Origin of the sequence: Rummeliibacillus sp. TYF-LIM-RU47 (assembly GCF_008638315.1) — a bacterium.
In the GTDB taxonomy this organism is placed as follows: Bacteria; Bacillota; Bacilli; order Bacillales_A; family Planococcaceae; genus Rummeliibacillus; species Rummeliibacillus stabekisii.
In genome coordinates this window covers 1-51,176 of the sequence record NZ_VVIR01000007.1, presented here as the reverse complement: position 1 = coordinate 51,176, position 51,176 = coordinate 1, and the positions used below count along the sequence as shown (strand labels likewise).

At 37.0% G+C, this 51,176-nt stretch carries 49 protein-coding genes, 1 rRNA gene and 2 riboswitches; of the genes, 37 read left to right on the top strand and 13 right to left on the bottom strand.

Annotated features, from left to right (window positions below):
- Positions 1–8: 8 nt before the first annotated feature.
- The 5 genes from rrf (at position 9) to F0527_RS16385 (ending at position 4,963) form a co-directional block, all read left to right on the top strand.
- A 5S ribosomal RNA gene (gene rrf, locus F0527_RS16405) occupies positions 9–124 on the top strand.
- A gap of 194 nt (positions 125–318) precedes the next feature.
- Entirely contained in the window at positions 319–996 is a 678-nt protein-coding gene (locus F0527_RS16400) for a response regulator transcription factor (protein WP_150285655.1), read from the top strand.
- A complete protein-coding gene (locus F0527_RS16395; protein ID WP_150285654.1) occupies positions 993–2,366 on the top strand; it encodes a sensor histidine kinase in 1,374 nt (457 codons plus the stop codon). The genes F0527_RS16400 and F0527_RS16395 overlap by 4 nt, the downstream gene beginning before the upstream one ends.
- A 70-nt stretch (positions 2,367–2,436) precedes the next feature.
- The gene (locus F0527_RS16390) at positions 2,437–2,838 is read left to right on the top strand and encodes a hypothetical protein (RefSeq protein ID WP_150285653.1); all 402 of its coding nucleotides are present in this window, start codon (positions 2,437–2,439) and stop codon (positions 2,836–2,838) included.
- A gap of 4 nt (positions 2,839–2,842) precedes the next feature.
- Positions 2,843–4,963: an MMPL family transporter gene (locus F0527_RS16385; RefSeq protein ID WP_150285652.1), complete on the top strand. Its 2,121-nt coding sequence runs from the start codon at positions 2,843–2,845 to the stop codon at positions 4,961–4,963.
- A 66-nt stretch (positions 4,964–5,029) separates the two neighbouring features.
- Here F0527_RS16385 and F0527_RS16380 read toward each other — a convergent pair whose 3' ends face one another.
- Both F0527_RS16380 and F0527_RS16375 read right to left on the bottom strand, forming a co-directional pair.
- A complete protein-coding gene (locus tag F0527_RS16380; protein ID WP_150285651.1) occupies positions 5,030–5,818 on the bottom strand; it encodes a FixH family protein in 789 nt (262 codons plus the stop codon).
- Positions 5,819–5,882: 64 nt separating this feature from the next.
- Positions 5,883–6,782, bottom strand: a complete 900-nt coding sequence (locus F0527_RS16375) for an EamA family transporter (RefSeq protein ID WP_150285650.1) — start codon at positions 6,780–6,782, stop codon at positions 5,883–5,885.
- A 122-nt stretch (positions 6,783–6,904) separates the two neighbouring features.
- On the opposite strand from F0527_RS16375, the gene F0527_RS16370 reads away from it, so the two are divergent.
- Positions 6,905–7,597, top strand: a complete 693-nt coding sequence (locus F0527_RS16370) for a Crp/Fnr family transcriptional regulator (RefSeq protein WP_150285649.1) — start codon at positions 6,905–6,907, stop codon at positions 7,595–7,597.
- A 55-nt stretch (positions 7,598–7,652) separates the two neighbouring features.
- On the opposite strand, the gene F0527_RS16365 is transcribed toward F0527_RS16370, so the two are convergent.
- The gene (locus F0527_RS16365) at positions 7,653–8,210 is read right to left on the bottom strand and encodes a GNAT family N-acetyltransferase (RefSeq protein ID WP_147198162.1); all 558 of its coding nucleotides are present in this window, start codon (positions 8,208–8,210) and stop codon (positions 7,653–7,655) included.
- A gap of 183 nt (positions 8,211–8,393) precedes the next feature.
- On the opposite strand from F0527_RS16365, the gene F0527_RS16360 reads away from it, so the two are divergent.
- Positions 8,394–9,353: a carbohydrate kinase family protein gene (locus F0527_RS16360; protein ID WP_150285648.1), complete on the top strand. Its 960-nt coding sequence runs from the start codon at positions 8,394–8,396 to the stop codon at positions 9,351–9,353.
- Positions 9,350–9,778, top strand: a complete 429-nt coding sequence (locus F0527_RS16355; RefSeq protein WP_150285647.1) for a protein-tyrosine phosphatase family protein — start codon at positions 9,350–9,352, stop codon at positions 9,776–9,778. The genes F0527_RS16360 and F0527_RS16355 overlap by 4 nt, the downstream gene beginning before the upstream one ends.
- Before the next feature lie 64 nt (positions 9,779–9,842).
- Here F0527_RS16355 and F0527_RS16350 read toward each other — a convergent pair whose 3' ends face one another.
- Positions 9,843–10,604: a DUF421 domain-containing protein gene (locus tag F0527_RS16350; protein WP_223823636.1), complete on the bottom strand. Its 762-nt coding sequence runs from the start codon at positions 10,602–10,604 to the stop codon at positions 9,843–9,845.
- Between the two features lie 206 nt (positions 10,605–10,810).
- Between F0527_RS16350 and F0527_RS16345 the strand changes: the two genes are divergently transcribed.
- The 7 genes from F0527_RS16345 (at position 10,811) to F0527_RS16315 (ending at position 17,805) form a co-directional block, all read left to right on the top strand.
- Positions 10,811–12,019: an MFS transporter gene (locus F0527_RS16345; RefSeq protein WP_150285646.1), complete on the top strand. Its 1,209-nt coding sequence runs from the start codon at positions 10,811–10,813 to the stop codon at positions 12,017–12,019.
- 173 nt (positions 12,020–12,192) lie between these two features.
- On the top strand, positions 12,193–12,837 hold the full coding sequence (locus F0527_RS16340; protein WP_150285645.1) for an SIMPL domain-containing protein: 645 nt from the start codon (positions 12,193–12,195) through the stop codon (positions 12,835–12,837).
- A 112-nt stretch (positions 12,838–12,949) separates the two neighbouring features.
- Positions 12,950–14,230, top strand: coding sequence for a M48 family metallopeptidase (locus F0527_RS16335; protein ID WP_150285644.1), 1,281 nt, complete (start codon positions 12,950–12,952; stop codon positions 14,228–14,230).
- A 122-nt stretch (positions 14,231–14,352) separates the two neighbouring features.
- Positions 14,353–14,973, top strand: a complete 621-nt coding sequence (locus F0527_RS16330; protein ID WP_150285643.1) for an NAD(P)-dependent oxidoreductase — start codon at positions 14,353–14,355, stop codon at positions 14,971–14,973.
- Between the two features lie 22 nt (positions 14,974–14,995).
- Positions 14,996–15,730, top strand: coding sequence for a hypothetical protein (locus tag F0527_RS16325; protein ID WP_150285642.1), 735 nt, complete (start codon positions 14,996–14,998; stop codon positions 15,728–15,730).
- A complete protein-coding gene (locus F0527_RS16320) occupies positions 15,730–16,425 on the top strand; it encodes a hypothetical protein (protein ID WP_150285641.1) in 696 nt (231 codons plus the stop codon). Before F0527_RS16325 ends, F0527_RS16320 begins: the two co-directional genes overlap by 1 nt.
- 93 nt (positions 16,426–16,518) lie before the next feature.
- The gene (locus F0527_RS16315; protein WP_150285640.1) at positions 16,519–17,805 is read left to right on the top strand and encodes a hypothetical protein; all 1,287 of its coding nucleotides are present in this window, start codon (positions 16,519–16,521) and stop codon (positions 17,803–17,805) included.
- A gap of 26 nt (positions 17,806–17,831) precedes the next feature.
- Here the strand turns inward: F0527_RS16315 and F0527_RS16310 are convergent, their stop codons facing one another.
- Complete coding sequence (locus F0527_RS16310; RefSeq protein ID WP_150285639.1) at positions 17,832–19,028, bottom strand: alanyl-tRNA editing protein; 1,197 nt, start codon at positions 19,026–19,028, stop codon at positions 17,832–17,834.
- Positions 19,029–19,108: 80 nt separating this feature from the next.
- Between F0527_RS16310 and F0527_RS16305 the strand changes: the two genes are divergently transcribed.
- The 3 genes from F0527_RS16305 (at position 19,109) to F0527_RS16295 (ending at position 20,968) form a co-directional block, all read left to right on the top strand.
- Positions 19,109–19,399, top strand: a complete 291-nt coding sequence (locus F0527_RS16305) for a DUF6509 family protein (RefSeq protein WP_190323517.1) — start codon at positions 19,109–19,111, stop codon at positions 19,397–19,399.
- Positions 19,400–19,669: 270 nt separating this feature from the next.
- Positions 19,670–20,317 carry a FusB/FusC family EF-G-binding protein gene (locus F0527_RS16300; RefSeq protein ID WP_150285638.1) on the top strand — a complete coding sequence of 216 codons (648 nt, stop codon included), beginning with the start codon at positions 19,670–19,672 and terminating at the stop codon, positions 20,315–20,317.
- A gap of 36 nt (positions 20,318–20,353) precedes the next feature.
- Entirely contained in the window at positions 20,354–20,968 is a 615-nt protein-coding gene (locus F0527_RS16295) for a PH domain-containing protein (RefSeq protein WP_150285637.1), read from the top strand.
- Positions 20,969–21,156: 188 nt separating this feature from the next.
- Here F0527_RS16295 and F0527_RS16290 read toward each other — a convergent pair whose 3' ends face one another.
- Positions 21,157–21,639, bottom strand: coding sequence for a SepA family multidrug efflux transporter (locus F0527_RS16290; RefSeq protein ID WP_150285636.1), 483 nt, complete (start codon positions 21,637–21,639; stop codon positions 21,157–21,159).
- A gap of 414 nt (positions 21,640–22,053) precedes the next feature.
- Here F0527_RS16290 and F0527_RS16285 point away from each other — a divergent pair, with 414 nt between their 5' ends.
- Together F0527_RS16285 and F0527_RS16280 are read left to right on the top strand one after the other, a co-directional pair.
- Positions 22,054–22,323, top strand: a complete 270-nt coding sequence (locus tag F0527_RS16285) for a hypothetical protein (RefSeq protein ID WP_150285635.1) — start codon at positions 22,054–22,056, stop codon at positions 22,321–22,323.
- Between the two features lie 92 nt (positions 22,324–22,415).
- The gene (locus tag F0527_RS16280) at positions 22,416–22,994 is read left to right on the top strand and encodes a biotin transporter BioY (RefSeq protein WP_147198190.1); all 579 of its coding nucleotides are present in this window, start codon (positions 22,416–22,418) and stop codon (positions 22,992–22,994) included.
- 41 nt (positions 22,995–23,035) lie between these two features.
- Here the strand turns inward: F0527_RS16280 and F0527_RS16275 are convergent, their stop codons facing one another.
- Positions 23,036–24,235 carry a class I SAM-dependent rRNA methyltransferase gene (locus tag F0527_RS16275; RefSeq protein WP_150285634.1) on the bottom strand — a complete coding sequence of 400 codons (1,200 nt, stop codon included), beginning with the start codon at positions 24,233–24,235 and terminating at the stop codon, positions 23,036–23,038.
- Between the two features lie 371 nt (positions 24,236–24,606).
- Here F0527_RS16275 and F0527_RS16270 point away from each other — a divergent pair, with 371 nt between their 5' ends.
- On the top strand, positions 24,607–25,362 hold the full coding sequence (locus F0527_RS16270) for a C40 family peptidase (RefSeq protein ID WP_190323516.1): 756 nt from the start codon (positions 24,607–24,609) through the stop codon (positions 25,360–25,362).
- Positions 25,363–25,510: 148 nt separating this feature from the next.
- Positions 25,511–26,377 (top strand): SDR family oxidoreductase, encoded by an 867-nt coding sequence (locus F0527_RS16265; protein WP_066791383.1) that lies wholly within the window; start codon positions 25,511–25,513, stop codon positions 26,375–26,377.
- Between the two features lie 56 nt (positions 26,378–26,433).
- On the opposite strand, the gene F0527_RS16260 is transcribed toward F0527_RS16265, so the two are convergent.
- A complete protein-coding gene (locus tag F0527_RS16260) occupies positions 26,434–26,772 on the bottom strand; it encodes a heme oxygenase (protein ID WP_066791385.1) in 339 nt (112 codons plus the stop codon).
- A gap of 313 nt (positions 26,773–27,085) precedes the next feature.
- Between F0527_RS16260 and F0527_RS16255 the strand changes: the two genes are divergently transcribed.
- The 7 genes from F0527_RS16255 (at position 27,086) to F0527_RS16225 (ending at position 34,340) form a co-directional block, all read left to right on the top strand.
- Positions 27,086–28,648 carry a sensor domain-containing diguanylate cyclase gene (locus F0527_RS16255; protein WP_150285632.1) on the top strand — a complete coding sequence of 521 codons (1,563 nt, stop codon included), beginning with the start codon at positions 27,086–27,088 and terminating at the stop codon, positions 28,646–28,648.
- 179 nt (positions 28,649–28,827) lie between these two features.
- The gene (locus F0527_RS16250; RefSeq protein ID WP_190323519.1) at positions 28,828–28,998 is read left to right on the top strand and encodes an asparagine synthase; all 171 of its coding nucleotides are present in this window, start codon (positions 28,828–28,830) and stop codon (positions 28,996–28,998) included.
- Positions 28,999–29,066: 68 nt separating this feature from the next.
- On the top strand, positions 29,067–29,390 hold the full coding sequence (locus F0527_RS16245; protein WP_150285630.1) for a DUF378 domain-containing protein: 324 nt from the start codon (positions 29,067–29,069) through the stop codon (positions 29,388–29,390).
- A 144-nt stretch (positions 29,391–29,534) separates the two neighbouring features.
- Positions 29,535–30,230 (top strand): ABC transporter ATP-binding protein, encoded by a 696-nt coding sequence (locus F0527_RS16240; protein ID WP_147198202.1) that lies wholly within the window; start codon positions 29,535–29,537, stop codon positions 30,228–30,230.
- Complete coding sequence (locus F0527_RS16235; protein WP_150285629.1) at positions 30,220–31,524, top strand: ABC transporter permease; 1,305 nt, start codon at positions 30,220–30,222, stop codon at positions 31,522–31,524. The genes F0527_RS16240 and F0527_RS16235 overlap by 11 nt, the downstream gene beginning before the upstream one ends.
- 211 nt (positions 31,525–31,735) lie before the next feature.
- Positions 31,736–33,154: a spore germination protein gene (locus F0527_RS16230; RefSeq protein ID WP_150285628.1), complete on the top strand. Its 1,419-nt coding sequence runs from the start codon at positions 31,736–31,738 to the stop codon at positions 33,152–33,154.
- Between the two features lie 94 nt (positions 33,155–33,248).
- Entirely contained in the window at positions 33,249–34,340 is a 1,092-nt protein-coding gene (locus tag F0527_RS16225; protein WP_150285627.1) for a Ger(x)C family spore germination protein, read from the top strand.
- A 44-nt stretch (positions 34,341–34,384) separates the two neighbouring features.
- Here the strand turns inward: F0527_RS16225 and F0527_RS16220 are convergent, their stop codons facing one another.
- On the bottom strand, positions 34,385–35,416 hold the full coding sequence (locus tag F0527_RS16220; protein ID WP_150285626.1) for an NAD(P)/FAD-dependent oxidoreductase: 1,032 nt from the start codon (positions 35,414–35,416) through the stop codon (positions 34,385–34,387).
- 221 nt (positions 35,417–35,637) lie between these two features.
- Between F0527_RS16220 and F0527_RS16215 the strand changes: the two genes are divergently transcribed.
- From F0527_RS16215 to F0527_RS16200, 4 genes are read left to right on the top strand one after another with little or no spacing between them, the layout of a single operon-like run.
- Positions 35,638–36,681 (top strand): iron-siderophore ABC transporter substrate-binding protein, encoded by a 1,044-nt coding sequence (locus tag F0527_RS16215; protein ID WP_150285625.1) that lies wholly within the window; start codon positions 35,638–35,640, stop codon positions 36,679–36,681.
- Between the two features lie 2 nt (positions 36,682–36,683).
- A complete protein-coding gene (locus F0527_RS16210; RefSeq protein ID WP_150285624.1) occupies positions 36,684–37,718 on the top strand; it encodes a FecCD family ABC transporter permease in 1,035 nt (344 codons plus the stop codon).
- Positions 37,715–38,746, top strand: coding sequence for a FecCD family ABC transporter permease (locus F0527_RS16205; protein WP_150285623.1), 1,032 nt, complete (start codon positions 37,715–37,717; stop codon positions 38,744–38,746). The genes F0527_RS16210 and F0527_RS16205 overlap by 4 nt, the downstream gene beginning before the upstream one ends.
- Complete coding sequence (locus tag F0527_RS16200) at positions 38,746–39,540, top strand: ABC transporter ATP-binding protein (protein ID WP_150285622.1); 795 nt, start codon at positions 38,746–38,748, stop codon at positions 39,538–39,540. Before F0527_RS16205 ends, F0527_RS16200 begins: the two co-directional genes overlap by 1 nt.
- A gap of 129 nt (positions 39,541–39,669) precedes the next feature.
- On the opposite strand, the gene F0527_RS16195 is transcribed toward F0527_RS16200, so the two are convergent.
- Both F0527_RS16195 and F0527_RS16190 read right to left on the bottom strand, forming a co-directional pair.
- Positions 39,670–40,536 (bottom strand): helix-turn-helix domain-containing protein, encoded by an 867-nt coding sequence (locus F0527_RS16195; RefSeq protein WP_150285621.1) that lies wholly within the window; start codon positions 40,534–40,536, stop codon positions 39,670–39,672.
- A gap of 601 nt (positions 40,537–41,137) precedes the next feature.
- Positions 41,138–42,622: a catalase gene (locus F0527_RS16190; protein ID WP_150285620.1), complete on the bottom strand. Its 1,485-nt coding sequence runs from the start codon at positions 42,620–42,622 to the stop codon at positions 41,138–41,140.
- Positions 42,623–43,135: 513 nt separating this feature from the next.
- Between F0527_RS16190 and F0527_RS16185 the strand changes: the two genes are divergently transcribed.
- Complete coding sequence (locus tag F0527_RS16185; protein ID WP_150285619.1) at positions 43,136–44,215, top strand: nitric oxide synthase oxygenase; 1,080 nt, start codon at positions 43,136–43,138, stop codon at positions 44,213–44,215.
- A gap of 50 nt (positions 44,216–44,265) precedes the next feature.
- Here the strand turns inward: F0527_RS16185 and F0527_RS16180 are convergent, their stop codons facing one another.
- Positions 44,266–45,480, bottom strand: a complete 1,215-nt coding sequence (locus F0527_RS16180; protein ID WP_150285618.1) for a CynX/NimT family MFS transporter — start codon at positions 45,478–45,480, stop codon at positions 44,266–44,268.
- A 194-nt stretch (positions 45,481–45,674) separates the two neighbouring features.
- Positions 45,675–45,854: riboswitch (Lysine riboswitch) on the top strand.
- 140 nt (positions 45,855–45,994) lie between these two features.
- Between F0527_RS16180 and F0527_RS16175 the strand changes: the two genes are divergently transcribed.
- From F0527_RS16175 to F0527_RS16165, 3 genes are all read left to right on the top strand, one after another.
- The gene (locus F0527_RS16175; protein WP_150285617.1) at positions 45,995–47,506 is read left to right on the top strand and encodes an amino acid permease; all 1,512 of its coding nucleotides are present in this window, start codon (positions 45,995–45,997) and stop codon (positions 47,504–47,506) included.
- 204 nt (positions 47,507–47,710) lie between these two features.
- Positions 47,711–47,812: riboswitch (purine riboswitch) on the top strand.
- Between the two features lie 125 nt (positions 47,813–47,937).
- Positions 47,938–48,531, top strand: a complete 594-nt coding sequence (locus tag F0527_RS16170) for a xanthine phosphoribosyltransferase (RefSeq protein ID WP_370454704.1) — start codon at positions 47,938–47,940, stop codon at positions 48,529–48,531.
- Positions 48,532–48,544: 13 nt separating this feature from the next.
- Positions 48,545–49,915, top strand: a complete 1,371-nt coding sequence (locus F0527_RS16165) for a nucleobase:cation symporter-2 family protein (protein ID WP_150285616.1) — start codon at positions 48,545–48,547, stop codon at positions 49,913–49,915.
- Between the two features lie 92 nt (positions 49,916–50,007).
- Here the strand turns inward: F0527_RS16165 and F0527_RS16160 are convergent, their stop codons facing one another.
- Entirely contained in the window at positions 50,008–50,568 is a 561-nt protein-coding gene (locus tag F0527_RS16160) for an SLOG family protein (RefSeq protein ID WP_150285615.1), read from the bottom strand.
- Between the last annotated feature and the right edge of the window lie 608 nt (positions 50,569–51,176).

Genomic DNA, 51,176 nt, shown 5'->3' with positions numbered 1-51,176 from the left:
TCAAATAGTCTAGTAATGATGGCAAAGAGGTCACACCCGTTCCCATGCCGAACACGGAAGTTAAGCTCTTTAGCGCCGATGGTAGTTGGGGGCTTCCCCCTGTGAGAGTAGGACGTTGCTAGGCAATTTAAACACAGCTGATTAATCAGTTGTGTTTTTTTGTGTTTGAATAGAATAGAAAAATACCCATACTTAGAGATAATACATACATTATATAAATTCTATTAACTTTTCAATGGACAATAAATGAATCAACAGGGTACATCTTTCGATAATTCGCTATAATGGAAGAAAAATGATGAAATGGAGCACGTGAAGTTGGCAAAAATATTAGTTGTAGATGATGATCCATTTATTTTAGACCTTGTAAGCATTCATTTAGCCCAGGCCCACTATACAACTTTAAAAGCGAGCGATGGTGTACAAGCGCTTGCTATATTAGAAAAAGAGGCGCCAGATCTAGTTGTAGCTGATGTCATGATGCCTCAAATGGACGGTTACGAACTGACCAGAATCATAAGAGAACAATGGGATATCCCTGTTCTTTTGCTTACAGCAAAGGGAGAATTGAATGATAAAGAAAATGGCTTTAATGCGGGCTCTGATGATTACTTGGTAAAGCCATTCGAACCAAGAGAATTATTATTTCGGATTGCGGCTATATTGCGCCGTTATGATAAGCCTAATAATTCCATCAATCAATTAGGTTCGTTAATGATTAACCGAAAGAGTTATGAGGTAACAGCAAACCATACCACGCTCCTATTACCATTAAAGGAATTTGAAGTACTTGCGTTACTAGGTTCTCGGCAAAATCAAGTCTTTCAACGCTCAGAGATTATGGAGAAAGTATGGGGGTTTGATTATGAAGGAGATGAACAAACGTTAAATACGCATATTAAGCGCATACGGGAGCGATTGGCCAATGTTGCACCAGATGTTCAAATTAAGACGGTGCGGGGGATTGGCTATAAGCTAGAGGTGATTAAAGAATGAAGTCTTTATACAGCAAGTTTTTGCTCGTCACTATACTTACTATGATTGCTAGTTCATTAATTGCCTTTTTGCTTACGAACACATATTATCATCAAGTCACTAAGCCTAAAAATGATACTAAGAATGTTATGATTGCGAAATCTATTGTGAAACCTATTAATGAATCTACTTCCTTTAAGTTAAAGCAATACCTTCAAACAATGGGGAACGTAGGCTATCAAATCTATTTAGTGGATGAAGACTATAAGGAGTCTTTTTTTGGTGGCGAATATCGATTAAAAAACTTATCACACAAACAAGTCAATCAAGTCTTAAATGGAGAAGTGTATCACGGCATGCGGAAACTTCCGCAAGAAACCTTTGTCACTGGCTTCTTTGCGAACGAATTATCAAATACGGTAGGTGTTCCGTTCCATTATCAAGGCAAAGCGTATGCGCTGTTTTTACGGCCAGACATTAAATTGCTATTTAGTGAAGTACATACGATTATGGGTGGCTGGTTTTTATTTATGGTTATCATCAGCTTAATGGCTATGCTATTTTTTGCAAAATTACTCATTAAGCCCATTACTGAATTAACTTTTGCTACAGGCCGTATTGCGGACGAACGATTTGATACTCCTTTATCAATTGAACGGCGTGACGAAATTGGTCAGCTTGCAGCAAGTTTTAATACCATGATGCAGCGTTTAGAAGAAAATAATCAGATGAGGAGAGAGTTTATCAGCAATGTTTCACATGATTTTCAATCACCATTGCTGAATATTCAAGGTTATACAGGATTATTAGAGAATAAGAGCCTATCTCCCGAAGATCAGCAGAAGTATGTTGAAATAATTCAATCAGAAACACATCGTTTATCGAATTTAACAAGGCAGTTACTATTACTTACTTCTCTAGATCAAACAAGCCAAAGGGCCAAGCGCGAAAATTATTTACTTGATCAGCAATTGAAGCGAGTGATTCAGAAATACAGATGGTTGCTTGATGAAAGACAGATTAACCTGTCCATGGCGTTAGAACCTGTTTCTTATAGAGGAGATGAAAGTCTGCTTGAAAATGTATGGGAAAACTTGCTGACAAATGCAATTAAATATAATCAGCCCAGTGGAGAAATTGAGATTTCATTGGCTTCTTCTGAAAAAGGAACCACTATTATGATAAAAGATACAGGTATTGGAATGGATACTCAAACAATAAAGAAAGCATTTGACCGTTTTTATCGCGGGAATGAATCTCGCGGAAAGGATGGAACAGGGTTAGGGTTATCTATTGTTGAAAAGATAGTTCATCTTCATAGCGGTCAGATTGAAATAGAGAGCAAATTAGCTAAAGGGACAGCCTTTACGATATTTCTTCCCCATTTGTAATATGGAGTTCATATCCCGTTCATTTACCTCCTTTATAGTAAAGGTAACAAAAAAGTTGGAGGTTATTGGAATGGAAAGAAAATGGGGCATGCGGCTTATACGGATTGCTGCTATATTCGGTTTAATCGGTGCTATCCTAGGTTCGCATATGGCTGGCTCTATGAGCTATCAATTTAAACCAATTCACGCTCATATACTTGTTGTAGGCTGGTTGTCAGTGTTTGCGTGGGGAATATTTTATAGTATATTTACGCTGAAAAAGAAAGCACTAGTCGCAATTCACGGGTGGACAGCAATGATTGGTTCAATCGGACTGACAATTGGAATGTGGTTGAATACATTAAAACCTTTTAATATAAACAGTACGGTTGCTTTACTTATATATATAATCGGTGGTACTGTCCTTTTAGTTAGCTTTGGGTTATTTATTCTCTCTACCTTTATGGTAGAAACAAAAAAGGAGAGAGAATAAAAATATGCATGTTTTAAAAGAGAAAAAAAGATGGTTTACTATTCTGTTGGTGTGGGTGATTGCGGCCGCTCTTTTTACGTCATTCGCGCCTCATGCAAAAGAAGTCACGTCACCTGGAAAAAACTCAGGGCTTCCGGAGACAGACGCATCGATCCAAGCAGAAAAGGCGTTGAAAAAGTACTTTCCCTCCTCAAAAGGGGTTCCACTTTTTGTCGTTGTTCACGATAAAAGCGGTTTGAAGGAAAAGGATGTTAACAAAGCCATGAAGAGTATCGAGAATGGCGTCCCAAAAGTCGATAAAGAGTTTACCGTCGTTCCTTTATCTAAGATGCCAAAAAAAGCGAGAGCTTCTTTCTTCTCTGAAGATGAAAAGACATTCTTTATGCCTGTTCTTTTACCGAATGGAATGGAAATTAAAGAAGTTAAGATGGCAATGGATAAATTAAAGAAAGAAATATTAAAAGAACAGCCAAGTAACTTGAAAATACATTTCACTGGCCCTGCTGGTATTGAAGCAGATACCTATGAAATGTTCTCGCGAGCAGATGTAGTATTAATTTTAGGTACGGTTAGTTTAATCTTTGTGCTACTCATCATTATTTACAGATCACCCTTACTAGCGTTTATACCGCTTATTGGCGCAGGTATTGCCTACACGGTGGTGGATGGCTTGCTTGGACTAATGGGCGATGCCAAGTGGTTTGCAATTGACAGCCAATCATTGTCAATTATGATGATTTTACTGTTTGCTGTTATTACAGATTATTCTTTACTTCTTTTCTCTCGTTTCCGCGAAGAGCTTGAGAAGGGACTGGACATAAATGAGGCGATGAGGAATGCTTTACGCTATGTACGGGAACCTATAATATTTAGTGGTGGTACGGTGCTATTAAGTATGCTTACATTATTTGCAGCGGTATTTGAGACATATCGTGCGTTTGCACCTGTCTTTGCAGTGGCAGTAGCAGTGATGTTAATAGCAGGGCTAACCTTAATGCCCGCCTTATTTGCCATTGCTGGAAAAAAATCTTTTTGGCCTTCCAATCCGAGAAAACGAGCTGAAAAAAGGGTAGGCAAAGAAGGCTTTTGGCATAGACTAGGGCGATTTGTTACAGAGAAGCCATGGATTGCGTTGGCACCTATTGTCCTAGTGCTTGTATTCTTTGCATCTATGGTACAAAGAGTGCATTATACGTTTAACTTGCTGGATTCTTTTCCTAAAGAGATGTCATCTATCCAAGGCTATAATGTACTTAATAAGTCTTTTTCTGCTGGGGAAATTGCACCGAGCACAGTGATGGTCAAATCAAAGGATTCACTTACCTATAAGCAATTAACAGATCTGACACAAAAATTGAATCAAAAAAGTAGCATTGACCAAGCAGAAATCCAAGGGAATCCTTTCTCTGAAGGGCATCAAAATGTCGCTAAAATTAATCTAGTATTAAAAGAAAATCCATATTCGGAAAAAGCATTTGATGATATTGAAAAGCTACGTGATAATTCTTCTAAGCTTTTAGAGAAAAGCCAAATAAAAGGACAGCTACTAATTGCAGGCGAGTCGGCAAAAAATGCAGATATTCGAAGTGCCAGCAAGGGTGATGAAATCCGGATTATATCGATTATGACCATACTCATAATGATTATGCTAGGCATACAAACGCGTTCATTACTTGCTCCAGTCTATATGATGGCGACTATTTTGTTATCATTCGGAGCAGCATTAGGATTTACGGTGTTCTTCTTCCAAGATGTATTAGGCTACAAGGGAATCAGTTATCGTATACCACTGTACACTTTTGTTTTTCTCGTAGCATTGGGTATTGATTATTCCATTATGTTGATTTCCCGCATTAGGGAAGAGAAAGAGCATATGCCAATAAAAGAGGCCGTCCTCGAAGGAGTAGCTAAAACAGGCGGTGTTATTTCTTCTGCTGGATTAATCCTAGCAGCTACATTTGCTGTACTTATTACTCAGCCAGTTATGGAATTGCGTGTCTTTGGTTTTGCTGTAGCTATTGGTGTATTGATTGATACATTTATCGTAAGGCCAATTGTCATTCCAGCACTTATTGTTATTTTAGGCAAATACAGCTTCTGGCCTAAAAAGTTGAAACATAATTAATTGGTCTCTTATAAGTAACATGTATAAAGAAAACCTGTATGGTCATCGCCGTACAGGTTTTTTGTTTTATTTTACAATAAATCTTTTTGCATCATTAATATGAAGGTCTTCACCATTTCCATTTTCAGCATGAAGCTTTAATAAATAGGGACCAGCTTGTGTGAATGTATGCTTCGCTTCATATGTCCCTGATGATGTTTCCTGTAAATTTATCCAAATCGGTTTACCGCCATTAAACTGGGTAATTACCTGATAACGGACAGAGGCATTTGACAGTGCTTCACCTTTATATTTTAAAGAAACACTTAAATTCACCTTATCATCTTTTTTAAAAGAATTAGGGTTGTTATATATAATTGTTACGTTACCGTGTGTACGCTCATCGTGTTTTGTTACCTGTTTAGCTGATTTGGTAGCTGTGGTATCAGTCGTTTTTTCTTTCTTTTGAGAGTTGTTACCTGTTACAACCATCTCTCTGTTCGGCATCACATGGCTTCCGTCTTCTGCGGTTACATGTGCTTTGATCACATATACTCCTAAATCTTTTATTTTAAGCTTTGCCACATAAACATTATCTTTTAAAGTGGCAATCATCATTTGGTCCGTATTAGCTTCTTCATTCTCTATTTCAAAAGCTACATCCTTTGCCTTTGTATAATTTTTACCGTCTTTAGTGACAGCAACTTTCAGTTCTACCTCATCGCCGATTATTGCTTGTTTAGGAACAGTGAGGGCCGCACTTAAATCGGTAGTTTTCTTTTTTGTTTCTGTTTTTTCCCCTTCTTTGCTATTATTGCAGGCAGCTAGAACGGCTATGGAAACCAAAGCAATAATAAGTAGTCCAAATCTTTTCATATAAAAAACTCCCTTCCATTTGCATTGTAGCAAATCGAGTAAGGGAGTTTCAAAGTATGCATAGCTATTTAGTTTGTAGTCGCGCCTTTTTTTGTAAAAGGGTTGGAATCATCATGCCTGCGAGTACTAATAAAATGCCGCCGACCTGTAAGATAGAAAGTTTTTCATGGATGACTACTACAGAGGCAAGGATTGCTACAGGCAATTCCATCGCACTCAAAATAGATGCTAAACCGCCACCAACTTTTGGCACTGCTATAGTGAAGAGTAAGATCGGCAGAATAATACCAAAGAAACCTAGCAATAAACCGAAGATAAATAATTCACTACCGAAAAGTTTGCCATTTACAAGAACTTCTGGTGCTTGGAAAAGAAGAACAATAATCATAGCAAACAATGACATGATAGTCATACGGCCAATAGTGGAAATTCCTTCAACTGAGCGAGAGTTGAACTGCATAAAGCAAGCAAAGCTAAATGCCGCAGCAAAGCCAAATGCCCAACCACGCCAATCAAGGCCGCTTAAATCCACGTCTAAAATACCAGCTGCCAAAATGGTACCGATCACTAAAAATACGAGTGAGAATAATTCAATACGTGATGGGCGTCTTCGATGGATAATACAATCTAAAAATAAACCAATCCACGTGAATTGGAATAACATAACGACCGCTAAAGAAGCAGGTAAATAATGAACGGCTTTTCCGTAAACTATACCTGTAGTGCCTGTCAGTAAGCCAGAAATCATAATGATTAAAAAACCCTTGCCTGTAATCTTTGGCAATGTGCGTTGAGTAGCGACAAAAAGAATGAGGGCAAGCAAAAAGCCGACAACATATTGGCTAGTTACAGCTTCAGACGTTTCAAAACCATGTTGCATTGCAACTTTAATCATGGTTGATAAAATCCCGTAGCAGCTAGAGCCAATAACAATCATTAATGGAAATATTAAATTTTTGTTCATTTTCGACACTCCTGTATATATTCAAACCTATATAGTATAAAGACATTAACTGTTTTTGCTTATAATATCTTATCAAAACAGCTTATAATGAAATAGGACATATGTCTATAAAGGAGGCTTTTATGAAAGTAATACATGATTCCTGTAAGCTTCATGAAAAGATACATCAATATAAGCTTCAAGAAATCTTTCCTACTTTTTCTAGCAAGCCCTTTGCCCTTTACCATTATGCTGCTGGCGAAATATTACTTCATGAGGGAGAAGAAATGACAATGCTCCTTTATTTAGTAGAGGGAAAGATTAAAACGACATCAAGCGTAGGAACAGGAAAGTCATTGCTTTTACGCTTTAGCCAACCGCTATCAATTATTGGAGATTTAGAACTGGTACGTCATGTACCCGTACAATCTCAAATCACATCTGTCACCGAGTGTTTATGTATCGCCCTGCCATTTGATTATATTAACCAGTATGAAAAAGATAATCCGTTATTTTTACAGCATCTCATCAAACATCTTAGTTATAAGCTTCAAACCTGCACGACTGCAGCACGAGTCAATTTGCTGGCTTCTGTAGAGAATCGTTTTGCAAGTTATTTATTAAGCATTACAACACCTGATAATGAATTTGGCGTGGAACTACAAACCCAGAATATAGGTGAAATTGCTGATTTATTAGGTACGACAAGACGCCATTTGGATAGAGTTATCCATAAGTTAAGCGAGCAGGGGATCATCGAGAGAGGAAATAAATTCTTTCGAATATTATCGCATGATGCGTTAGAGGATTTATCGCAAGGCATACGTTATGAATAAGTAATTTTGAAATATAGAAAAACCGGCGAAGCGTAGGTTTCGCCGGTCGTATGCATTAAACTTTTTTAACCATGTGATCAAATTCTTCACCAATGATTATCCAAGGCTCTGCATATACATAGCCCATTTTTTCATACAGTTTTCGAGCGCGCTCTTTTTCCTTTTCAACGCTTAGAGAAAGTTTACTGTAGCCTTTTTCTTTGGCTAGGGTATCCACGTATTCTAAAAGTGCTGTACCAATGCCTTTTCCTCTAAACTTTGGCGAAGTACAAATGGTGTCAATGTAAAACTCATCAGGCCTTGCCTCTACCTCAATAGTCTGGATCTCAGCTCCTTTATCAGCTAGCCACTTTTCGAGGTTATGATCTAGCTCCTGTGCTTGATCGCCCCCATAGACCACCATCATACCCGCAACATTCCCATCAATCTCTGCAACATATGTATTTAGATAGGAATGGCGGTTGTCTTTACGTTTAAATAAAGCCTGCAATTCATTCAAAACAGTTTGAGGTTCTGTTTCTCCTGTTAGCCTATTGGCAATATCACCTATAGCATCTACAATAAGTGGTGCAATATAAGGTGCGTCTGCAATTTGTGCATGTCGTATATTCATTCTATCCCTCCTCTATTTAGTATACCAAAAATGACTAAACTTAATTTTAATAATTCTGTACCTTTAGGATACAATTGTGTTGAAAAAAGAATGAGATTTTACCTAATTTTTTTCGTCAAATGCTTTTGTAGTATAAGTCTTCATGGTAGGATAGAAGGAAGATATGTGTGAAGGGGTTTCGAAATGATTGATTCAAAAAAAGAATTAATCCTCGTCTATGGGGATGCATTCGTTGATTTTATAGCAAACGATACGACAAATACATCTTTTACAAAGTATTTAGGTGGTGCAACTGTCAATGTAGCGGCAGGCATAAGCCGAATTGGAGCACCAGCAGCATTAATTACCGTTACAGGCGATGATGAGACATCTCAGTTTGTACGCCAAGAACTAGATCTAGAAGGCGTAATTATGAATTATGCAAAAGTTATTCCAGAAAAACGAGTAAGTGGAGTGCATGTTCATTTAACAGAAGAACATGAACGCATTTTTACAAATTATATAGATGATACACCAGATCTACAAGTGGAGGTACAGCATTTACGTGAGGAAGCATTTGAACGTGCCTCTATATTCAATCTTTGCTCGAATACAATGTTCCACCCTATAGCCCTTGAGACTACGAAGGCTGCTGTAGCATTAGCAAAGAAACATCGTGCACTTGTCGCAATGGACGCGAATATACGTCCACTTCGCTGGGAAAGTCCACAAGTTTGCCAAGAAACGATCTCCGCCTTTTTACAGGAAGCTGATTTATTAAAGCTAGCAGAAGAAGAACTGTTCTTTTTAACTCAAACAAAAACACTTCATGAGGGTGTTGAGGTGCTTAAGGAATATGAAATTCCATTAGTGATGGTTACAGCAGGAGAAAATGGCGCTTATGTAGTGTTTGATGGTGAAATAAAACACGTCCCATCGATTTCTGTTGAATGTGTAGATACGACTGGTGCAGGTGATGCCTTTATGGCGGGAATCCTCAGACAAGTCCATATGTATGGAATGCCTAAAAGTATAGAAGAAGCTTACCAGTTTGTATACTTTGCGAACCAGTTAGGCGCTTACGCCGCTACAAAGCCTGGCGCTATTACTGCATTACCTCATTATGAAGAAATCAAAGAATTACTTGATGGGGATTCTAAATGAAAAAAGAATACAACGAATTAATCGGAAATCAACTCTTTTTTGGTGGAGCAAGGGATGTAGAGAATGCTATTACGAATGAGGGCATTGACCTAGTAGTAGATTTGCGGCAAGAGGAAACCAAAGAAGTGGGTTATACACGAATCCATACACCGATCTCAGATGAACCAAATGAATTAAAGCTATCTATTAGGAATGCAGTAGATAAAGTATTGAACGCTTATCATGATGGGGAAAAGGTTTATTTTCATTGTGGAAGCGGCAGCGGAAAAGCTGGAACGGTAGCGTCAGCTGTCCTACTTGAATTAAATAAAGTGAAGACGATCGACGAAGCAATGCAAAAGACGAAAGAAATCCGTCATCAGGTAGTCATCCAGCCATCACGTCAAAAAGCCTTGCAAGAAATGTTTAATGAGTCAAAAGAGTAGCACATGTGCTACTCTTTTATATTTCCCGGGAAATCTCTTTATTTCTTATACATTCGCCATTATTCTACCCAGTCTTGTCGTTTTTTTGGGCTTTGTCGGGTTTTCGTGTACAAATATATAACGAGCCATTTGGCTGTAGTTGTGCGTAAAATACTTCATTTAAATCAGTTATATTCTTTTTCTTTAGTTTCTTCCTTAAACTTTCTTCGGTTAAATTCAGCTCTTCCATTGTATTCCATACTATTTTTCCGTCTACTACAACTTCAGTAGGTATATGTTCAGGAATAGAGACGTCTGCATTTACATCTTGTTTTGTAGCGGATTGTTCTGCTGGTTTTTTAAGGACACTCAGCTGCCCATTGGTTTCTAGAATTGCATAATGAACATCTTGGATAGAATAAACCGATTGTTCCCTGAGCATCATCATTAAATCACTCATATGAAGCTTCACGGACTTTAAGGCTTGCACTGAGATTTCGCCGTTCTTAATAATTACGGTTGGGCTGCCGTCTATTATATTTCGCCACTTTGGAGATTTCATGGCAATGTAACTAGCGAGTAAAGTGAGTACTGACCACCATACAAGCGAGACTAGACCATCTGGAAAGGATGTTTCTTTCTGAGCCGCTATTTCTGCTGCTGTAGAGCCGATGGTAATACCGGTTATATAATGGAAAAACGTCAGTTGGCTAAGCTGTTTTTTTCCAAGCAATCTTGCTAATATGAGCAAAACGACAAAAGAAATAGTCGTTCGAAATAGCATTTCCCATAAATTTGTTTCCCAAAATTTTGATTCCAAGAAATTAGAATCCCAGAAATTCTCCATATATAGTCACTCCTCTATTCATTCGCGCTTAGTATGAACGTAAAAAAATAGGTTATTCTCTTAATAGAAAGAAAAATGGAATTAAATAATTGCTATAATAAGGTGTAACTTCACTCGTACTCAATTGTTGAAAAGAGCAATACTGTTCTTTTAAGTGAAATTAAAAGTGATAAATAAAATGAAGATAGAAAGAAGTGAATAAGTATATGGCTACGACAATGGCGAAATCCGCTTTAGGGAATCCTATCTATCCTATTATGGTTGTGATTGGGATTTGCCATTTGTTTAATGATACATTGCAGGCAGTCATTCCTGCTATGTTCCCTGTATTAGAAAAGGAGATTGGACTGACCTTTACACAATTAGGGTTCATTACTTTTGTGTTGAATATGGTTTCCTCTGTATTGCAGCCTGTAGTAGGCTTTTTCAGTGATAAAAAACCGAAGCCGTATGCATTGCCTTTAGGTATGGGATGCACAATGCTTGGTTTAGCCGGCATTGCGTTTTCACCGAATTATTGGATGATTCTGCTCTCTGTTATTTTCTTAGGTCTAGGCTCCGCCGTCTTCCATCCAGAAGGATCGCGTGTTAGCTTCATGGCTGCTGGTTTTAAAAGAGGCCTTTCTCAATCGATTTATCAGGTGGGCGGCAATACTGGACAAGCGCTTGCACCATTAATTAGCGCTTTTGTGCTTGTACCTTTTGGACAAATAGGGGCTGCTTGGTTTTTAATCATCGCAGCAATTGGCATTTTTCTTCTTTCACGTATTTCTGTATGGTATAAAGAGCAGCTTGAGAAAGAACAAAGCCAAAAGAAGAAAAAAACAATCATATCAAATCTGCCTGTATTGACTAAAAAGCAAATTGGTATTGCACTAGGTTTGCTGATGGCAGTCATTTTTGTTCGCTCTTTTTATGTTACAAACATGACTAATTTTTATGTCTTTTATTTAATGGACCGTTATCATCTTACCATTCAAAAAGGCCAGTTATTTATTTTTATTTTCTTAGCAGTAGGGGCAATCGGCACATTTTTCGGAGGACCAATGGCAGACAAGATGGGTCGAAAAAAAGTCATTCTGCTGTCCTTCCTTGTTCCAATACCACTTGCGCTTTTACTTCCATATATACCGTTATGGCTAGTCGTGGTTTTTCTTTCATTGATTGGTTTCTTCATTATGCTAAGCTTTTCAGTGACCGTCTTGTATGCACAAGAATTAGTGCCAACCAAAGTGGGGACGATGTCAGGCTTAACAGTCGGGCTTGCATTTGGTATGGGGGCAATCGGCTCAGTTGTTATTGGTATAATGATGGACCATTATGGCGTCTTTGATACGATGATATTTATCTCTATATTGCCTGTTTTAGCACTTGTCGCTTTCTGGTTGCCATCAGACCTCAAAATGGCTGAATAGTATGGAGAAGGATTATATAACTATAAAGGCAACTTATCGATACATCGAAGGATAAGTTGCCTTTTTGGTCTTTCAAAATTAATTGAAATATCTAGACATGCAGTGACAAGTTAGCGAAGAAAAAAGCATAAGATGAATTATAATCGGATAAACATGATGAAAGGTGGAATCCCTTGTATTATCAAAATATGTATCATATGCCTACTTCACCACGCTTGATTACAGTAACTGGGTTTGGCGAGGTAGCAGCAGCGCCTAATTATGTGAAACTGCAGGTGGAAGTGATTACAAAAGCGCAGGAAGCAAGAAAAGCCCAAAAAGAAAATGCGGTGCTGATGAATCAAGTGATTCAATCGTTGCTGTCTTTAGGCATCCAGCAAGAAGATATGCAAACAGCTTCTTATCGTATCTCTCCCAATTATGATTTTATTGATGGAAATCAGCTATTTAGAGGCTTTGAGGTGTCCAATGCGTTATCTGTAAATGTAAGAGAAATGGAAAAAGTAGCGCTTGTCATTGATACTGCAGTAAAAAATGGAGCAAATAGTGTTTCTGGCATTGTTTTTAAACTAGATGATGCAGAGAAATACAATCATCAAGCCCTACAACTGGCTCTTCTGAATGCTCGGCGAAAGGCAAAAGCCATTGCGGCGACGATGAATGTACATATATCTTCTGAACCTATAGAAATAGAAGAAATACAAGCGTTTGAGCAGCCTCTATATAGTAGAGCAACCTTAGCTAATGAGACAAACACACCGATAGAAGCAGGCCTTATTTCTGTTAGTGCAGCTTTGAAAGTCACATTTCATTATTAACATCAGTGGAGGCCAATTCTAGATGAATTTCTCCAATTATATTCAAGATTTTAAATGATCATCTCCCGCCTAGCGCGGGGAAATTAACCAAGGTGAGATTGGCGGCGATTAAATGAGGAAGAAATTTTTGTTTTTCACCCTTTTGTTTTATGGCATATATGCAGCTTGTATGTATGTTTATATTTTTCACATGGGCACTGGCCAAATTCCCGCAAGTTTAAAGGGTTCTGTAGCGGATCCCGCAGTATTTATGTCGAAGCATGAACTTTTACTAAGCGAAGAGTACTCAAAGATTCGAAATTACCTCTTCTTTGTCGTAACACCATTTGAGTGGATTATCTATTTATTTATTTTGATTGCAGGGTTATCTCGTCTATTCGAAAAGTGGGCTATTTCCAAGGCAAAATCAACTGTTTTTCGAACAGCTATTTATGTATTCTGGCTAAATTTCATTTCGTATGTGCTCCTGCTGCCTATCCGATATTATAGCTATCATCTAAGCATGGAATACGGCATTAGCAATCAAAAATTGTTTTCATGGCTTAAAGAAGGTTGGATTGATTTTGGGGTCAACTATATTATGTCTGCGATTGTGATGGCAACTATTTATTGGCTCATGCAAAAAAGCTTAAAAAACTGGTGGCTGTATACATGGCTGCTCTCTATTCCTTTCACCATTTTCGTTATGTTCGTTCAGCCGGTTGTCATTGATCCGCTATACAATGATTTTTACCCGCTACAAAATAAAGAGTTAGAAACCAAAATATTAACATTAGCCGAAAAAGCAAATATTCCAGCGGACCATGTGTATGAAGTGAATATGGCAGAAAAAACAAATGCGATGAACGCGTATGTGACGGGTATAGGCAATAACTCTCGAATTGTTTTATGGGATACGACATTAAATAATTTAACGGACCGTGAGATTCTCTTCATTATGGCGCATGAAATGGGACATTATGTGGAGAAGCATATCTACTATGGTGTAGCAGGCTATATTCTTTTAATGCTGATTGGGCTCTTTTTAACTGCCAAAATAATGAACTGGTCAGTTAGACATTACGGCTCTGTTTTACGAGTGAAAAAAGTTAGCAATATCAGCTCTATGCCTCTGTTTTTATTGATTACATCCTTCTTGTTATTTGTTTCGAGTCCAGTATCGAATATTGTATCGAGGTATCAAGAAGAAAGAGCAGACCAATATGCGATTGCCTTAACGGGTGACCATGAAGCAGCTGTATCGTCATTCCAGAAACTGACGAAAGCAGGCTTAAGTGAAGTAAATCCTCCTCGCTTAATCAAGTGGTTCCGTTATACGCATCCGCCTATGCTTGAACGAATTTATACTGTATACGACAAAAGCCAAAATTCAAATGAAGGAAATAATAAATAATCTATTGAATAAGCTGCAAATTGAGCAAAAGCTTCATGCTCGTTTGCAGCTTATTTTTGGAAGAATTTATAAAATAATCATGTTAGAATAGTGGGAGAATAGAGGAAGGAGAATTACCCAATATGAAATTAGCAATTTTTGGAGCTACCGGCCGAGTGGGCAGTGAAGTAACAAGTCTTGCACTAAAAGATGGACATGAAGTCATTGCTCTTGTTCGCGAACCGGAGAATATAAAAGAAACAAAGGGTCTAACTGTTATAAAAGGAAATGTATTTGAAAAAGAAGATGTAGAAAAAGTTTTTACACATAAAATTGATGGAGTTATCAGTGCTCTTGGGACAGACCGTACGACTACCCTTACAGCAGGAATAGCCAATATCATATTGGCGATGGAAAAGGCGGCTGTAAAAAGGATTGTTACCATCGGGACAGCGGGCATTTTAGATAGCCGGGTAGTGCCTGGACAGTATCGCTTTCAATCAGGCGAGTCAAGACAAAAAGCCACTTTTGCAGCAGAAGAACATCTAAAGGTATACCAAATGTTAAAAGAGACCTCTCTTGCTTGGACAATCGCTTGCCCCACTTATTTACCAGACGGCATTGCAGAAGGGCATTACCGAGTAGAAAAAAATGTATTACCGATAGATGGTATGAAGATATCTGTGGGGGATACAGCCCAATTCGCATATGAAGAATGTTTGAACGAACATTTTATTCAAGCTCGGGTAGGACTTGCTTATTAATTGTATAGAAACGGGGGATTGGATGTTAACTGATGATATAGCACATCACGGGAAAGTAAAAGAGCTATTTACTATAAAAGTAGAATCGCATATCCGTGCTTTCTTTCACCTTATTTTAATTGAGTTGGTATTTATATGTTTAACAATAGGTAATGGAACGATTGCGGATAGCGATTCAGTAGGCAATCTAAATATCACATTTATTTTTTCTATGCCAGTTATTGCTTATGTCTTCAGCTTGTTTTGGATTTTTTCTATTTCTTTAAAGATGCCTACCAATGAAGGAATAAATACATCAGCGAATGGATTTAGTGTTCGTGCCCATTTATTGGCTGACTTTTTATTGCTGTTGGTGATCAGCCTGACAATCGGTCTTACCATGCTGTTGTCCAATTATCTAGAGATCATGCTAGTAGATTTACTTAAACAAGATTCTATTATTATGGGCTATACCATTTGGAACGCGCCTTCAGTATTTCTTGCTAATTTTCTTACTATGTCAATTGTGGCCTTTTCTGTAGGATGCTTGGGTTACGCTCTTCATGCACTCTATCACGCCTCTCTCCCGTTATTCATTCTTTTGGTGGCTATAGTTCTTTTACCAATCAATTATTATATAGACTCACTTTATGGATTTCTTAGAAACGGCATTTTTTCACAGGAAGCATTCTTATTTAATCTACCCTTTTTAGGCTTATCGCTTCTTTGTATAGGGCTTGTTTATTTGATGAGAAATAAGCGGGAGGTGAAAGAATAATGGGGCTAATTGTCGCTTGTATCTTCATTCTAATAGGAATTCTGCTTATTACTTTGATGCGTAGGCTAATTAATATTGAAAGCATTCGGAAGATTAAACTGATTATAGCTATATACGCTTTTTTATTGCTGGTTGCTACAATTTATGTTGGTGTGTTTAAGCCAGATGTAGTGCCAATGACTAAACAAGAAAAAAATACAATTGTGAAAGAAAATACTGATTTTCTAGAGCGTGCGGAGAATGGACAATTGAAAGGTAAAGAAGAACCTTTCTTTGTAAAGACATTTACAACTGATGTGCCCAATAATAAACTGTTTATCACATCTAATACAGTTAGTGATATAGGTCAAATCATTATTTATATGAATAAAGTTAATACAGAAAAACGTGTAGTAGAAGGCACAGTCTATCATACAAATGCGTATTATCTATCGTTACAATTAAATGAAAGTCAGCCATTTGTAAAAGTGGATGGGAAAACACCAAGCACAATTAAGATTCACGGAGCGAGAGAAATCGATAAGAGATTTAGAGTTGCAACAGATACTATGCCACTCTTCCCATTTAATCCACCTTATTTTAAAGGTTACAGCAAGAGTTATAGTTTGATTCTTCCAGGGTATACAATAATAGATTTAAAGGTACCTAAAGGAGTAAAAGTAAAAGATTTCAATGAATTAATTGTTCAAAAATGAGTGCTAATCGTAAAAGTACATTTTCCGAAAGCCTATGATAGAATAGGTGTAACATTATTGGCTATTATATGGCTTAAAGGAGTTTGATCTGCAATGAGAGAACTAGATGATAGGCCTTTACCGCTCAACATCTCTCAAGAAGAGATTACAACTGAGAGGATCGAAAATTTAAGAAAACAGTATATAGATGAAGGATACAAGCGTTGGCCGAACCATTTCTCAGCAAATAAGCGCATGCATTTGCAAGCACTTACAAAGGAAGAAATTGAATCAGTTGGATTACCAAAAGAGATCTTTTGGAAAATGGTAGAGTTCAATGTCAGTGCTAAAGGTGGCTTAAGCTTTGAGAGAATTGCAGCTATTGGCGAGCGTATAGACTTTTTGGCATCTGAATATTGTACATATAGAGAACGTATTGCAAGAGATTTTTCGGGTGAGGAAGAAATAAAGCAGTTAGAGAAGCTTGAAGATATTTGGAGCAGGGGATTAAAGCGGCTTATTAATGCTTATACAGAAACAGTGGGAGATTTCTTCGAACGAAATGGAGCAGTGGGCGAAAAAGAATATATGCGCCATTCCATCCTGGTTATCTACCAGCAGAAAGTGGATCAGTATAAGGAGTTTCTAGAACAAAATCCTGATTATGCTCAGCTGAAAGGCTCGCAGGATGCATGGCTTGAAAGAGATTCCTATTTTATGGGAGATTTGCTGCGTCTTCTTTTCACGGGGGTTAAAATGCAAGCGCAATTGACTAATTCAGATGATGGTTACCAAATAATCGACTTAGCTGCGGCAGGAGCCTTTTATCAATCTGCAAAGAAATGGCTGATTAATCAAAAATCCACTGCTGTCAGTGAAGAGCAATTAGGGGTAGAGCTAGGTTTCTTAGCGATGAAGCTAGTGGTGTTGCTTCAAACAGAAGAGATATCTGCATCCTTAAAAGAGAAATTAAAAGGGGTGTATGATTCATTTGTGCGTTATAAAATTGAAGATCTCAATAAGCGGCAAGAAGAGGCAAAACACGGCCCTTATTCTATACAATCACATAGCTATAGCAAATTAGATGCAGAGAGTATTCATTATTGGCTAAGGCAAATGCGCTCCTCTATTCAACAAGGGGACGTGGAAAAGATTTTTCTAGAAATTATACCGCTTGCATACGAGGAATTCCAAAAGAAAACAGTGGAAAAGAGTGAGCTTGAACGGTACCAGCAGCCAAATGATTGGGATGATTTCTTTTCTGATGCAGAGCATATCACTTATCCAGCAGGTAAGCCGGATGACTTCCATTACAATACTATGATGATAGATTGGAATATATTTATTGAAAAAATCGCCAATCAGCCATCTTTCATGGTGATGAATGACAAAGGACTGTAGAAGATTGTTCTACAGTCTTTTTTGTCTTATTTATTTAAAGCCTCTACCATTTTACTTAGTAACTCATTAGGAGAGAGACCTGTTTTGCCCCCGCCTTGCACAAATGTATCATTGCCTCCGCCATTGCCATCGATTACAGAGAAAACGGCATTGGATACATCTTTCATACTGACTTGTTCCGTATCTTTTCCCTTTGCTGCAACGAATTGGACTTGCTCTCTATCCCTTGAAACAAATAGAATGGTGTTTTCTGGAGCCAGTTTTACAATTGCTCGCGCTAGTTGCTGCAATTCTTGTATAGAACGGTTAACGAATGCCTTAGTGATTATTGGTACTGTAGGATTTTCCATAGCCAATTCTTTTGCTTCGTATGAAAGAAGCTGTTTCTCCGCTTGGGTACACTTTTTCTCTAAAGATTTTTGAGTATCAAGCAACTTCTGTACAGCACCAGCTGTTTCCTTTTCGGGAGCATTGGCTAATTTCGCTGCCTTCGATAATTCCTTTTTTCTCCATCCTAATTCGTGCACGATGCGCATCCCGCAAACAAAATGGACGCGGGTCTTATTCTTTTGTTTCTCTGTTGAGAGAATTTTGATCGCTTGTACACCGCCAGTTGTGACAGGGTGAGTACCACCGCAGCCATTATAATCAAACTCCGGTATGATGACGAGTCGTATTTCGCCCGTTACCTGAATTGCTTTACGTAAAGGATATTTAGAAAGCTCTTCTTCTGTGATCCACTTTGTCTCAATGGGACGATTATCTAGGATTATGTCATTTGCCCTTTTTTCAACGGCTTGGAGCTCTTCTTCTGTTAATTCTGAGGTATCAAGGTCAATCGTTACAGTCTCTTGTCCAAGATGGAAGCTGACTGTTTGATAATTAAATAACTCTACAAAGGATGCCGTGAGAATGTGTTGGCCCGCATGCTGCTGCATATGATCAAATCGGCGTTCCCAATCTAACTTGCCGTGCACTGTTTTTGTATCTTCCGGCAAGAAAGATAGAACATAATGCCGAATATCTCCATCTTCTTTTTCTACATCCACCACTTCTACATCATTTAAATAACCTGTATCATGCGGTTGGCCGCCACCTGTAGGGTAGAAAGCAGTATTGTCTAAGACAATATATTTCCTCCCGTCTTCAGCTATTGCTTGTTTAAGTATACTTGCTTCAAATTCCTTCATCATCACTTCTTGATAATAAAATAGCTCTTTCATGATGTACGCGCCCCTTTGCTTTACATATTTTCGATTTCCTATATTATAAAATAATGAAAGCGTTAAAAGGAGCGATATGATTGGACATATTAGCATACACAATGGAAGAAATCGTGGACCCTACACACATTATTGAAGGTGAGCGATACGAGTTTTTGCTGGATATAGAGATAGATGAAGAAGACGAACTCTATAGAGAAGGCGGGCTTGAGATACGAGCAATTATCTCCAAAAAAAATGGTGAAATCGCCATTGCCAATTACTTCTTAATTGCAAAAGCAGATGCTTCAGTATTAGACTTTGCTTTAGAAGAAGATGAAGAAGCGATGATTTTAGCATTTTGTAAAGAGCGTATTCTTTTAGGTGAATAAGGGATAAACATTCACTCTTCATTACACCAGATTAGCACTCAAGGAATTCTGAGTGCTTTTTTTGTTTGCGTTTGATAGCAAATTGTTTTTCCAAAATGTAGATGTTAGTATAGAGATAACTTGATTTTTAGGAGGCATCCAAAATGTCTGCATTCAACTGTAATGCATGCTCTATACTATTCTTTTGCTAAAGAAATGGAGCACTGTTAATGCAATGAATCATTTCTTTAGGTAGCTCATTTAAAAACCTATTTAATGGAGTGATTTCGAATGGAAAAAACAATAAAATCTTTCTTATCCGTAGCAAATTATCATCTAATTGAGCAGCAACTGAATAAACTATTAAACGCCTATACAACAACAAAAGATAAAAATGTACTTCAAGCTGTAAAAGGACTCGTGGAAAATGAAATTTTCAATGCAATTGATCCATCTGAAGAACAAACAAAGCTGATTGAACCACTATACACAATTACAGAACGCCAACAAGGCGATTCGTTTTTGCAAAGCCTAAAGCCTTATGTCATTCCTTTTTACCAAATCTCAACAGCAGAGCTAAAAAAACTTTTTAGAAAAGAAAAGAAACTAAAGCTACCAAACCTAGAAGATTTGGACTTTCAGCATATTTGCTATTTGAATTGGGATGATACCCAAACGCATCGCAAATATATTGTTATAGAAGATGAAGGTAATCTGAAAGCTTTAAAAGGGACGATGAGCACCAAAGTAATAAAAGGTGTTTGTTCTATCTGCAACCATCATGGCGATGTGAGTCTGTTTACTACCAAAACGAAAGGGCAGACAGCTGAGACGTTCACTAAATATAGCAATTATATTTGTATAAATGGGGAGCAGTGCAATCACAATATATCGGATCACGCTAAATTGATTGAATTTTTTACACGCATTTCAGAGTAGTCTATTTAACGGAATAGAGAATAGGAGGGGTTCATGATGTTCAAAAAACTAGCATCAGATGCATTAGGATTATCAGATATTGGCATGATGATAGCGAAAGAAGATTTTGATAAAACGGAATCTGATGATTTTGTCATGCATGAAGCTGGAGAAGTTATCTATTATTTAATCAAAACGAAGGCAGATGAGTACTGCTTCACTAATTATAGTTTGATCCATGTAGATGGCGATTCAGCAATCAGCAAAAAACGGCTGTTAAAGAGATATGATTATGAACACTCACATATCTCAAATGTAATGTTAGAAACAGCAGGAACAATAGATTTAGATATAGAGATTAAATTTACTATGAACAACGAGCCATTTTCGATTGATATTCACAAGAAGTTCGATACAGAGATTAAGGATCTTTATAAGGCATTACATGCTATTTCCCAAGAAATGATTCATAATCAAAAAAAATATGAAATAGCAGAAAGTAGCTTATCACTGGCAGCACAGGCAATCGGTAAGGTGAACACGCAAGAAGGTACGGCTGCACAGGCCTTTGAACAAATCACACAATTCGCTAATGACTGGATGCTTAAAAGCAAGAAACAATTCGTCAAAAAGGATTATAGCGAAGTCTTTGAAATGTATATTAACAATTAATAAAACAAGCCCTTTTCTTTTGAAAAGGGCTTGTTTTTTGAGAAATAAAAAAAGGGTCAAGGTTTTCACCAAGACCCAAAATTAGGTTTATACTCACACGAAAGTTCAACTCTTCAAAAAAGAACTGAACTTAAAGGAGTTTATCATACTATTATATATATATCAAGGTTTATTTAAGGAGGAAGTTGCTAGCTATTTACCTTTTTTTCTTTTGGCGTCTCATGATTAAATACACTCGTCACAAGGTAGATGAGAAGAAAGAGAATTAACGAACCCTTCCAGGTAATCTGTACATGTTGAAAGCTAGGTATGATTACCTTTTTAAAAATAGTTAAACTCAACAAGAATTGAATGATTGTACTCATAGTACTAATAGGAAATGCCAGCTTCAGGTTGCTACCGGCAATGATCATTAGACTTATTAAATCTAGAATAATAACCATCGCAATAATCAAAATTAGTAACCATTCAAAGTAAAAGAAATTTTGATAACCTTTTTCGAATAACTCCATGCTTGCCAAGTTAAACTTAGCTAATATATTAAATAAACCAAAAAACCCAAAGTATGGTAGAGTGATGGCCAATAGTAGCAGTACGACCATGATGGCAATTAATAGACATAACGCAGGCCAACCAGAGACATGGATTTTAATTTTCTTATTTCTAAACATAAAAATCCTTTCTTTACCTCAATCATTTCTTTTATAACCTATCTCTATTATAAAACAGTAGTACCTACATTGCACATGAACAGTCTAAGGAATAAAAATTGAAAGAATAAATATTAGCAATAGATAGTAATCATTAGATGGAAGTAAAATTGGATAATTTAGAAAGTAACTACATTTAGAAACTTTATATTTTCTCAAAGGAAAATTTATTCAAGAGATAGAAATCTAGATATAACGGAAAGTATTTTCGTTTCAAAGCACAGCCATTTTATAGAGTAGCGGAAGATGGCGACTCCTGCGGGAATAGCTTGAGCTGAAAGCCCCGCAAGAACGAAGTGATGAGGAGATTGAAGCCAAGCCCGCGGAAAGCGCCATCTGGAGCGGAGCTATAATTGTCAAAAGGAGCTATGACGCATGATAGAAAAATATGAAGTGGAAGTAATACTTGATGTTTATAGAGGTGTTAAAGAGGATCTTGAAAATACCATTGAAGAGATGAAAGCCTATCAAAAAGAATATGAGAATGATTTGGTTACTGTTCTTGAAATAAAAGAGTTACCCATTATCCAAACGGACAAAAGGCAATATATCATTATTCTTCTGGTAGAAAGGGATACAAATAATTTGGGTCGAATATATGAAAGTGAAGAAGAAAAGTTATTTGGTTTTGATGAGGATGAATAAAAAATTGTCGAATTCCTAAAAAAATAGTTTTATTTCTCTTGATTTATGTTAACCTATAAATATATTTGGTTAACAAAGGGGAGAAAGACAAAATGACAACAAATGTTACTAATGTAAAAGGGAGATTTTCTGCACGGGAGATCGCTTATTGTGGCTTATTTGCAACTTTAATGATGATTGGCGCAAACGTGTCTTCCTTCCTCGTAATAGGAGGCGTACCTATCACCATGCAAACCTTCTTTGCTATTTTAGCAGGTTTAGTATTAGGTAGCCGTTTGGGTACTGTTTCTATGCTGGTTTATACGTTGCTAGGTTTAGTAGGGGCACCAGTGTTTGCAAAGTTTAGTGGTGGTTTTTCGGTTATTTTGAGCCCGACGTTTGGATTTATCGTAACATTTATAATGGTTGCTTACATAATAGGAAAGATGGTAGAACATAGCCGGACAAAGACAATGTATTTGGCAGCTGCTTTAGTAGGACTAGTGATCAATTATGTATTTGGTACAACATGGATGTACTATGCCTACAAATTGTGGGCACAAGCCCCAGAAGGATTTACTTATAAAATGGCATGGCTTTGGATGCTGCCGCCGTTGCCAAAGGATATTATCCTTTCCATTTTTGCAGGCCTCTTTGCTTTAAGACTACGCAAAGTCATTAAAATTGATTAATATAAGAAAAAAGCTGCTGTATAAAAAACAGCAGCTTTTTTTTATTTGCTTAATTTTTTTATAAAGACAACCTTTAAATAATTGAATTCGGGGAATTCACGAGTTGCTCTGAAGTCTTTTGGTAAACCATATTGTTCAACAATCTTGTACTTAGTGTTTGTATCTTTAAATGCTTGGTCGATAAATGTTTTAAACTTTTTCATACCGAAACTTGCATTATTTGTGGATGCCACAATAATACCGTTTTTTTCTGTGATTTGGATGGCGTCAGCCAATAATTTGGGATAGTCTTTAGCTGTTGAGAAGGTCATCTTTTTATTACGCGCGAAGCTTGGTGGATCTAGTACTACTAAATCAAACTTTAATTCATGACGCGCTGCATATTTAAAGTATTGGAAAACATCCATTACCTTCATATCCTGTGCTTCATAATCAATTCCATTTACGCTAAATTGTTCAATCGTTTTAGGTAGGCTACGTTTAGCAAGGTCAACACTTGTTGTTTTCACTGCACCGCCTAAAGCAGCTGCCACTGAAAATGCGCCAGTATAAGAGAATGTATTGAGCATATTTGTATCTTGTGCATAATGATCACGTATAGCTTCTCGAACATCTCGTTGATCCAAGAAGATACCTGTCATTGCTCCATCATTCAAATCCACGGCAAAGTTCATGCCATTTTCTTTAATGATAATAGGGAAATCACCTTCAGTCCCCATCACAAAATCGTCTTGTTCCATGTACTGGCCTTTTGTATCAAAGCGTTTTTTCTCGTAAACACCTTTAAAGTCCACTAATTCCTTTAGCGCATTATAGATAGATTCTTTAAATGAATAAATTCCTTCACTATACCAGCTCGCCATATAGTAGCCATCGTAATAGTCAATCGTTAAGCCACCAATGCCGTCTCCTTCACCATTTACCACGCGGAAAGCTGTTGTATTTGAATCATTGTAAAAGTTTTCGCGTAGTGAAAGTGCTTTTTCCAGTCTTTTTTTGAAGAATTCGTCGTCAATCGTTTCGTGTTCTTTTGTTGTGAATACCCAGCCAATCCCTTTATTCTGGTTGCCATAATAGCCTGTCCCTACATAGCGGTTATGCTGATCAACTAGGCGTATTAAATCGCCTTCAGCTTGTAGTGCATCTTTATTTAGGATCGCGTCTTTTAGAATAAGGGGATAGCCCTTTTTTAAATCATTTACATATTTGGGGTCTACTCGCAATGTTTGTATTGTAGTCATTTCGTCATCCTTCAACATTATTTTATCTCAAGCCAGCGCTATAGTAACAAGCATAAAAAAAGCAGCTGCTTTTACAGTATGAGGTTACACCCATTATCTCATGTTATGCACTAAAAGCGAAATTCTTTATAAAATTGGATGCTAAATAACTCGGTGCCGTTTATGTCAGCGGCTTTTAAAGTATTAAAAAAATATCAAAAAACTCCCCTTTTGTATTATTTGTAATAAAAAGTAATCACCTTGTAACTGGAATGTAGTTGTTTATCCGTTTGAAATTGCCTAATATGGAGAACGTGAGCTAACAAGAAAACAACATGAACCGTTTAAATAGATCAAATAATAATCAAAAGAACGATGGAGGAATAACATACATGAATAAAAAAGTATTTAAAGTGATTACAGCTGGCACATTAACTTTATCATTAGGCATTGGTGCATTATTCGGAACATCCTCTGATGAAATGGCCCAAGCAAAGACTGTTGCAACTAACCACACTTCAGGCATTACAGCTGTTTCAAGTGCTAAAGCTGTTAAAGTTTCTACAACATTCAAAGCAAAAGCTAAACTTAATATGAGAAAAGATACATCTGCAAAAGCAAAAAGAATTATTACATTGAAAAAAGGCGCAGTAGTAAAAGCATCTTATAGAAAAACTGTTAAGAAGAAAAAATGGTATAAAGTAACATACAAAGGCAAAAAAGGCTGGATTGCTGAAACATATATTAAAAAATATACGAAAACTAAAAAGGTATCAAATGCCGTAAAAGGTAATAAACTTATTAGCGTGGGAAGCCAGTATCTTGGTGTTCCGTATGTATGGGGCGGCTCAACACCATCAGGCTTTGATTGCTCAGGTTTTACATCTTATGTATATAAAAAAGCAGGATATGGCAGCTTACCGCATAACACAGGTTCACAACGCGCTGCCACTAAAAAAGTAAGTACCCCAGATGTAGGAGATTTAATCTTCTTTGGTGCAACACCAGGAAGTTCAAAGATTACACATGTCGGTATCTATGCAGGCAATAAACGTGTATTGCATGCTGCAGGAAATAAAGTTCAATATCAAAGTGTAGCAAGCGGAAGCTATTGGGCTCCACGCATCATTGGATACGGATCTTTATAAGAAGAAGATAATAATAATACGGCCAAACACTTCTAGTTTCGAAGTGTTTGGCCGTTTTTATATTGATTGAGTGTATATTTTCGTATGTTTATTTTTATACAGAGATGGCTATGGTTTGAATGTAAAAACGATAAGGAGGAGATATAAAATGAACATTAATGAACAACAAAAAGGCGGACAACCAGGTCAAACACAAGAACATCAACCCGGCGTTGAATCTAAAATGAATCCTCTACCAATTCAACCAATGGATTATGTAGGAAGTGGTAAGTTGAAAGATCGTGTGGCGATTATTACAGGTGGCGATTCAGGAATCGGCCGAGCTGTAGCAGTTGCTTATGCTAAAGAAGGTGCCAATATCGTCATCAATTATTTAGATGAAGATGGTGATGCTGAAGAAACGAAAAAAATGATAGAAGACGAAAATGTAAAATGTCTATTAATCCAAGGTGATATTTCACAAGAGGAAACCTGCAAAAAACTGATCGATGACACGTTAAAAGAGTTTAACAAAATTGATATTGTCGTAAGCAATGCAGCTGTTCAATATCCAGTGGACAGCATTACAGATATCACAACAGAACAATGGAAAAAAACATTTGCTGTCAATATGGATCCATTATTCTATTTGAGCAAATTTGCAGTACCTCATTTAAAAGAAGGAAGCTCTATTATCGCAACCACTTCTATTAATCCTTACAAAGGCAACAAACAATTAATCGACTATACATCAACTAAGGGTGCAATAGTGGGCTTTGTACGAAGCCTTGCACAAAATGTTGTTGGTCAAGGGATCCGTGTAAATATGGTTGCACCAGGACCAATCTGGACTCCTCTAATTCCATCATCCTTTGATGAAAAAGCAGTAGAGCAATTTGGTACTGAATCACTGATGAAGCGTCCAGGACAACCACGTGAACTTGTTGGTGCATATGTGTTACTTGCATCAGATGATGCTTCCTACATGACAGGCCAATGCATCCATGTAAATGGCGGGGAAATCATGCATTCTTAAGCCTCAATAGAAAAAAGCTCTTGCGAACAGTATTTCTGTACGCAAGAGCTTTTTTATTAAGCTTGTGTTGAAGCTTCAATGCGAGAAACGATTTCCGCTACAACAATTTGGCTTCCAAGCATTGGTGATTCTTTTGGACCTTCATTTGAATCAGCAGCTGGTCGTTTATGTGCTTGTTTAAATGCATCACTTTCACGCCATTTTTTAAAGCCATCAAGGTTTTCCCAGTACATGTTAACGCTCATTTCATCATAATCTTCGAAGTCTTTGCTAACAGCTACTTCCACTTTTACAAAACCTTCAAATGATTGTAATGCACCAGGGCGAGTAAAGTTCGGCGCCATTTTCTCTGCAAATCCTTTTTTCACTTTAATACGGTTTGTTACTACGTACATCGTTTCATCGCTCCTCTGGATAAAATTTCTTTTCTTTAAAAGCGTATATCACTAGAGGTTCGAATGCAAATAAGAGACTTTATTTATCCTAGTAGGATTAACTCAAAATGTTTCAACAGCTATGATGAAGAGCAAATTTCATATATGTAAAAAAAGATTAACAAAACATTTTAGTTCCCAAAATGCCTATTTACTGACAGTTGCATTTCCTATTCTTCGTTCTTAATAAGCATATAAAGCATTTCAATATTCATGTATAATCTGCTAATGGTATAACCTTTCAAATTTTTAAAAAAATGAGTGAGTAAATCATATGAGAAAAAAATATTTGAAGCTGCAGCATTTAATTATAGGTGTTGCAATATTAGCATTCGCCTTAACAATCGGCAGCAGCCTTTTTAGTAGCTATCGAATGAATAAACAAACGCTTATGGATAATACGCTAGAAACAAATAGAGTATATGCAGAGAAGTTGGCGACGACTGCTAATAACTACTTAAATGAAACATTACAAACGTTAACATATAATACGAATATTCTCGCAACCTATATAAATGATGAAAAGCGTCTATTAGAAGAGGCGGACCGGCTTAAAATGCAAACCAATACATTTAACTCTGTTTCTATTATTGATAAGAAGGGGGAAATTATTGCCACATCTCCGCAATCTCTCAACTTGAAGGGCAGAATGGCTGATTTACCTGCAGTAGAAAAGGCATTAAAAGAACAAGAGCCAATGGTTTCTGACCCCTTCAAGGGCCTAACCCAAAAGGAACTGATATTTATATCAGCCCCTATATTCTCTAATAACGGAAAATATCTGGGGTTAGTAGGTGGCACTATCTATCTTGAGGAAAGTAATATTCTATATGAATTACTGGGCAATCATTTTTATAACGATGGTTCATATGTATATGTAGTGGACCGAGATGGTCGGATTATTTATCATCAAGATCACTCTCGTATTAATGAAGTTATAAAAAATAATGCAGTCATACAAAAAATTATGAGTCGGGAACCAAATGGAGCGCAACGTGTTATCAATTCAAAGGGTAAAGATATGCTGGCAGGCTATGCAATTGTCGGAAATGCGGGCTGGGGAGTCGTGGCGCAAAGGCCGACGGACATATCCTTGGAACCAGCAGTAACGATGGTTAAACAAATGTTGTACGTCGCATTTCCACTTCTTATTGTGACATTGGTTATTATCATTTGGGCAGCACTCAAAATATCTAAACCACTACAACGCCTAGCGGAGCTAGCAGAGAACAGTATGCAAAAGGATGAGTCTAAGAACTTGTCTGATGTGAAAGCATGGTATTACGAAGTTAGGCAATTAAAGACAGCCTTAATTCAAAGTCTGAGTTTTTTACATCAACAAGTAACGTTCTTTATGGACCAATCAACGACAGATCCACTGACAGGGCTGACAAATCGCAGAACGCTTGATGTGAAGTTAAAGGAATTTACTATCGAGAAGATTCCATTTTCTCTCGTCATTATGGATATTGACCATTTTAAAGCTGTGAACGATACGTTTGGGCACAATGTAGGTGATGAAGTAATACAATTCTTAGCATCTCAAATCCGATCAGCTGCAAGGCCATCCGATATTTGTTGTAGATACGGGGGCGAAGAGTTTATCATGGTTTTGCCATACACCAATACTCAACAAGCATTTGATATAGCAGAAAACTTGCGCAGAGAATTAGAAGCAACAAATAGTCCAACAGGAGAGCCAATTACCATTTCAGCGGGGATTGCTGAATATAATCATGCAGACATGTCTCCATCCATGTTAATTGGAAAAGCAGACAAATGTTTATACCAAGCGAAAAAACAAGGAAGAAATCAGATAGTCATTACATCTAGCTAAGAATATTACTTATAAAACTGTATTTGAACTCCACTTATTTGGCGCTTATTTGCAGTTTTTTTATTAGGTTGCACATTGTCTTGTAAAAAAATACTTCTCTTCAGTTGGAGTATTAAATATGTCTGAATGCAAAAGATAACAAGGAATCTTAATCATTTGGGGAGGCGTTTTTTATGGCGATGGAACGAGAAGGATTAATTCCTACCGTGCTTGGAACAGCAGTTACGATTACAGGTATGTCACTTCGCAATAATAAAGCTTTAAAGCCGATTTACAGAGGGTCGATCATTGGCTTTGGCCTTGCGCATGTGGTTTTAGGCGCCATAGACTTAGTCGAACATAGACGATAAAGATTCAATGGTGGGGTGGCTTTTGTCATCCCACTCGCTTTTCATTCTACAGCAGGGAGGTGTTCAGGATGAAGACGATTTTGCGTATTGCCTTAGTACTAACGATTGTCGGTGCTATCAACTGGGGACTTATTGGTTTCTTTAGATTCGATTTGGTTGCTTCCTTATTTGGCGGGCAATTAGCGCCTATTTCCCGAGTAGTTTATGCACTTGTCGGCTTAAGTGGTTTAGCATGTCTTACGCTTTTATTCATGCCTATCGGTGATGAAGCGGAAGAGACAATGGGAAGCGGACAAAGGAACTTCGACTATTCAACTGAGTTTGGTGAAGAAGAAGACTTTTCTAGATATCGGGATAAAGATGACGATAGAGATAAAGAAAATAAAGAATAACTCCTTTTTAGAAGCCATTTTTATGGCTTCTTTTTTCATACATTCTAAATAATCTTAAGAAAATCTTCATTTTCTTCCTACCTTTTTATTAAGAAAGTGGATATATACTGGAAAATAGAGTGAAAGGATAGGGAGGACGCTATTTTGATTCAATTACAGCATATTAGTCACACTTTTAAAATTGGAAAGAAAGGAAATGAAAGAGGGGTTCCTGTATTAAAGGATATCTCCTTTAATATTAATGATGGAGAGATTATCTCTATTGTGGGCAAAAGTGGCTCAGGAAAATCCACATTATTAAATGTCATAGCAGGTTTTTTAAAACCAGAAACAGGCTCCATTCATATGAATGGAAAGGAAACAACCAACTTTACCGAAGCGGAACACGCAAAATTCCGTATGGTGAATACAGGATTTATCTTTCAAAACTTTCAGTTGATGCCAGGATTGACGGCTAAGGAGAATATAGAGCTTCCACTCAAAATTAAAGGAGTGCCTAAGCAATCAAGAAAGCAACATGTACAAGAAATTTTACAGAAGGTAGAGCTAGAAAAAGTAGCAGACCACTACCCAAATGAACTTTCGGGTGGTCAACAGCAAAGAGTTTGTATAGCGCGTGCCCTTGTGACAAATCCACCGATTATACTCGCAGACGAACCTACAGGCAGCCTTGACTCAGAGACTGAACAAGAAATTTTACAGCTAATTAAACAATTAAACGTACAAATGGGCATCACCTTTGTCATTATTACTCATGATGAAGAAGTGGCTACGATTGCCAATAGAACATTCCGCATGCACGACGGAGTATTAAAGGAGGTAGAGACCGTTGCTATTTAAAGACCAGATAGATTTTGTTAGGCAGCATGTCAAGAAAAATCGGATGCGCATTTTTACAACAGTGTTAGCAACTACAATGGGCTGTGCATTTTTGATTGTACTCGCTTCGATTGCTTTTGGTTTACAGGGAACCATGAAGGAAGAGATTCTATCCGATAGCGCTGTTACTAAAATTGAAGTGTATTCAAATGATGAAGAAAAGTTAGATGAAAAAGCGATTAGGAACATACCTAATGTACAAGCAATCGTAAATAAATCAAATATCCAAGCCTCTGCATTTCCTACTGTAAAGTTCGAAAAAAGGAGTGGAAGCAGTGAGATTAGTTTTAGCAATTTTGAACAAGCCAAGAAAGCAAAATTAAAATTGTCTCAAGGTACATATCCTTCAAAAAAGAATGAAGTTATTGTGGGGTACAACTTAGGACAAAATTTATTTACAAAACAAGAATTAAAAGAGATGGAAAAAGAAGATGACACTACAAAAGAAAAGAAAAATAATAAAGGGCTACAACAATCACTGTTAGGAAAAGAAATTACAGTTGCATTCCAAACAGAGGATGACAAAAAAACCAAAACACGTAACTATAAAGTAGTAGGTATTGGCGAAAAGCCAGTGAAAGAATGGTTAACGGATTCAACTATCCAAATGGATGAAGCAATGAAGCCAATCGTTCTCCGTGATTATAATAAGGTCGCTGATCAGAAGTTGAAAGAAAAAGACTTCTATTACGTAAGCCATGCAGTCTATGCCACAGATCTTGAAGCAGTAAAAGGTATTCTAAAAAAACTTAAATCTATGCACTTATCTGTTTACTCTGTCACAGAGCAATTAGACCAACTCAACGTGTTTTTCTTAGCATTAAAAATAGGTCTCATTTTTGTAGGAACAATTGCAGTATTGATTGCTTCCATTGGAATATATAATACGATGACAATGGCAGTAACTGAACGTATAAGAGAAATCGGTGTAATGAAAGCTATTGGAGCGGGACCAAGGCTAGTTCAGCGTTTGTTTGTGATGGAAAGCGCCTATATAGGGGTCTTAGGGACGGTGCTTGCCATTTTAATATCTTATATAATTAGTTTTGCCTCCAATCTTCTTTTACCAAAGATTTTAGAAGCTGTTATGCCTGAAAGTGGTATTGGCGAGTTAGGTATTCGCTTTTCAACAATACCATGGGAATTGGTATTAATTGCATCTGCAATTAGCATTGGGGTAGCAATTCTTAGTGGCTGGCGCCCAGCTCGAAAGGCAACTAAAATTGATGTTATTCAAGCACTTCGACAAGATTAAGAGGAGAATTGTATAACAGTAATCTAGAATTTAATAAAAAAAGCTCCCCATAAACGGGAGCTTTTTTTTATTATGCGTTTTCCTACATATTCTGATCCTCAAGATGAGTTATTTGGTTTGAAATATAATTTTATGTTCCATACTGAAAAGAGAAGTATTTGGTAGAGAGTTGTTTTCAAACTCATCAAAAGAATATTAATGGAGGAATGAAATGCTCCAGCTAGAATCGATGGTTGAGAAATTAAAAGCTACTTTTTATAATTCGGTTGATTTTGTAGCAAGAGAGATATCGTTCCCAAAAGATCAATATGCTATTCTTTGCTACTACAGTTCAATGGCCAATGCAAAAGACGTCCAAGACATTGTCAATGTATTGAAGATGCAAACAATATTTAATGAAAAAGACTGGGATTCAACGACAGCCACCCAAAAAGAAAGCTATGATTTGGAAAAGTTAGTGGAATATGTATGCCAAGGATACGCGGTATTATTACTGCTGAATTCTCAGCAAATGGTTAGCTTTACCATGCCAAATTTACCCCATCGTATTCCGGACGAACCAACGAATGAAGCTATTTTACGCGGAGCTCATGAGGGGTTCATTGAAGATGTGGACGTGAATTTGGGGCTTGTTCGAAAAAGAATGAGAGTTCCTGATTTAATTGTAAAAAAAATTACCGTTGGAATAGATAACAAAGCAGACATTTATTATTTTTATTTAGCACGTTTTGCAAATCAGGATAACCTTGCAGATTTAGAGCGAAAGCTCCAAGGTATGAAAGATCAAGCAGATGGATTATATTCATCGGGACAATTGAATGACTTCATTGAGGATTCCCCCTACTCACCATTTCCCCAAATTATGAATACAGAAAGACCAGACAGAGTATTCGCTAACCTGACTGAAGGAAAGATAGTTATTATGACGGATTATTCACCAACTGCTTTTATCACACCCGTCACTTTATTTTCATTTTATCAATCACCGGATGACTACAATAGTCGTGTAATTGTTGGATCCTTTTATAGAATGGTTCGGGTCGTTAGTTTCCTTACAGCTGTTTATTTGCCTGCTTTTTATATAGCAATAGTTAGCTTTCATTATGAAGTTCTTCCAATTGAATTAAGTAAGAAACTAAAGCTAGATATTAGCGAAATCCCTTATATACCGCTAATTGAGGCATTAATTGTTGAAATTATTATTGAGCTCATACGAGAGGCTAGTGTTCGGTTACCAAAGTCTTTAGTCCAGACTATTGGCATTGTCGGCGGTTTAGTTGTTGGAGATGTCATTATTAATGCAGGTTTAGTATCCAATATGGTAGTAATCGTAGTAGCACTAACAGCGATTTCTAGTTATGTTGTACCGTCGGTAGAGTTAAATACATCGGTACGTGTATTGCGTTTTCCATTTATGTTTGCGGCAGCATTTTTTGGCTTCTTTGGTATAGTGATTGGACTATTGCTTTTAAATATACATTTATGTAACTTAAATTCTTTGAAGTCCCCTTACTTTTTTCCGCTTGTTCCCTTCACACCTAATAGAATGGGGCAAATTTTATTTCGAGGAAAACATACGAAGTCAAATGTGCAACCAAGTAGTTTTGATCCTGAAGAAAAGAAGATGTAAATTTTATAATCCATCCTTAATGGATTAACTATTACTCCACTTTTTCTAGTTAAAGTACATTCTACAATATTGTTTTTAATAGGAGGAAAACTAAGTGAAAAAAATAATTGTTTTTCTCCTTATCAGTTCTTTATTTCTTAGCGGGTGTTGGGATCAAAGGATGTATAAAGATCTCTCTGTGATCTCTGTTGTAGGAATAGATGGGCATGTGGGAGATATAAGGGGCCACTACGCATATCCTAGTTCAAATAGTGACCCTACTAAATATATAGTGCTAGAAGGCATTGGCAAAACAATGAGAGAATCAAGAATTGATGCCAATAAGAAAACCGAACAAACAATGGACGTAGCTGAACTGACTACTATATTAGTTAATGAAGAAAGTGCAAAAAAGGATTTATATGCTCTAATGGATGTTTATTATCGATCTGCTCAGAGTCCAATGAATGCTAAAGTTGTTATAACAAAGGGCTCTGCAAAAAAGTTCCTGGAAATAAAAGATACTATGTCTAAAAAAATCGGTGAGTACTATTTTGATTTGATTACTGCTTTCGAGGACGCTACAATATATCCTAAAACAAATTTGGAGATTGCTGCTAACCTTATGTTTAGCGAGGGGAGAGATCTTGGCTTACCTTATTTAAATACTAGTGAAGATAAAGGACTTCCTGAAGGAGAAGGAATGGCTTTATTTAATGGAAAAAAATATACGGGTGAACATCTTACTCTAAGGGAATCTATCTTTGCAACATTACTAGGATATAGGAAAGCAAATTTTGTTGAATTAGCTTATATGTGGGATAAAGATGATAAAAAGGCACAGGTTGCGTTTAATATCATCAATTTTAAGAAAAAAAAGAAGGTGTTAAAGGATGGAAATAACATAAAAATTCAGTATGAAATTGATATGCCAGTCTTCATAACAGAATACCCACCAGACCACTTAGATCGAAAAAATGTAAGACAACAATTAGAAAAGTTTATAAAAGGTAGAGTAGAAAAAGACATAGCTAGGATGTTTAAAAAAAGTCAGGATGCATCTTCCGATGTAGTTGGAATTGGAGAGGATATTAGAGCCTATCATCCACAGTTATGGAGAGAGGGTAAATGGAAGGGGATTTATAAAGATATTAAAATAGAAACAAAGGTAAATGTGAATGTTGTTCGTAGTGGAAGTACGAGATAATTTAAAGAAGGAGTTGCCATATTGTAATGGAACTCCTTAAAATTTTATATATGCATTTCAGCCAATAACTGCTGATTTTTCTCATGGAATTTTTCATTGTGAGAAGAAACCATTGCATAGCTGTTAGCTTCAGGCTCGATATATTTTTTAACGCTATTAATAGCTAGTACCGCATCATTGAACGTACCAACGAGCAAATACACTTTATCGTCGTAGGAAACAATATCGCCCACAGCAAAAATTCCCGGTGTCGTTGTTTTGCATTGTCCGATGCTTTCAAAGAGCTGATTATCATTACGCTTTGGAGCAATCTTATTCTCGAAATCGAGTGAAACTTCATGATTATAGCCATGGCAAATTAAAATTTCATCCATCATGATAGTTTGGATTTCCCCATTCTTCATAATATCAACTGTTTCGATGGCAGTCTTTTGTGCATTCGCATTTAATGTTTGAATTTCAGTATTAAGTAAAATATCAACGCCATGATCTTTTAATTTTTTAATCTGTGATTCATGAGCTTTTAAATCGTTACTCCGATAAATAACAGTCAATTTTTTAGCGATAGGGAGTAATTCGCAAGCCCAGTCGATAGCAGCATTTCCTCCACCAGAGATTAATAATTCTTTGTTGCGGAAGCGCTCCATGCCATTGATGGTATAGTGCAGATTAGTCATTTCATATTTTTCGGCACCATCAATCTCTAATTTAATCGGTTGGAATATTCCACCGCCAATCGCAATAATGACTGTTTTTGAATAATGTTCTTCACCTGAGTCTGTCATGATTGTAAAGATGTCATCTTTCTTTTCAATCCATTTCACTTTGGAATTCAGACATATAGTTGGCTCGAACGTCATTGCTTGTTGAATTAAATTTTTTAAGAAGGCCTCACCTTGGATTGGTTGTTGCCCGCCAACATCCCAAAGCATCTTTTCTAAAAAAATATTCACTTTCCCGCCAAGCTGAGGATGGAATTCAATGATTTTCGTTTTTAAATCCCGCATCCCACTATAAAAGGCGCTATATAAACCTGCAGGGCCACCACCGACAATTGTTACATCATATAAATCCATGTTGTACACTCCTACTCGTTTAATCCGTACTTGTATAGTGATAATGATAATCCTTATCATTTATAAAAGCAAAAATAAATTTGCTTATCGGTGATATTTCTTTTATAAAGGGGTTTTTAAAAATGATACTTCCCATTTTTTATTGACAATTTAGAAATTGAAAGTTATATTTTAGTAGTGATAAAGATTCTCATTATCAATTATAAATAGGAGTGTAACGAATGAAAAAAATTACAAAAGTGATGCTATTCGCGTTTATGTCCGTTTTAGTACTTGCATTAGCCGCTTGTTCAGGTGATTCTTCTAAAGATAAGACATCGAGTGATAAAAAGACTGAATCAGCAGGTAGTGGTTATCCGATTAAAATTCAACATGCATTCGGAACGACAATAATTGATAAAAAGCCTAAACGTGTTGCAACGATTGCATGGGCAAACCATGATGTTGCATTAGCATTAGGTGTTGTGCCTGTTGGTTTTTCAGCAGCCAATTACGGTATTAAGGATAACAAAACAGGAATCTTACCTTGGACAAAAGAAAAATTGGACGAGCTAGGTGCTAAGAGCCCGAACGTTTATCAAGATACCGACGGGTTAGATTACGAAGCAATCGCTGATTCTAAACCAGATGTGATTTTAGCTGCATACTCAGGTATTACAAAAGAAGAGTATAATAAACTAAGTGAAATTGCTCCTGTAGTCGCTTATAAAGATCAACCATGGGTAACTTCATGGCGCGATCAAGTGAAATACGATTCAATGGGTATGGGAATGAAAAAAGAAGGCGAACAATTAGTTAAAGATACTGAAAAGTTAATTGCTGATACTGCTGCAAAATATCCGGATATTAAAGGTAAAAAAGCCGCTTTTGGTATGTTCAATACAACTGATTTATCAAAATTCTACATATACACACCATCAGATCCACGTGGTGAGATGTTAGAAGAAGTAGGGATGGAATATCCTGAAGGCTTGAAAAAACAAGTGAAAGACAATAAGAGCTTCTATCTTGAATTAAGTGCTGAAAATGCGGATGTATTGAATGATACAGAATTACTTGTTGTATACGGTAATAGTACAACATTAAAAACACTTCAGAAAGATCCTATTCTAGGTGAAGTTCCAGCCATTAAAAAAGGTAATGTTGTAGTAATTGAAGATAATACACCTTTAGCAGCAGCTGGCACACCAAGCCCATTATCAATTAAATATACAATTGATGACTATCTATCTAAAATCTCAGAAGTGGCAAAAAACATTAAATAGTAATGGGAAACATTATTGAAAAAGGACATAAGCAAAGGTTACTACCAAAGCATTTAGCAAAGGTAGTAGCTCTTTTGCTTATTTTGCTCATTGTTAGTATTCTAATGTCCCTTGTGTTTGGTTCTCGTACAATCGGTCTAGAAGGGCTTATAGATGGCTTATTTCATCCTTCTGTAGAAGGTCATGAGGCAAGCGTTGTGCGACAACGTATCGCAAGGACAATTTTCGGTTTGATTTGTGGGGCAGCTCTCGGTGTATCTGGGGCACTGATGCAATCTGTCACACGTAATCCTATTGCTGATCCAAGTATCTTAGGTGTTAATACAGGTGCATCTTTATTCGTCGTTTGTGGCATTGCTTTTTTAAACATTCAATCACCAAGTGGATACATATGGTTAGCTATTGTCGGTGCAATGTTGACAGCTGTATTTGTCTTTGGCATTGGTTCGATGGGCGCAAGTGGTGCTACACCTTTAAAACTTATATTAGCAGGAGCGGCGACGACAGCTATTTTGTCTTCACTCGTAACGGCTATTTTAATCCCACGTACGAATGTCATGGATCAATTTCGCTTTTGGCAAGTAGGGAGTGTAGGCGCTGCCAATTGGGATTCAGTGCATATCTTTATTCCATTCTTCATTGTCGGTTTGTTGATTGCCATTATAGTAGCCCCTGGCTTGAATGCATTAGCTCTCGGTGACGAAGTAGCGACAGGCTTAGGTGTACGCACTGGGGTTATTCGTATGTTAGCGGCTTTTGCCGGAGTTTTACTTTGTGGGGCAGCGACTGCTTTAGCTGGTCCAATCGGCTTTATTGGTTTACTCGCTACCCATTTGATACGGTTAGTAGTAGGACCGGATGTTCGCTTCCTTATTCCTTTAGCAGCATTAGCTGGAGCCATTATTTTATTGATTTCAGACGTATGTGGGCGTTTCCTTGGCAGTCCAGGCGAATTAGAAGTTGGGATTCTAACGGCCTTTATTGGTGCGCCAATTTTAATATTAATTACAATGAAAGCGAAAATGCGTACAATATGATGAATGAGACACTGAATACAATTATAAAAGCAAGAAGAAAACGTCGAAATCGCTATGTCAGCGTCACAATTATTTTAGCGATTATTACCATTGGTTTGTGCTGTACGATGATGATGCTCGGCAACACCATTTATCCTGTAACAGATGTAATTCACGTTTTACTTGGTGAGACAATACCAGGTGCTTCTTTCGCCATTAATGAAATTCGTTTGCCACGAACTGTAGCAGGTTTATTTGCAGGTTTTGCTTTTGGTGCTGGAGGCTACATTTTCCAAACGATGCTGCGTAATCCATTAGCAAATCCCAATGTTATCGGGATTACAACAGGTTCTAGTGCAGCAGCTGTTTTTTGTATTATCGTGCTACATACAAGTAGTACGGTTGTTTCACTTGCTGCTGTTATCGGAGGTCTCGTAACAGTTGCGATTATTTATGGATTATCGAGAGGAACCTCTTTTGCTATTGGCCGATTAATTTTGATTGGTATCGGTATTCAAGCAATGTTAAATGCAGTAATTTCTTATTTAATGCTAATTGGTAAAACGAATGACTTACCAAATGCTTTGCGTTGGTTAAGCGGGAGTTTAAACGGGGCAGAGTTAGAGATGACATATCCGTTAATTATTGCAGTGATAATTGTGACACCGGTGCTTATTTATTTTGCGAAACAACTTGAAATGCTAGAACTAGGTGAACAAGCAGCGACCTCTTTAGGCGTCAATACAAATAAAACGCGCGTCATATTAATGATTAGTGCGGTATTAATTATCGCTTTAGCTACAGCCACAACAGGCCCCATAGCGTTCGTCGCCTTTTTAGCAGGGCCTATTGCCCAACGTCTTGTTGGGGTTGGGTTTTCAAATATTCTTCCAGCAGGTTTAATTGGGGTTATTTTAGTCTTAGGCGGAGATCTAATTGGTCAGTTTGCCTTTGAAACCCGTTTTCCAGTAGGTGTTATTACAGGGATTATTGGTGCACCATATTTAATTTACTTGCTAATTCGTATTAATCGAAAGGGAGATATTTAATGACAACTCATACATTTGAAACGAAGAATATTCAATCAGGATATGATAATAAAACCATTTTAAACGATGTCAACTTATCGATTCCGAGTAATCAAATTAGCATCATTATTGGTGCTAACGGGTGTGGGAAATCAACACTCCTAAAAACAATGGCACGTTTAATTAAGCCAACGGGTGGAGATGTGCTATTAGATGGTAAATCCATTCATAAAATGGCACCAAAACAATTAGCGAAAGTATTAGGACTGCTTCCTCAGTCACCAATCGTACCGGAAGGCATTACAGTAGCAGATCTTGTTGGTCGTGGTCGTTTTCCTCATCAAAGCGTCATGAAGGGCTGGTCGAAAAAGGATTATGAAGCTGTAGCAGAAGCGTTAGAAATGATGAACATTACCGAATTTGCTGATCGAAATATCGATGAATTGTCAGGTGGACAAAGACAACGTGTTTGGATAGCGATGGCATTGGCACAGCAAACGGACATTTTATTTTTAGATGAGCCTACGACATATTTGGATATTACATACCAAGTAGAGATATTAGATTTATTAACAGATTTAAATAAAAGGTATGGAACGACGATTGTCATGGTACTGCATGATATTAACTTGTCCGCACGCTATGCAGATTATTTGTTCACAGTAAAAAATGGGCAACTCATTGCAGAGGGGGCGCCTATTGAAATTATAACGGCAGATTTAATTAAAGAAACCTTTCAGTTGGATTGCCAAGTTATTAACGATCCAGTATCTAATACGCCACTTATCGTTCCGATTGGTCGTCATCACGCATGAATTTTAGGCTAGAGCCGAATAAATAAGACACCTCACTTTTGCATTAGTAAAAGCGGGGTGTCTTTTTAATATGTAATGGCCCGATCATAAATACGTTTGGTAAACCAATTCATTAATAGCTGAGGAATTTTATTTAATAATGGCCAATTTTTCCTCTAAGTATAATTCATGATTGTTAGCTAAATTGATATCACCTAAAAAACGCATAGTTTGAATAGCGTTCTGTGCCATTTCGGTACCGATTGTTTGGTTGCCAGTAGCAATGTTAAAGATTCCTTTTAAAAACATTAGCTTTGTTTTTTCAAAGTAAAAATCTGTGCCTTCGGAGATTTTCTCAACATATTGTATGAACTGTTGCGTTTCTTTCCCCTTATTTGCTTCTACGCAAAAGACTATAGTGTTTAATAAAACCTTAATAACTTCTTCGTTAAATTTCTTTATATTTTTATAAACTTCCGTTTTTTGGGTTAACTCTTTAGAAAGTGTTATCACTAAATCTTTATTTAATATATGCATTGTATTGCCAAATAGCATGATTTCGTAAAATCCCCAATTATCTACACTAAACAGATAGTCACTTATATTAATTAAATCATCTTTCTGAAAGATGACGGTAGAATCTAAATTATGTGCTAATGCTTTGATCATAATTGAATTGTATTGGTAACTGGTTATATTATACTTTAACCACTTTCCATACTCTTCTTCCTCTATCTTGAGCAATAACGTTAGGTCATTATTTTCATATGCACGTTTAATGTTATTCAATATGTTTTCCAGATGAGTTGGTTTATAGTCGTTCGAAATAAACATAAATTCTTCTAAAGTTAAATTCAATCTATCGAGCAATAAGGAGAACTTTGATAAAGAGATATCTGAATTTCCACGTTCAAATTTTGATAGAAAAGATACACTGATAATTCCTTTAGATACTTCTTTTAATGAATAGTTTTTGCTTATTCTAATATCCCTGAAAACATATCCTAAGTAATTCATTTTTCTCTCTTGCCCCTTTATATTTTACTATATGACAATTTTAAGTTTTTTGATAAATTAAGTATATAATATCTATGATGAGATAAAAAATAGAGAAAAGGTCTTATTGTATCTAAGTCTATTTACATTTCTTATCAGAAAGAAAATATAAAGGAATAAGGGGGATATAACAATGAAGAAAATGAATTTAAAACACCTATTAAATGTAGGATTAGGTATTCTAATTATCATTGGAGCTGGAAAAGCGAGTTTTCTAGCTGAAACTCTAATTAAATAAAATTGCAATTTTAAAACAATGCGATAAGAAGTTCTTACTTTCTTTTATTTGTTCCCTTAAAGATAGTAGAATCTCATGGTTGTCATATTGCTTTTTATTTTATTAAGTTAATTTGTTGATCAAGTTATCCTTTGTTATTTTCGTCGACCTTATTTATTCTCCATTGGCTGTTTCTTTCCTACATTCACAAATCGTAATAAATAGCAGCCAAAGATTAAAACTTTTTTCTCGAAAGGGATAACTACATATATGAAAGTGTTAAAAAAGCTGTATCACTCAGAGGAGTGATACAGCTTTTTTGGATATGTTGTCGAGTTGTTTAGATTAGTGATATTGGATTTCTTTGTTGACATCAATGTTATTGATATCGATGCCCATTGCTTTTGCAACGCCTGCACCATAAGCAGGGTCTGCTTTATAGCAGTGGATAATGTGGCGTTCTTTAATGAAGTCTTCCACACCTTCCATATTGCGAGCTGTATTTTCAAATAAGCGTTGTTGTTCTTCAGCAGTCATGATATTGAATAATTTTCCTGGTTGTTCGAAGTAGTTAGAGTCATCTTCGCGGAAATCATAAATATCTGCTGGACCTGCTTCTTCAGCTGGGTTTTTGAATTCAGGCTGTTCTTTCCATTCACCATAGCTATTTGGCTCATAGTGAAGTGTGCTACCTAAGTTACCGTCAACGCGCATAGCACCATCGCGATGGAAGTTATGCACTGGGCATTTTGGTGCGTTTACTGGTATTTGGAAATTATTCACACCTAGGCGGTAGCGTTGAGCATCTGCATACGAGAATAAACGAGCTTGCAACATGCGGTCTGGTGAGAAGCTAATACCAGGCACTACATTTGATGGTTGGAATGCAGCTTGTTCTACATCCGCAAAGTAGTTTTCCGCATTGCGATTTAATTCAAATTCTCCTACTGGAATTAGTGGATATTCAGATTTATACCATACCTTTGTTAAATCGAATGGATTGTCGCGGTGGTTACGCGCTTGTTCATCTGTCATCACTTGGATAGACATTTTCCATTTAGGGAATTCGCCGCGTTCGATTGCTTCATATAAATCACGTTGTGAAGACTCACGGTCATTTGCAACTACTTCTGCTGCTTCTTGGTCAGTGTAGTTTTTGATTCCTTGTTGTGTTTCAAAGTGGAATTTAACATACACGCGCTCATTATTAGCATTAATCATTGAATACGTATGAGAACCAAAACCATGCATATGGCGGTAGTCAGTAGGAATTCCACGGTCGCCCATTACATATGTGATTTGGTGTAATGCTTCAGGAAGATTTGTCCAGAAGTCCCAGTTGTTATTCGCGGAACGCATATTTGTACGAGGGTCGCGTTTAACAGCATGGTTTAAATCAGGGAAATGCATGGCATCACGGAAGAAGAATACAGGTGTATTATTTCCGACTAAGTCCCAGTTACCTTGTTCGGTATAGAATTTTAATGCAAAACCACGGATATCGCGTTCTGCATCAGCAGCACCACGTTCACCGGCTACTGTTGAGAATCGAGCGAACATGTCTGTTTTCTTGCCAACTTCAGAGAAGATAGCCGCTTTTGTATATTTTGTAATATCGTGCGTTACAGTAAATGTTCCGAATGCACCTGATCCTTTTGCGTGCATACGGCGTTCAGGAATCACTTCACGGTTAAAGTTTGCTAGTTTTTCAATTAAATAAACATCTTGCAATAGAACTGGACCACGTTTGCCTGCTGTCATTGAATTTGTATTGCTTACGACAGGTGCACCAGCCGCAGTTGTTAATTTTTTATTTTGGTCGTTTGCCATTCATAATTCCCCCTTAAATCTATAGAATTATCTCTTCGAAAATAACTATAACAGAGTCATAGCTAAATGTAAATTATAATAATTATTTTTAAGGAATTTGTATCTTAAAGAATAGAATATAAATAATACGATGTTTGTCAATTAATTTGCTTCCTTAAATTGTGAAAAATAAAAGTTGATATTCAACGTTAAACTTTGCCAACAATACGGTTTGGATGTAATTTAAATGGTTTGAAAAACATATCTTATTTGACTTCTTTAATTATGTTAACTGTATTAACAACTTCTTTATAATAATTACTATTATCATTGGGAGGCTGTGGATAGGTATAAATGAAAATATATATCTATTACTATACGCTATGAATACATTGCCAAATCTATTCCTTTTATCAACATTGAATATGTTAATGCTATTTCTCCAATTCTTTATAAATGAATATATAATCTACATATTTTTTCGCTGATTTTTTTGATTTATCATAGGGGTAATGACAGGTCGAGGAGGACATAATGGCCATAATAGATGAAGCAGTCGCTTTTTTGACTTTATATTATAAAGAGAATCATTTGCCGGATGAACAATTAGATCATCGTTTGAAAGAGGTACGTCAAGAAATTGAGGAAAATGGAAGTTATAATCATACTCCTGAAGAATTGAGCTACGGTGCTCAGGTTGCTTGGAGGAACAGCAATAAGTGTATAGGCAGGTTATTTTGGAAAACCCTTCAGGTGAAGGATGAACGGGGCGTATTAGAAGAAGAAACTATTTTTCAAAAATTGATAAGTCATATTGAATATGCCTTTAATAATGGGAAGATCAAGCCTTGTATCACAATTTTTGAGCCCGGCCGTGTCCGTATTTGGAATCATCAATTGATACGCTATGCGGGTTATGAATGTGAAGATCAAACCATTGTGGGTGATGCGGATTCGGTTGCTTTTACAAATGAGTGCTTAAAACTTGGATGGAAAGGGAAGAGAGGGCAATTTGACGTGTTGCCTTTAGTTATTCAAGTTGATAATCGTCCACCTAAGTTCTTTGAGATTCCTTCTATATACATAAATGAAGTGGAAATCAGGCATCCAGGATATAGCTGGTTTTCTGAGTTACATTTAAAGTGGTATGCAGTTCCTATCATTTCAAGTATGCCTCTTGAGATAGGGGGAGTCGTCTATACTGCCGCTCCTTTTAACGGTTGGTATATGGGAACGGAAATTGGTGCAAGAAATCTTGCAGACGAAAATCGTTATAATCAGCTTCCTTTAATTGCGAAGAAGATGGGCTTAGATATGCGATCAAACACAAACTTATGGCAAGATCGTGCACTAATAGAATTAAATGAAGCCGTTTTGTATTCTTTCCGGGAAGATGGTGTCAGTATTGTGGATCATCACACTGCAGCACAGCAATTTAAACGTTTTGAAATGAACGAAGAAGCGGAAAATAGAGATGTAACAGGCAATTGGACTTGGCTTATTCCGCCTCTATCACCGGCTTTAACGCATATTTTTCATAAACCGTATAAAAATAAAAAGAACTCGCCAGCGTATTCTTATCGGTCGTCACCTTTTAAGATATTGGAAGACTAGAGAATACAAATGAAAAAGCGCTCATTAGCTACAGGCTAATGGCGCTTTTGTTATTGTTCTTTCGTTACAAATCGGTCTTTAGCAGAAATGAATGCAAAGACGAACAAAAGGACTGTGACAATAAGATATAAGCTGTTAGCGGCATGCCAACTATGGAAGCTGTCATGGATAAAGCCATATAGTACAGGTCCTATCGCAGCTAGCAAATAACCGATGGATTGTGCAGTGCCTGAAAGCTCAGCTGCTTCTTGTGCGTTGCGAGAACGAAGGGAGAAAAGCATCATAGAAAGACTAAAGGATGCCCCTCCGGCGAATCCAATCATTAACATCCATAACAATGTAAGCTCTGTCCAATTCATAAATATACCTGCAAAGCCTGCAAAGTAAAACAGTGACAATAATGCAACGAGCGGCCTTTGGTCAGCTTTTTTACCTGCAAGAATCGGGGTTAAAAAAGTCATTGGCAATTGTGCTATCTGTAGAATAGAAAACATCCATCCCGCTTTGCTCGGGCTCATGCCTTGGGTTTCAAGCAGTCCTGGAATCCAAGTAGCCGTCGTATAAAACAACAGGGATTGTAGCCCCATCGTGAAGGTAATAGCCCATGTAAGAGGATACTTCCACATAGGTTTATTACGTTGAGAAGGTTCATTGCTGTTTATTACCTTCACATGATTCCGCAATTGTGGTAGCCATACTATGATAGCGAGAATGGCCAGAATACCCCAACAGGCAAGAGCTCCTTTCCATCCGATTGTTGTTTCTGCTATTGGATTGCTCACGCCTGCTGCTATACTGGCGGATAGGTTCATGGAAACAGAATAAAGTGCTGTTAACAATCCTACTTGAAGAGGAAACTTTAATTTAATAAGAGCAGGCAAGAGGACATTGCCAAATGAAATAGCAACTCCGATGATAATCGTTCCAAAGAATAAGAAAAAGACACTGCCCGCTGAACGCATTAAGATACCAATAGCCAAAAGTATTAAGGCTGATAACAATGTTCTTTCAAATCCAAAACGTCGTGAAATTTTAGGGACAAATGGTGAGACAACTGCAAATGCAAGCAAGGGGATAGTTGTAATCAATCCCGCCCACACATTTGATATAGTGAGCTCTTCTTTAATATCTGCAATAATAGGGCCAACAGCAGTGAGAGGGGATCGCAATGTTGTGGCGATAAAGATAATACCGAGCACTAAAAGCCATGTTTTTTTGTCCCATGACAGCTTCTTGTTTCGGTTCGTAGCTTGTTCTGAAGCCAAAGGAAATCCTCCTTTTGAATTTATAATAGATAATAAAAACGTACAGGAATCATTTTGCTTTATCAATATTTGTTTTACAAAACATGTCCACTTCTTTCTAAAATATAGTAATTTTCTATTTACCCTTGTAGTTATGTGCTTAATATATTACAATGTAGGTAACTTAAAACTATATATTGCATGCCTCATCCAATAGATGAGGTAGAGGTCGCGGTATTCATGAGTATAATCGACGAGGCGAGAAAGCGTTTAGGACTCGATTAAAAAGGGAATATTGCCGAAGTACAAGCAAGCTTTTTATTGCTAGTGCTGGGGCTGCTATCGAAAGGTGCAGAACTGTCACGCCAAAGTCGGCGTGTTGAGCTATCTTGATCAAGGTTGATGGGGAATTCGGACGCCATCTCAGTTATATATGTGATGGCTTTTTTATTTAAATTTTAGCTGTAATAGACAGCGGCGAAGAATACCTTCAGCTCGACCTTTTCTTGCAATGAAAAACGGAAAGAGGAGAGTTATGAATAGAGTAGAAACACATACAAATGCAGGAATACGAACAAACATTAAACATGATTCTCATTCAAATACACAACAGAAACTGAAACGCAGCTTAAAAAGTCGCCATATTTCCATGATTTCACTTGGCGGTACAATCGGTACAGGCCTACTTTTAGCAAGCGGCAACTCAGTTGCAGAAGCGGGTCCCGGAGGAGCACTGTTAGCTTATGGACTAATTGGTGTAATGGTATTTTTCCTTATGACAAGTTTAGGGGAAATGGCCGCTTATATGCCTGTATCAGGATCATTCAGCACATATGCTTCCAAATTTGTTGATCCTTCATTAGGATTCGCGCTTGGTTGGAATTATTGGTACAACTGGGCAGTAACGATTGCAGCTGAAATTTCAGCTGTAGCGATTGTTATGAAATATTGGTTCCCACACACACCTTCATTTATTTGGAGCGCTGCATTTCTTATAATTATCTTTACTTTAAACTTTTTGTCAGTAAAAAGTTTTGGTGAAAGCGAATATTGGTTTGCGCTTATCAAAGTAGCAACAATTATTATATTTATTATCATTAGTTTCTTAATGATTTTTGGTATTCTCGGCGGACATGCTCCTGTTGGATTTACTAATTTCTTTAAAGGCGACGCGCCTTTCCATGGTGGATTTTTTGCTACATTAGGCATTTTCTTAGCTGCAGGCTTCTCCTTCCAAGGGACAGAATTGCTTGGGATTACAGCTGGTGAAACGGAAAATCCAGAAAAAACAATCCCACAGGCTGTACGCTCGGTCTTTTGGCGAATTCTATTGTTTTATGTTTTAGCTATCTTAGCGATCGGCTTATTAATTCCTTATACGGATGCACGTTTAGCAAATAGCGATGACGTGGCAGTAAGTCCTTTTACATTAATATTTGAAAATGCAGGCATTGCCTTTGCTGCTTCTGTGATGAACGCAGTTATCCTTACAGCGATTCTTTCAGCCGGCAACTCAGGGTTATATGCAGCATCTCGTACATTACGTGAATTAGCAATGGAAGGTAATGCACCGAAGATTTTCAAAAAACTAAACAACCGCGGTGTTCCTGTTGCAGCACTTGTTTTAACAGTAGCAGTGGCTTGTTTATCCTTTTTGGCATCACTTTTTGGATCTGGTACAGTGTATATCTGGCTCTTAAATGCTTCTGGTATGTGCGGTTTCATTGCATGGCTTGGTATAGCGACCAGTCATTATCGTTTCCGAAAAGCATTTGTGGCACAGGGTCGTGATCTCTCAGAGTTGCCGTATCGCTCTAAATTTTTCCCATTTGGCCCGATTTTTGCCTTTGTCCTTTGTGCGATCGTTATCTTAGGGCAAAACTACACAGCGTTTACAGGCGACCATATTGATTGGTATGGCATCCTAGTATCCTATATTGGCTTGCCAATCTTCCTTATTATCTGGTTTGGCCATAAACTGAAATGTAAAACAAAGGTTGTACGTCTAGAAGAAGCAGATCTGACAACGAAACGCCAAGTACAATAATTTAAATCTTGAAAGCTAATCTATCAACGTTGGTAGATTAGCTTTTTTATTGTGAATTGAGCCGTTTCGTTTAATATAATGTTCGCTTTTTAAATGTTTCTATCATAATAAATAATCTATTTATTCGGATTTGGGTTATTTACCAACACTTACAAAGAGAATTTATATTGAATTTTACGTTTTACATGCTATAATAAAGATAATCAAAATTACATAACATTCACTCATATAATAGCAGGAATATGGCCTGCAAGTTTCTACCAGATTACCGTAAATGATCTGACTATGAGAAGCAATCTAGTAAATAGTTTGTTCATTACTTTCTATTTGCTATTACTTTCGACAATAAGTCGAAGGACTTTGCTCCACTCGTAGATGATTGGATGTATTAGTTCTTCGGCTTTTTTGTACGTAAAAAAGCTGAGGTGCTAATGAAAAGAAGGGAGTTCCTCGTGTTGAAAGCACTTCAGGATAAAATCGTAAACGAAGGTAAAGTAATATCAGAGGGAGTTTTAAAAGTAGATTCTTTCTTAAATCATCAGATTGATCCACAATTGATGAAAAAAATTGGTCAAGAATTCGCGGAGCTTTATAAAAATGAAGGAATTACAAAAATATTAACAATCGAATCATCCGGCATAGCACCAGCTGTGATGGCTGGCCTTCTTTTAGAAGTGCCTGTAGTCTTTGCACGTAAAAGCAAATCGGTGACGTTGATTGATAACCTATATACAACTGAAGTATATTCATTCACTAAGAAAGTAACTAGCACGCTGACAGTTTCAAAAGATTACTTAACAGAAGATGATGTAGTACTTGTCATTGATGATTTCTTAGCTAATGGCGAAGCAGCTAAAGGCTTAATTCATCTTATCGAACAAGCAGGGGCAACTATTAGCGGTATCGGTATTGTTATCGAAAAAGGATTCCAACAAGGTGGTCAAGTTTTACGCGATAAAGGATATCGAGTGGATTCACTGGCGATTGTTTCATCATTAGAAAACAAAGAAATCCAATTTTCTTAGGAGGCGGCAAAGAATGAACAAAGCAAAACTTGCAACACTGGGCATTCAACACTTATTGGCGATGTATGCAGGTGCTATATTAGTGCCGCTTATAATTGGTGGGGCGTTAAAGTTTAATACAACACAACTAACGTACTTAGTTTCGATTGATATCATGATGTGTGGGATTGCTACATTATTGCAAGTTGCACGAGGCAAAGTATTTGGTATTGGCCTTCCTTTAGTGCTCGGGTGTACGTTTACAGCCGTTACACCTATTATTGGCATTGGCGACAAATATGGCCTTGGTTCAATTTATGGTGCGGTCATCACTTCAGGCTTAATTATTGTTTTGATTTCAGGTTTCTTTGGTAAACTGGTTAAATTCTTCCCGCCAGTTGTGACAGGTAGTGTTGTGACAATCATCGGGATTACATTAATTCCAGTAGCTATCAACAATGCGGGTGGTGGACAAGGAGCAGCTGATTTCGGATCTGCTTCTAACATTACACTTGCGTTTGGCACGCTTCTTGCGATTATCTTGTTATACCGATTCACAAATGGATTCTTTCGTTCGATTGCAATACTGATCGGGCTAGTACTTGGCACAATTGTGGCAGGTTTTATGGGTAAAGTTGACTTTACTCCTGTAAAAGAAGCAGCATGGGGCCAAATCGTAACGCCATTTTACTTCGCAACACCAGAGTTTCACGTTGTACCTATTATTACTATGACGCTGGTGGCTCTAGTATCTTTGGTTGAATCAACAGGTTCTTATTTTGCATTAAGTGATATGACTAATACGCCAATTGATGATAAAGCACTTGCAAGAGGATATCGTTCAGAGGGCTTAGCTTCTATTATCGGTGGAATCTTTAACTCATTCCCATATACTGCTTTTTCACAAAATGTAGGGCTTATGCAGTTGACTGGTGTTAAAAATCGCGCAGTCATCTTTATTACTGGTATTTTCCTTGTAACATTAGGATTCTTACCTAAAATTGCGGCATTAACGACAGTTATTCCAACTGCTGTGCTTGGTGGGGCTATGATTGCTATGTTTGGCATGGTGGTTTCACAAGGGATTAAAATGTTAGGCTCTGTTATTGGTGAAACAGAAGGTAACCCTATGATCGTGGCATGTGCGGTAGGAATGGGGCTTGGCGTGACTGTAGTTCCTCAAATTTTCGACATCTTACCAGAAAGTGTACGTATATTAACAAGTAATGGCATAGTGGCAGGAAGTGTAACAGCAATTGCAATGAATATAGTCTTTAATATGCTTCCTTGGGGCCGTAGTGAAAAGGTAAAATCAAGTTCTTTGGATAGTTCAATGAAAAGAGAAGCCGTTTCAACTAAAGGCAAAGAGCTTCCGAAAAATAAGAGTTATGGTCAGGTTCATTAGTACAAATCAGTTTCCTTCTATTAATGAAGGAGGAATTTATAGAATAAAACGGTGCCCTTCTTCAACATCTAGAAAGTGTTGAGGAGGGGCATTTACATTTCCCACTTTTTCATTTGTTCTTCCTCAGCAATTAATTGCAGGTCATACGCATTTATTAAAAGAATTTCATAGTCAAACTTGTCGGCATACTGCGCGGCAAGTTTTTTTATATACTTTGGCGAGCCTTCATTTTCCTCATCGTATACTATTAAAATGCCATCCGAATGCTGAATAAGAAATTTATTGCTCTCAACAAACTGCCAAGGTGCTTCATAAGGACGATTCGTTAGACTTGTGGTGTAATCAGCGAGAGAGAGTATCATTTCATATTTTTCTTGCTTTGCTTCATTCCATCTCTTCTCTTGATCCAAAAAAGGTGTCATAACGGCATATTTCAATTCAGGATATTCTAATTGAAGGTCCATCACAATTTCCGCTGCCCATGTTTCTACTCCTAGCGCACCGGTCATTATTATCCACTCAAGACCTTCTTCAATTAATGGTACCAACCTCTCTTTGATAGCTTGCTTGATTATAGGAATCCCAGCATGCTTATCGTCAAAGATGCCAAGTTCGTGCGCCTTGTAACCAGTAATGACGAGTCTTTTTATCATTAGAACACTCCTTTGGTGAGAAATATAAAAACCGATTTCCCATTAGCCTAAAAGAAACCGGTTGACTGATATAAATATAGAAATAGTTTATAGGTTAAGCAGAACTGTGCTACAAAACCTACATTTAATTTTACAATAGTTGGCTTTTGATGGCAACGAGGGTGTATGAGGATCTAATTAGTTCTTATTATAGAAGGAACTCTTATTAACTACTCAAAGGTGTAGCATCTGTTATTACGTCTTCATTGATATTGGAAGAGAAATTAGTGCGTGTGATGAGGCGATTATAATAGAAGCAGTTTTGTATAAAACAATAATTGAATTATGTGTTGACATACCTTCTAGAAGTTGTTATTATATAAAAGTTGCTGATAGCGACTTACCAAGTTAGCAAACTTCAAATAAAAAAACTTTTGAAAGTTGTTGACAAGTCGATACAGAAATGATATTATATAAAAGTTCGCTAAAACAAACGAACGACATGAACCTTGAAAACTGAACAAGCAAGATGTTAATCATTTAAACTTACTAACAATTGTTAGTTTTAAAGTCATCATCGTAAAGATGATGCGCTAGTGAAATTTTGAGCAATCAAACACTTTTATGGA

What these genes read in the sequence shown, in the direction of transcription:
- F0527_RS16395 (WP_150285654.1), top strand. Translation starts at nt 993, where the DNA reads ATGAAGTCTTTATACAGCAAGTTTTTGCTCGTCACTATACTTACTATG.
- F0527_RS16390 (WP_150285653.1), top strand. Translation starts at nt 2,437, where the DNA reads ATGGAAAGAAAATGGGGCATGCGGCTTATACGGATTGCTGCTATATTC.
- F0527_RS16385 (WP_150285652.1), top strand. Translation starts at nt 2,843, where the DNA reads ATGCATGTTTTAAAAGAGAAAAAAAGATGGTTTACTATTCTGTTGGTG.
- F0527_RS16380 (WP_150285651.1), bottom strand. Translation starts at nt 5,818, where the DNA reads ATGAAAAGATTTGGACTACTTATTATTGCTTTGGTTTCCATAGCCGTT.
- F0527_RS16375 (WP_150285650.1), bottom strand. Translation starts at nt 6,782, where the DNA reads ATGAACAAAAATTTAATATTTCCATTAATGATTGTTATTGGCTCTAGC.
- F0527_RS16370 (WP_150285649.1), top strand. Translation starts at nt 6,905, where the DNA reads ATGAAAGTAATACATGATTCCTGTAAGCTTCATGAAAAGATACATCAA.
- F0527_RS16365 (WP_147198162.1), bottom strand. Translation starts at nt 8,210, where the DNA reads ATGAATATACGACATGCACAAATTGCAGACGCACCTTATATTGCACCA.
- F0527_RS16360 (WP_150285648.1), top strand. Translation starts at nt 8,394, where the DNA reads ATGATTGATTCAAAAAAAGAATTAATCCTCGTCTATGGGGATGCATTC.
- F0527_RS16355 (WP_150285647.1), top strand. Translation starts at nt 9,350, where the DNA reads ATGAAAAAAGAATACAACGAATTAATCGGAAATCAACTCTTTTTTGGT.
- F0527_RS16350 (WP_223823636.1), bottom strand. Translation starts at nt 10,604, where the DNA reads ATGGAGAATTTCTGGGATTCTAATTTCTTGGAATCAAAATTTTGGGAA.
- F0527_RS16345 (WP_150285646.1), top strand. Translation starts at nt 10,811, where the DNA reads ATGGCTACGACAATGGCGAAATCCGCTTTAGGGAATCCTATCTATCCT.
- F0527_RS16335 (WP_150285644.1), top strand. Translation starts at nt 12,950, where the DNA reads ATGAGGAAGAAATTTTTGTTTTTCACCCTTTTGTTTTATGGCATATAT.
- F0527_RS16330 (WP_150285643.1), top strand. Translation starts at nt 14,353, where the DNA reads ATGAAATTAGCAATTTTTGGAGCTACCGGCCGAGTGGGCAGTGAAGTA.
- F0527_RS16325 (WP_150285642.1), top strand. Translation starts at nt 14,996, where the DNA reads ATGTTAACTGATGATATAGCACATCACGGGAAAGTAAAAGAGCTATTT.
- F0527_RS16320 (WP_150285641.1), top strand. Translation starts at nt 15,730, where the DNA reads ATGGGGCTAATTGTCGCTTGTATCTTCATTCTAATAGGAATTCTGCTT.
- F0527_RS16315 (WP_150285640.1), top strand. Translation starts at nt 16,519, where the DNA reads ATGAGAGAACTAGATGATAGGCCTTTACCGCTCAACATCTCTCAAGAA.
- F0527_RS16310 (WP_150285639.1), bottom strand. Translation starts at nt 19,028, where the DNA reads ATGAAAGAGCTATTTTATTATCAAGAAGTGATGATGAAGGAATTTGAA.
- F0527_RS16300 (WP_150285638.1), top strand. Translation starts at nt 19,670, where the DNA reads ATGGAAAAAACAATAAAATCTTTCTTATCCGTAGCAAATTATCATCTA.
- F0527_RS16295 (WP_150285637.1), top strand. Translation starts at nt 20,354, where the DNA reads ATGTTCAAAAAACTAGCATCAGATGCATTAGGATTATCAGATATTGGC.
- F0527_RS16290 (WP_150285636.1), bottom strand. Translation starts at nt 21,639, where the DNA reads ATGTTTAGAAATAAGAAAATTAAAATCCATGTCTCTGGTTGGCCTGCG.
- F0527_RS16285 (WP_150285635.1), top strand. Translation starts at nt 22,054, where the DNA reads ATGATAGAAAAATATGAAGTGGAAGTAATACTTGATGTTTATAGAGGT.
- F0527_RS16280 (WP_147198190.1), top strand. Translation starts at nt 22,416, where the DNA reads ATGACAACAAATGTTACTAATGTAAAAGGGAGATTTTCTGCACGGGAG.
- F0527_RS16275 (WP_150285634.1), bottom strand. Translation starts at nt 24,235, where the DNA reads ATGACTACAATACAAACATTGCGAGTAGACCCCAAATATGTAAATGAT.
- F0527_RS16270 (WP_190323516.1), top strand. Translation starts at nt 24,607, where the DNA reads ATGAATAAAAAAGTATTTAAAGTGATTACAGCTGGCACATTAACTTTA.
- F0527_RS16265 (WP_066791383.1), top strand. Translation starts at nt 25,511, where the DNA reads ATGAACATTAATGAACAACAAAAAGGCGGACAACCAGGTCAAACACAA.
- F0527_RS16260 (WP_066791385.1), bottom strand. Translation starts at nt 26,772, where the DNA reads ATGTACGTAGTAACAAACCGTATTAAAGTGAAAAAAGGATTTGCAGAG.
- F0527_RS16255 (WP_150285632.1), top strand. Translation starts at nt 27,086, where the DNA reads ATGAGAAAAAAATATTTGAAGCTGCAGCATTTAATTATAGGTGTTGCA.
- F0527_RS16250 (WP_190323519.1), top strand. Translation starts at nt 28,828, where the DNA reads ATGGAACGAGAAGGATTAATTCCTACCGTGCTTGGAACAGCAGTTACG.
- F0527_RS16245 (WP_150285630.1), top strand. Translation starts at nt 29,067, where the DNA reads ATGAAGACGATTTTGCGTATTGCCTTAGTACTAACGATTGTCGGTGCT.
- F0527_RS16230 (WP_150285628.1), top strand. Translation starts at nt 31,736, where the DNA reads ATGCTCCAGCTAGAATCGATGGTTGAGAAATTAAAAGCTACTTTTTAT.
- F0527_RS16220 (WP_150285626.1), bottom strand. Translation starts at nt 35,416, where the DNA reads ATGGATTTATATGATGTAACAATTGTCGGTGGTGGCCCTGCAGGTTTA.
- F0527_RS16215 (WP_150285625.1), top strand. Translation starts at nt 35,638, where the DNA reads ATGAAAAAAATTACAAAAGTGATGCTATTCGCGTTTATGTCCGTTTTA.
- F0527_RS16210 (WP_150285624.1), top strand. Translation starts at nt 36,684, where the DNA reads ATGGGAAACATTATTGAAAAAGGACATAAGCAAAGGTTACTACCAAAG.
- F0527_RS16205 (WP_150285623.1), top strand. Translation starts at nt 37,715, where the DNA reads ATGATGAATGAGACACTGAATACAATTATAAAAGCAAGAAGAAAACGT.
- F0527_RS16200 (WP_150285622.1), top strand. Translation starts at nt 38,746, where the DNA reads ATGACAACTCATACATTTGAAACGAAGAATATTCAATCAGGATATGAT.
- F0527_RS16195 (WP_150285621.1), bottom strand. Translation starts at nt 40,536, where the DNA reads ATGAATTACTTAGGATATGTTTTCAGGGATATTAGAATAAGCAAAAAC.
- F0527_RS16190 (WP_150285620.1), bottom strand. Translation starts at nt 42,622, where the DNA reads ATGGCAAACGACCAAAATAAAAAATTAACAACTGCGGCTGGTGCACCT.
- F0527_RS16185 (WP_150285619.1), top strand. Translation starts at nt 43,136, where the DNA reads ATGGCCATAATAGATGAAGCAGTCGCTTTTTTGACTTTATATTATAAA.
- F0527_RS16175 (WP_150285617.1), top strand. Translation starts at nt 45,995, where the DNA reads ATGAATAGAGTAGAAACACATACAAATGCAGGAATACGAACAAACATT.
- F0527_RS16170 (WP_370454704.1), top strand. Translation starts at nt 47,938, where the DNA reads ATGAAAAGAAGGGAGTTCCTCGTGTTGAAAGCACTTCAGGATAAAATC.
- F0527_RS16165 (WP_150285616.1), top strand. Translation starts at nt 48,545, where the DNA reads ATGAACAAAGCAAAACTTGCAACACTGGGCATTCAACACTTATTGGCG.
- F0527_RS16160 (WP_150285615.1), bottom strand. Translation starts at nt 50,568, where the DNA reads ATGATAAAAAGACTCGTCATTACTGGTTACAAGGCGCACGAACTTGGC.